General features: G+C 69.9%; 47 protein-coding genes, 2 tRNA genes, 1 other RNA gene and 3 pseudogenes. 27 read left to right on the top strand and 26 right to left on the bottom strand.

All coding sequences use genetic code 11. The features are described 5' to 3' along the window. Window positions 1-1,093: 1,093 nt before the first annotated feature. The gene (locus tag BBH68_RS12170; RefSeq protein WP_065961596.1) at window positions 1,094-1,387 is read right to left on the bottom strand and encodes a hypothetical protein; all 294 of its coding nucleotides are present in this window, start codon (window positions 1,385-1,387) and stop codon (window positions 1,094-1,096) included. Then, window positions 1,384-1,842 (bottom strand): ATP-binding protein, encoded by a 459-nt coding sequence (locus BBH68_RS39235; RefSeq protein ID WP_158080313.1) that lies wholly within the window; start codon window positions 1,840-1,842, stop codon window positions 1,384-1,386. Before BBH68_RS39235 ends, BBH68_RS12170 begins: the two co-directional genes overlap by 4 nt. A 177-nt stretch (window positions 1,843-2,019) precedes the next feature. Here BBH68_RS39235 and BBH68_RS12160 point away from each other — a divergent pair, with 177 nt between their 5' ends. Beyond that, window positions 2,020-3,294, top strand: coding sequence for a helix-turn-helix domain-containing protein (locus tag BBH68_RS12160; protein ID WP_079150930.1), 1,275 nt, complete (start codon window positions 2,020-2,022; stop codon window positions 3,292-3,294). Continuing rightward, window positions 3,291-3,824, top strand: a complete 534-nt coding sequence (locus BBH68_RS12155; RefSeq protein ID WP_065961592.1) for a flavoprotein — start codon at window positions 3,291-3,293, stop codon at window positions 3,822-3,824. Before BBH68_RS12160 ends, BBH68_RS12155 begins: the two co-directional genes overlap by 4 nt. 410 nt (window positions 3,825-4,234) lie before the next feature. On the opposite strand, the gene BBH68_RS39230 is transcribed toward BBH68_RS12155, so the two are convergent. Together BBH68_RS39230 and BBH68_RS12145 are read right to left on the bottom strand one after the other, a co-directional pair. Beyond that, complete coding sequence (locus tag BBH68_RS39230) at window positions 4,235-6,118, bottom strand: helix-turn-helix domain-containing protein (protein WP_076970944.1); 1,884 nt, start codon at window positions 6,116-6,118, stop codon at window positions 4,235-4,237. A 55-nt stretch (window positions 6,119-6,173) separates the two neighbouring features. Next, window positions 6,174-6,359, bottom strand: coding sequence for a hypothetical protein (locus BBH68_RS12145; protein WP_065961588.1), 186 nt, complete (start codon window positions 6,357-6,359; stop codon window positions 6,174-6,176). A gap of 853 nt (window positions 6,360-7,212) precedes the next feature. Here BBH68_RS12145 and BBH68_RS43070 point away from each other — a divergent pair. Then, window positions 7,213-7,907: pseudogene (locus BBH68_RS43070) on the top strand (tyrosine-type recombinase/integrase); the annotation flags it as partial. Between the two features lie 80 nt (window positions 7,908-7,987). Here BBH68_RS43070 and BBH68_RS12130 read toward each other — a convergent pair. Next, window positions 7,988-8,072, bottom strand: a tRNA-Ser gene (locus tag BBH68_RS12130). Between the two features lie 74 nt (window positions 8,073-8,146). On the opposite strand from BBH68_RS12130, the gene ffs reads away from it, so the two are divergent. From ffs to BBH68_RS12080, 10 genes are all read left to right on the top strand, one after another. Next, window positions 8,147-8,241, top strand: an RNA gene (gene ffs, locus BBH68_RS12125) — signal recognition particle sRNA small type. A 67-nt stretch (window positions 8,242-8,308) separates the two neighbouring features. Then, window positions 8,309-10,900, top strand: coding sequence for a DNA polymerase III subunit gamma and tau (locus BBH68_RS12120; protein WP_065961617.1), 2,592 nt, complete (start codon window positions 8,309-8,311; stop codon window positions 10,898-10,900). A 170-nt stretch (window positions 10,901-11,070) separates the two neighbouring features. Next, window positions 11,071-11,406: a YbaB/EbfC family nucleoid-associated protein gene (locus tag BBH68_RS12115; RefSeq protein ID WP_076970946.1), complete on the top strand. Its 336-nt coding sequence runs from the start codon at window positions 11,071-11,073 to the stop codon at window positions 11,404-11,406. 223 nt (window positions 11,407-11,629) lie between these two features. Continuing rightward, entirely contained in the window at window positions 11,630-12,229 is a 600-nt protein-coding gene (recR, locus tag BBH68_RS12110; protein ID WP_065961582.1) for a recombination mediator RecR, read from the top strand. Then, a complete protein-coding gene (locus BBH68_RS12105) occupies window positions 12,222-12,887 on the top strand; it encodes a DUF5063 domain-containing protein (RefSeq protein WP_065961580.1) in 666 nt (221 codons plus the stop codon). The genes recR and BBH68_RS12105 overlap by 8 nt, the downstream gene beginning before the upstream one ends. A gap of 307 nt (window positions 12,888-13,194) precedes the next feature. Further along, window positions 13,195-14,466: an aspartate kinase gene (locus BBH68_RS12100; RefSeq protein WP_065961578.1), complete on the top strand. Its 1,272-nt coding sequence runs from the start codon at window positions 13,195-13,197 to the stop codon at window positions 14,464-14,466. After that, window positions 14,463-15,542 (top strand): aspartate-semialdehyde dehydrogenase, encoded by a 1,080-nt coding sequence (locus BBH68_RS12095; RefSeq protein ID WP_065961576.1) that lies wholly within the window; start codon window positions 14,463-14,465, stop codon window positions 15,540-15,542. Before BBH68_RS12100 ends, BBH68_RS12095 begins: the two co-directional genes overlap by 4 nt. Window positions 15,543-15,913: 371 nt before the next feature. After that, window positions 15,914-16,489, top strand: coding sequence for a SigE family RNA polymerase sigma factor (locus BBH68_RS12090; protein WP_065961575.1), 576 nt, complete (start codon window positions 15,914-15,916; stop codon window positions 16,487-16,489). Further along, window positions 16,486-17,703, top strand: a complete 1,218-nt coding sequence (locus BBH68_RS12085) for a hypothetical protein (protein WP_065961573.1) — start codon at window positions 16,486-16,488, stop codon at window positions 17,701-17,703. The genes BBH68_RS12090 and BBH68_RS12085 overlap by 4 nt, the downstream gene beginning before the upstream one ends. 184 nt (window positions 17,704-17,887) lie before the next feature. After that, a complete protein-coding gene (locus tag BBH68_RS12080) occupies window positions 17,888-18,763 on the top strand; it encodes an SURF1 family protein (protein WP_065961572.1) in 876 nt (291 codons plus the stop codon). Here the strand turns inward: BBH68_RS12080 and BBH68_RS12075 are convergent. Next, window positions 18,699-20,591, bottom strand: a complete 1,893-nt coding sequence (locus BBH68_RS12075) for a S9 family peptidase (protein ID WP_065961615.1) — start codon at window positions 20,589-20,591, stop codon at window positions 18,699-18,701. The genes BBH68_RS12080 and BBH68_RS12075 overlap by 65 nt on opposite strands. Window positions 20,592-20,693: 102 nt before the next feature. Beyond that, complete coding sequence (locus BBH68_RS12070) at window positions 20,694-21,980, bottom strand: cytochrome P450 (RefSeq protein WP_065961570.1); 1,287 nt, start codon at window positions 21,978-21,980, stop codon at window positions 20,694-20,696. Window positions 21,981-22,272: 292 nt separating this feature from the next. On the opposite strand from BBH68_RS12070, the gene BBH68_RS12065 reads away from it, so the two are divergent. Next, complete coding sequence (locus BBH68_RS12065; RefSeq protein WP_065961568.1) at window positions 22,273-23,085, top strand: VOC family protein; 813 nt, start codon at window positions 22,273-22,275, stop codon at window positions 23,083-23,085. 214 nt (window positions 23,086-23,299) lie between these two features. On the opposite strand, the gene BBH68_RS12060 is transcribed toward BBH68_RS12065, so the two are convergent. Next, the gene (locus tag BBH68_RS12060) at window positions 23,300-24,181 is read right to left on the bottom strand and encodes an NAD(P)-dependent oxidoreductase (protein WP_065961613.1); all 882 of its coding nucleotides are present in this window, start codon (window positions 24,179-24,181) and stop codon (window positions 23,300-23,302) included. A 116-nt stretch (window positions 24,182-24,297) separates the two neighbouring features. Between BBH68_RS12060 and BBH68_RS12055 the strand changes: the two genes are divergently transcribed. Beyond that, window positions 24,298-24,903: a TetR/AcrR family transcriptional regulator gene (locus BBH68_RS12055; protein ID WP_065961565.1), complete on the top strand. Its 606-nt coding sequence runs from the start codon at window positions 24,298-24,300 to the stop codon at window positions 24,901-24,903. A gap of 281 nt (window positions 24,904-25,184) precedes the next feature. On the opposite strand, the gene BBH68_RS12050 is transcribed toward BBH68_RS12055, so the two are convergent. The 5 genes from BBH68_RS12050 to BBH68_RS39225 form a co-directional block, all read right to left on the bottom strand. Next, a complete protein-coding gene (locus BBH68_RS12050) occupies window positions 25,185-25,592 on the bottom strand; it encodes a hypothetical protein (RefSeq protein ID WP_245738022.1) in 408 nt (135 codons plus the stop codon). 246 nt (window positions 25,593-25,838) lie between these two features. Continuing rightward, on the bottom strand, window positions 25,839-26,129 hold the full coding sequence (locus BBH68_RS12045; protein WP_245738021.1) for a hypothetical protein: 291 nt from the start codon (window positions 26,127-26,129) through the stop codon (window positions 25,839-25,841). Between the two features lie 57 nt (window positions 26,130-26,186). Then, window positions 26,187-28,388: a glycoside hydrolase domain-containing protein gene (locus tag BBH68_RS12040; RefSeq protein ID WP_065961559.1), complete on the bottom strand. Its 2,202-nt coding sequence runs from the start codon at window positions 28,386-28,388 to the stop codon at window positions 26,187-26,189. A gap of 319 nt (window positions 28,389-28,707) precedes the next feature. Then, window positions 28,708-29,103: a hypothetical protein gene (locus BBH68_RS41430; RefSeq protein ID WP_141712985.1), complete on the bottom strand. Its 396-nt coding sequence runs from the start codon at window positions 29,101-29,103 to the stop codon at window positions 28,708-28,710. Between the two features lie 224 nt (window positions 29,104-29,327). Continuing rightward, window positions 29,328-29,843, bottom strand: a complete 516-nt coding sequence (locus BBH68_RS39225; RefSeq protein ID WP_076970951.1) for a hypothetical protein — start codon at window positions 29,841-29,843, stop codon at window positions 29,328-29,330. A gap of 464 nt (window positions 29,844-30,307) precedes the next feature. Between BBH68_RS39225 and BBH68_RS43065 the strand changes: the two are divergent. Continuing rightward, window positions 30,308-31,003, top strand: a pseudogene (locus tag BBH68_RS43065) (replication initiator); the annotation flags it as partial. Between the two features lie 13 nt (window positions 31,004-31,016). On the opposite strand, the gene BBH68_RS12025 reads toward BBH68_RS43065, so the two are convergent. After that, a tRNA-Pro gene (locus BBH68_RS12025) sits at window positions 31,017-31,090 on the bottom strand. Window positions 31,091-31,230: 140 nt separating this feature from the next. Beyond that, window positions 31,231-32,160: a metallophosphoesterase gene (locus tag BBH68_RS12020; protein WP_174589013.1), complete on the bottom strand. Its 930-nt coding sequence runs from the start codon at window positions 32,158-32,160 to the stop codon at window positions 31,231-31,233. A 77-nt stretch (window positions 32,161-32,237) separates the two neighbouring features. Here BBH68_RS12020 and BBH68_RS12015 point away from each other — a divergent pair, with 77 nt between their 5' ends. Continuing rightward, window positions 32,238-32,708 (top strand): GatB/YqeY domain-containing protein, encoded by a 471-nt coding sequence (locus tag BBH68_RS12015; protein ID WP_065961554.1) that lies wholly within the window; start codon window positions 32,238-32,240, stop codon window positions 32,706-32,708. A 138-nt stretch (window positions 32,709-32,846) separates the two neighbouring features. Here BBH68_RS12015 and BBH68_RS12010 read toward each other — a convergent pair whose 3' ends face one another. Then, a complete protein-coding gene (locus BBH68_RS12010; RefSeq protein ID WP_065961552.1) occupies window positions 32,847-35,129 on the bottom strand; it encodes a transglycosylase domain-containing protein in 2,283 nt (760 codons plus the stop codon). A gap of 408 nt (window positions 35,130-35,537) precedes the next feature. On the opposite strand from BBH68_RS12010, the gene BBH68_RS12005 reads away from it, so the two are divergent. After that, window positions 35,538-35,873, top strand: a complete 336-nt coding sequence (locus BBH68_RS12005) for a WhiB family transcriptional regulator (RefSeq protein WP_043487364.1) — start codon at window positions 35,538-35,540, stop codon at window positions 35,871-35,873. A gap of 128 nt (window positions 35,874-36,001) precedes the next feature. Here BBH68_RS12005 and bagB read toward each other — a convergent pair whose 3' ends face one another. After that, entirely contained in the window at window positions 36,002-37,402 is a 1,401-nt protein-coding gene (bagB, locus tag BBH68_RS12000; protein WP_065961550.1) for an ATPase BagB, read from the bottom strand. Window positions 37,403-37,643: 241 nt separating this feature from the next. Next, window positions 37,644-38,621: an ATPase BagA gene (gene bagA / locus BBH68_RS11995; protein ID WP_065961549.1), complete on the bottom strand. Its 978-nt coding sequence runs from the start codon at window positions 38,619-38,621 to the stop codon at window positions 37,644-37,646. Between the two features lie 72 nt (window positions 38,622-38,693). Here bagA and sp36 point away from each other — a divergent pair, with 72 nt between their 5' ends. The 5 genes from sp36 to BBH68_RS11975 all read left to right on the top strand — a co-directional run bounded on the left by sp36 (window position 38,694) and on the right by BBH68_RS11975 (window position 42,963). Then, a complete protein-coding gene (gene sp36, locus BBH68_RS40650) occupies window positions 38,694-38,852 on the top strand; it encodes a Sp36 family protein (RefSeq protein ID WP_003967454.1) in 159 nt (52 codons plus the stop codon). Next, window positions 38,849-39,313, top strand: a complete 465-nt coding sequence (locus BBH68_RS11990; RefSeq protein ID WP_065961547.1) for a RidA family protein — start codon at window positions 38,849-38,851, stop codon at window positions 39,311-39,313. Before sp36 ends, BBH68_RS11990 begins: the two co-directional genes overlap by 4 nt. A gap of 328 nt (window positions 39,314-39,641) precedes the next feature. Continuing rightward, window positions 39,642-41,069: an RICIN domain-containing protein gene (locus BBH68_RS11985; RefSeq protein WP_141712984.1), complete on the top strand. Its 1,428-nt coding sequence runs from the start codon at window positions 39,642-39,644 to the stop codon at window positions 41,067-41,069. Between the two features lie 173 nt (window positions 41,070-41,242). Next, on the top strand, window positions 41,243-42,133 hold the full coding sequence (locus BBH68_RS11980; protein ID WP_065961541.1) for an NUDIX hydrolase: 891 nt from the start codon (window positions 41,243-41,245) through the stop codon (window positions 42,131-42,133). Further along, window positions 42,133-42,963 (top strand): MBL fold metallo-hydrolase, encoded by an 831-nt coding sequence (locus tag BBH68_RS11975; RefSeq protein ID WP_065961538.1) that lies wholly within the window; start codon window positions 42,133-42,135, stop codon window positions 42,961-42,963. The genes BBH68_RS11980 and BBH68_RS11975 overlap by 1 nt, the downstream gene beginning before the upstream one ends. 244 nt (window positions 42,964-43,207) lie before the next feature. Here BBH68_RS11975 and BBH68_RS11970 read toward each other — a convergent pair whose 3' ends face one another. Further along, window positions 43,208-43,882 carry a Crp/Fnr family transcriptional regulator gene (locus BBH68_RS11970; RefSeq protein WP_003981529.1) on the bottom strand — a complete coding sequence of 225 codons (675 nt, stop codon included), beginning with the start codon at window positions 43,880-43,882 and terminating at the stop codon, window positions 43,208-43,210. Window positions 43,883-44,185: 303 nt separating this feature from the next. On the opposite strand from BBH68_RS11970, the gene nth reads away from it, so the two are divergent. Genes nth through BBH68_RS11955 form a run of 3 tightly spaced genes read left to right on the top strand, consistent with a single transcriptional unit; the run spans window position 44,186 to window position 47,025 of the window. Then, entirely contained in the window at window positions 44,186-45,133 is a 948-nt protein-coding gene (gene nth, locus BBH68_RS11965; RefSeq protein WP_245738020.1) for an endonuclease III, read from the top strand. Beyond that, window positions 45,130-45,813: an NUDIX hydrolase gene (locus BBH68_RS11960; protein WP_076970948.1), complete on the top strand. Its 684-nt coding sequence runs from the start codon at window positions 45,130-45,132 to the stop codon at window positions 45,811-45,813. The genes nth and BBH68_RS11960 overlap by 4 nt, the downstream gene beginning before the upstream one ends. A 12-nt stretch (window positions 45,814-45,825) precedes the next feature. Then, window positions 45,826-47,025 (top strand): MarP family serine protease, encoded by a 1,200-nt coding sequence (locus BBH68_RS11955; RefSeq protein WP_065961534.1) that lies wholly within the window; start codon window positions 45,826-45,828, stop codon window positions 47,023-47,025. A gap of 69 nt (window positions 47,026-47,094) precedes the next feature. Here the strand turns inward: BBH68_RS11955 and BBH68_RS43060 are convergent, their stop codons facing one another. The 6 genes from BBH68_RS43060 to BBH68_RS11930 form a co-directional block, all read right to left on the bottom strand. Then, window positions 47,095-47,301 carry a hypothetical protein gene (locus BBH68_RS43060; protein ID WP_076970949.1) on the bottom strand — a complete coding sequence of 69 codons (207 nt, stop codon included), beginning with the start codon at window positions 47,299-47,301 and terminating at the stop codon, window positions 47,095-47,097. Between the two features lie 131 nt (window positions 47,302-47,432). After that, a complete protein-coding gene (locus BBH68_RS11950; protein WP_065961532.1) occupies window positions 47,433-48,359 on the bottom strand; it encodes an alpha/beta fold hydrolase in 927 nt (308 codons plus the stop codon). Then, window positions 48,356-48,817, bottom strand: a complete 462-nt coding sequence (locus BBH68_RS11945; protein ID WP_065961531.1) for a phage holin family protein — start codon at window positions 48,815-48,817, stop codon at window positions 48,356-48,358. Before BBH68_RS11945 ends, BBH68_RS11950 begins: the two co-directional genes overlap by 4 nt. 135 nt (window positions 48,818-48,952) lie before the next feature. After that, the gene (gene nhaA, locus BBH68_RS11940) at window positions 48,953-50,344 is read right to left on the bottom strand and encodes a Na+/H+ antiporter NhaA (protein ID WP_065961528.1); all 1,392 of its coding nucleotides are present in this window, start codon (window positions 50,342-50,344) and stop codon (window positions 48,953-48,955) included. 191 nt (window positions 50,345-50,535) lie between these two features. Then, window positions 50,536-52,497 (bottom strand): acetate--CoA ligase, encoded by a 1,962-nt coding sequence (gene acs / locus BBH68_RS11935; RefSeq protein ID WP_065961609.1) that lies wholly within the window; start codon window positions 52,495-52,497, stop codon window positions 50,536-50,538. A 102-nt stretch (window positions 52,498-52,599) separates the two neighbouring features. After that, on the bottom strand, window positions 52,600-55,038 hold the full coding sequence (locus tag BBH68_RS11930) for a bifunctional SulP family inorganic anion transporter/carbonic anhydrase (protein WP_079150927.1): 2,439 nt from the start codon (window positions 55,036-55,038) through the stop codon (window positions 52,600-52,602). Window positions 55,039-55,390: 352 nt separating this feature from the next. Here BBH68_RS11930 and BBH68_RS11925 point away from each other — a divergent pair, with 352 nt between their 5' ends. Further along, window positions 55,391-56,680 (top strand): polysaccharide deacetylase family protein, encoded by a 1,290-nt coding sequence (locus BBH68_RS11925; RefSeq protein WP_065961526.1) that lies wholly within the window; start codon window positions 55,391-55,393, stop codon window positions 56,678-56,680. Between the two features lie 15 nt (window positions 56,681-56,695). On the opposite strand, the pseudogene BBH68_RS11920 reads toward BBH68_RS11925, so the two are convergent. Further along, window positions 56,696-57,054 (bottom strand): annotated as a pseudogene (locus BBH68_RS11920) (IS982 family transposase); the annotation flags it as partial.

The raw sequence follows: 57,054 nt of genomic DNA, 5'->3' as shown, positions 1-57,054 counted from the left end.
TTCAAGTCTGTTGGTGCTTTGTGAAGCCACGTACAGGGCCGTTCACCTGCGTTCATGCCTGTCCGGGCGTTCAGCCGGGCTGGCTGTCGGGTCCCCGATGACCGCCCCTGAATGAGACGGCCTGGCACGAGGTGGGACCGCCTCCACCTGGTGCAACCTTCCGATCTGTAGCTCTACAGAGATCGGTCAGCAACGGTCATACAGGTCGAGCTTCGGGTGCACGAGGTCACTACGAGGTGGGGGTGGTTGCGGTGGTTGCTGTACTCCGCTGCTGTACAGCTGCCCCCATCAGCAGCGTGACAACACCGGTGAGCCCAGGCAGGACAACGGGCAACAGATCCACTGGAGCCTTGATCAAGACGACAACGATGATGACGCTCACCGGCCAGATGTGGTGCCTCTGGCTTGACAAGGGATGTGAATGGACAGTCAGATTCATTGGGATACATACCTCCACGGTGTCACTGGCCCGTCGATACTGCACTGGTCTCCAGCCTCCGCAGTATCGGCGGGCTCGTGTCTTGAGAGTGGAAGTTAGCAACGATCAGTCGGATGACACCTCTTCCAACCAGTTGGACCGATAACTCTCGGATGTAAAAGCAATTGACACCGCTACCCGGCGTGATGAACTTTTTGCTGTTATCTCACAGGTCATGCGTACTGCGCATATCAGGTGCGCAGTACGCGCGGGTTGCTTGCGGTGGGTAAGCACAATGTTCGGCCTGATCTCGACGGTGCGGGAACCTGCTTCCGCGGTCGGCGGAGCGATTTTGGGCTGGAGCTGCTTTGGCGCGAGTGATCACGGCCCAGTAAGCTTCCGGCGCGTCGGGCAGTCTGTGGACCTGCCCGGTAAAGCACGAGGTTGGGGCCGTGATCTTCGAGGCTCGCGCCAAAGTGGCTGCCTAAAATCGCGGAGTCGACCGCCCCAGCCACGACGTACCCCTTCTACGGCAAGCGGCTGATTGCTGTGCGCGCGGCACGGGCGGCGGTCGGGCTGGAGCGGGGCGGAGACAGGAGCGCAGGCTCGGCCGGGGTCCGGGCCGCGCGCGGCGAGCGGAGCGAGCCGCCTTGACCCCGTAGAGAAGGTTGTAACTCACTGTTTGTGCTTGGCGCGTTCGTGCTCGATCTGTCTCATGACGGACCGGGCGCCATCGACGATCCGCTGGAGCTTGTCGAGTACGTCTTCGCGGGCCGTGTGCATGAACTGTTCCGCGGTTGGGGTGCCGTCGGTGGTGCCGGCCGGGGCCCAGAACGTCTTGTGGCTGCGTTCGCGGACGATCTGCTGACAGGTTCGGATGACCCAGTTCATCGCCACGGTGATCTCGTCCCGATGGAGCTGGTCCATCTCCCAGCCGTCGTTGCGGTCGGATGCTGGTGGCGTGGTCATCCGACTTTCCCTTCAGGGGTGCGTGCGTCCGTGAGGCCGAGGTGGTTGGGGGATCGCAAAGCTTGCAGGGGCACTTCGAATTCAGCCCAGCACCGCTTACCCGTGGGTGTCAGCTCCACGTCGTACCGTGTGGCCAGGGCTGCCACGATGATCAGACCTCGACCGCTCTCGTCGACCGCACCAGGCAGGGCCAGCCGCGGGAGTTCGTGGCTGGCGTCGCACACATCGATACGTACGAGACGGCCGCAGAGTTGGACGTCCACCGAGACGTGTTTGGAGCCGACGTGCTTCACAGCGTTGGTGACGAGCTCGCTGGCTGCCAATTCGATCGAGTGGAGCACGTCGCTGTCAGCCTGTAGTCCCCATCGGCATAAGGCCCCGAATACGCGGTGCCGGGTGTCGGCAACGGCATGTGGTTCGCCGGGAAGGACGAAGCTGTGTCGGTGCGTTTCCATGTGCGCCTCCGGAACGAGTGGGGCCGTCCCAGGGAACTGCTCATCGACGTCCAACGGTCCCTGCGGGTGCTCGTGGCGCATGCGTTATGCACAAGCTGCATTACGGCGAATCTCGGCTGACCTACGCTCGGTTGAAGGGGCAGTATCGGCGGTGACAGGGGAGGGGCCGTGGCGGAGGTGGCCGATGCCCAGGACCAGGCGAGACGACTCGGTCGGGTCATCCGTGACGCTCGACTGCGGCAGAAGCGCTCGCAAGCGCAGGTCGCCGCAGCGCTGGGCTACCACCAGGCGAAGGTGAGCCGGCTGGAGAACGGGCGTGGCACGGAAGACATCCGCGTGTTGCGAGATGTGGCCAGGGTGTTGGACATCCCGCTTCACGAACTTGGCCTGGCTGCCTCGCCCGTTCCCCACACCGCAGACCCTAAGAAGGAGGACATGCACCGTCGTACCTTTCTGGCTGCCAGCGTTGCCTCCCTCGCGCTGCCGCCGGCGTCCAGCCCAGCTGCCCATCAGGATCTGGTACAGGCTCTGCTGCCTGCGACCCCTCTTGCGCCCACGGCCGACAAGGTAAGTGCCCGGGAGCTGGGTGAGCGAGTCGCCGCAGCACGTCGGCTGTTCTGTACGTGCGACTACGCCGAGCTGGGACGTGCCCTGCCACCACTGATCGCTGACCTGCGGCGCGCAGCAGCCGACTCATCCCACACCTCGCCCGTCGTCGGCCTGCTGGCCACGGTCTACCAGACCTCGGCGAGCCTGTTGCTCAAGCTCAGCGACGTCGGCCATGCGTGGATGGCGGTCGGACGGGCCATGGCGGAGGCGGAGCGTTGTGGTGACCCCGTCGTCCTGGCGTCCAGCGTTCGAGTACACGCGCATGTCCTCGCCCGGGACAATCACACCTCTCAAGCCGTGACGCTCGTGCGTCACACCGCCGAACAGCTGACCGGTGCCTACGATCGTCGCTCTCCGCACTACCTCTCAGCCCTCGGGCTGATGCTGTTGCGGGGCGTCACAGCCGCGAGCAACGCCGGAGATCGCGCGGCCACGCAGGACTTTCTCAGGGAAGCAGCGGACGTCGCCCGCTACGTGTCTCTCGACCGCCCGGAAGCGTGGGCAAACTTCAGCCCCACCAACGTCGAGCTGCACGCCGTGAGCGCGGCCGTTGCACTCGGCGATGCGGGCATCGCCCTGGAAACCGCCCGACCACTCATGCGCCGGTCGATCCCCGTCCCCGAGCGGCGCGCGGCCCTGTGGATCGAAGCCGGGCGTGCGTACAGTCAGCAGGGCAGGCTCGCCGACGGTTACCGGGCGCTCCGGGTCGCTGAAAGCTGCGCGGCCCAGGACATCCGACGGCCGGCAGTACGTGAGCTGGTGGCCGACATGGCCGCCCGTGATCGCCGCCGGGCCGTGCCCGAGCTGCATCACTTCTGCCGACAACTGGGAGTGCCTGCATGAGCGAGCGGAGTAAGCCGTTCCTCTACGTCGTTGTCTGCGCGGCCGGGATCGCCGGTGACATCAGCAAGCTGATCACTGCGGCCCAGGTGCGGGAGTGGGGCGTGGGAGTGATTGCCACCCCGCAGGGCCTCGGCTTCATCGATGCTCAAGCCGTCGAGGCCCAGACTGGCTACCCGATTCGCTCCGCTTGGCGCTCGCCCGGTGACCCGCGCCCCCTCCCGCCGCCGGACGCCATCGCCGTCGCTCCGGCGACCTTCAACACGATCAACAAGTGGGCTGCCGGCATCTCGGACACTCTGGCCCTGGGCATCCTGTGCGAGGCGTACGGCTTGGGCATCCCGACCGCTGCCCTGCCCTACCTGAACGCCGCCCAGGCGGCCCACCCGGCGTACCGGCAGAGTCTGGAGCGGCTCCGGGGGATGGGCGTGTTGATCGCCGACTACGAGCCGCACCAGCCGAAGGCGGGCGGCGGGCGTGAGAAGTTCCGGTGGGAGCAAGCAGTGGAGCTGCTGATCCACAAGGTGCGGTGAGCGCGGAAACGGGTCCGTAGCTGACCGGCGGCCACACCGCCGCGATCGTCCTGGTGGGAGTTCTCGACAGCCGAGACGGAAGCGAGACACGAGATCACGAAGGGCCCGACCACTGGGTGATCGGGCCCTTCGTACGCCCTGCTGGGCGGGTGCGGAGGATACGAGATTCGAACTCGTGAGGGGTTGCCCCCAACACGCTTTCCACCTGTCCGCGTGGCCGTCCGGGGGAGTTCGTAGAGGTTCGCGTGGCGGGTCAAGCGGGGTGAGCGTCCGGCGATGAACGGCGGCGTTCATCGGTGGTCTGGACAAAGACCAGGACAACGAGTCGCACGCAGGCAAGGCTGAGCTGGCAGATTTACAGCGGGGCTCCGCCCGCACCGTCTCACCAGGGAGTTCCCTCAACAGCGTGGTCAGTGGGGGACATCTGGGGGAAACTGACCGACAGCGCTCAGCCCTTCGTGCTGGAGCACAGCCTCGTACCAGACGTCGTCACCCTGGTACCTCGAGTCACCCTTGTGGAACTGCTCACCCCACCTGCGCGCTTCTTTGTGAATTGGCCTTCGCCCATCGCCTGGGACGAGGCATCTCAGTCCGGGATCGACTCTGCGGAAGGCGTTGAAAATGGTCCCGAGCGGGCTGGTGTTGGGCGACCCGTATCCAAGCATTTCGCGGTGCCGAGGACGGAGGGGGCCGGTGCCACGGACTGCCTCTACGACCGCGCGCCATGCGGCGGGGTCATGAGCGAATGCGTCCATGGTGGGGGTGACACGTAGGTGGTCGCAGTGAACTTCACCGACGATCCGGCCACCGAGGTGGCCGAGTTCAACCGGGTACTCCAACTCGGTTTGTCCGGTGTCGTCGTCATGCCATTCAAAGATCGTCTTGTCCCGGGTGAGGATCTTTCTACCGTTCCGGTAGAAGTCGAGCCCATAGTCGATCCGATCAAGGTACCGCTGCACTCCCACCCAGCCCCAGATGCGGGGGGTCAGCGGGCGTAGATCACCACCTCCGCACACCACGCACACGTCGCTGGCGACGCCGCTGTGCCCGCAATCTAAGCACTCGAGCACGGTTTGCTGCGGGCTGTCAATTCGTTGCACCGCGCTGATGTCCTTGCCGTGACGCGTGACCGAGCGATGCTCTCCCCAAATGCAAGGCATCCGTGGCCTTGCCTTACGGCCGTTCATGATGATCTCTATATGTCCTTCACGAAGCGGGTGACTGTAGAGGTCGCCTAGTCTGAAGCGGAGTTGATGCCAAGCATCGGCGCTCCAGCTCTCACGCAGACCACCGATGGTGATGTGGGTGCCGTGATCACTGGACTTTGCCTTCCGCTCACTCGCCAAGGTCATCCAGTCAGCCTCAGGAGAACGGGTCAGCGCTCGCAGGTCGAGTCTAAGTACTGCCCATCGGCGCATTCCTGCCTGGGCTGTACGGATAGTGATGAGCGTTCCGAGGCGCACGGTGGCGATACTGAAGCTGATACCGAAGGCACGGTTACGACCGCGAGTGCTGGTGGTCCAGCTATCTCTCAGTCTCTGTAGGAGGCTATCCGCATCCAGACCGGGGCCGTCATCGGAGATGCACAGACTGGGGCGTCCTCCAGCACCGGACGGAGGCTCCAAGGCGAGGGACACCCGAATCGGGCCCGACCGGCTCTCACGCCTGCCAGCGGCGGCCTGATCGACTAACGCCGCGACGCAGTTCCAGCGAGACATCTCCAGATCAGCCAGCTGCGATAGGAGCGCGGGAGACGCCACCATGCGGACTGGTATAGGCGGGCTGGCTACATAGCTGCCGTTTGCGCGCTCCCACGCCGCTTCCCACTGCTCTACCTCGTCCTCAGTCTCACCCATTGCACGCATGTAGGCGAGCAGCAGGTCCTTACGGACCCGGCGCGGCGGGGCGCTACCAAGGAGCGAGCTGAGGGTGGACCGTGGCATCAGGCCGGATCCGGCACTCTCGACCTCCCTCAGGGTCGGCGGCTTGGAGTGGCGGGCGCGCAATACCCGCATAGCCCAGACCAAGTCGCCGAAAGTACTGATGTTCTGTGGCTGCGGCTTTGCGGCGAGCTCGCGGCGGACCGGCTGTGCTCGCTGCCATGCGGCAAGGGCTTCCTCCGGGTCGGCCCCGCAGCCGCGCGCGAAGGCTTCAACGATTCCCCAGGATGTGCGATGCCCCTTCGCGGCCCGGTTTAGACTCGAACTGGCGACCCCTGTGATCTCCTCCAGCTGACGGAAGGAGAGACGAGCGAGGCGGCGCGCCTGCTGCAGCAATTGCGCCACCTCCTCCATCTCTGGGACGTGCGCTGGAGTTATCTGTTCGCGACGGCCCATCAGGAGCACTCGATCAGCAACGGCCGTGGCTGGCTTGAGGGATGAACGGAGCCGCCAGACTGGTCAGTGCGGCCAGGTCGTCGCGGAGCATGAGCCACGTCGACCGGAGCCCCGTGTCGGCGGTATGAAGCACGACGACGAGCACGTAGATCACGACGACGAGGGCGCAGGGGACGATACAGGTACCAGCTTCAGTCATCTCGGAACCTCTCGATGGTTTCGGGCACTTCGGACATGCGTGCCGTGTGCGCCTAGGAGTTTGGGGCTCTGCGGGGCGGCACGCAGTCGATGGTGTCGCACCGTTAGGCCCAGAATCCACCGGATGCTGATGTTCCGGATTTTGTTCCAGCGCTGTCCAGCTCAAGCGGGTAGGCCCTAAAGAAGCAGGTCAGGATCTCTCTCGAACCGTAGCGTCGATATGAGCCGCTGGTTGTTCCAGCCTCGTCCGGACTTGCCGTTGCAAGGGCGGGGTCCGGTAGGCCACAGTGGCCGTGGTTCCCGGCACTTCGGACATCACAGGTATCGGGTCCCCGACCGGAACGCATTTGGGGTGCGTCCGGCCACCAGGCGTTGTTGCCAACCCGGGAGACCAGGTCGGCAACAACGCGCATGGTCGTCCCAGCCGGACACAGCCACCCCCCCTCCACCCATGGGCAGACTTACTGCGGGCTCCGTTGACCGCCTACGACCTGCGAAGTTCTGTGTGCCGCCATCTGTTGGGGGAGACCTGGGGAAGGAAGTCGCTCGCCGACCGCCTCACAGTCCGGTTCGGTGGATGTAGGAGATGACGGTCAAGGTCTCCTCCTCGATGGTCCACGGCGAGGTGCAGTGGAGGATTCCGCCGGTCGCGGTCACAGGTTCAACGGTGCGATCCAGTTCGATGGAGTGGACGATCACAAGAGCGTTGTCCGCCGCGTGCCCGCAGACGCGCCCGCCGAATACGTCGCCCGCCGCCGCGCCGAGCAGCGCGCCGCCTGAACCACCTCTGAACCACCTCTCCCGGAGCGCTGCCCCAAGCGGGCGGCGCTCCGGGCTTTCCGGCACCCCAGCTTCAGCGCCTGTTGCTCGAAGCCAACAAGCGCCGGAACAGCGCCCGCTGGATGCTGGCACTGGCGCTCGGACTGAGGCAGGGCGAAACGCTCGGGCTGCGCTGGTCTGACGTCGACCTCGCCAATGAGTACCTGAAGCTGCGGAGGAACCGTCTGCGCCCCAGGCACGAGCGCGGGTGCCCGGAAGCCTCACCGTGCCGCCGGAAGGCGGGGTACTGCCCGGACAAGGTGCAGGTCCGGCGTGAGACCAAGAACACCAAGTCGCGAGCGGGCCGGCGGGCCGTGCCCCTGCCGGGCCCGCTGGTCGCGATGCTTCGTGCACATGCCGAGACGCAAGGGCGCGAGCGCAAGGCGGCCGGGAACCTGTGGGCCGAGTCGGAGTACGTGTTCACCAAGCCGCTGGGTGGCCCACTGAGCCCGAACACGGACTACCACGACTGGAAGCGGCTACTCGAAGACGCGGGAGTGCGGCTCGCCTTCACGACGCCCGGCACACCGCCGCCACCGTGCTCATGCTGCTCGGGGTCCCGGACCGCGTGATTGATCAGATCATGGGTTGGGAGCCGGGTACCTCCGCGCGGATGCGAGCGCGGTACCTGCATGTGCCGGACGCCATGCTCAAGGACGTGGCCCGGAAGATCGCCGATGCCATCTGGGGGCGGGGACGCCCCGAGACACGCTCTGTGGACAAAAACTAGGACAACGAGCGCTGAGGACAACAACGAGGGGCCCCACCGATGATCGATGGGGCCCCTCGTTTTGCCTGGTCAGGCAAGTGCGGAGGATACGAGATTCGAACTCGTGAGGGGTTGCCCCCAACACGCTTTCCAAGCGTGCGCCCTAGGCCTCTAGGCGAATCCTCCGCCGGAAACAATACAAGACCAGGAGCCGTGCACGCGAACTCGTACCCGGGCCGGTCCATCCGCTAGGGTGGGGGCCAGCCCCTCACGTGGCGCTATCTCACCGAACTCCCCCAGGGCCGGAAGGCAGCAAGGGTAAGTGAGCTCTGGCGGGTACGTGGGGGGCCCTTGCGTTGGGGGAGGGGCGCGGGGGTGCGGGGCGGGCTCGGATGTCGGTGGGCCCCGATATCGTCGTAAGCGTGTCGTCCCTCGCGCTGTACCGCCGCTACCGCCCCGAGACCTTCGCCGAGGTCATCGGGCAGGAGCATGTCACAGGCCCGCTGCAGCAGGCGCTGCGCAACAACCGGGTCAATCACGCGTACCTCTTCAGCGGTCCGCGCGGCTGTGGCAAGACGACGAGCGCGCGCATCCTGGCCCGCTGTCTGAACTGCGAGAAGGGGCCGACCCCGGCGCCGTGCGGGGAGTGCCAGTCCTGCCGCGACCTCGCGCGGAACGGTCCGGGTTCGATCGATGTGATCGAGATCGACGCCGCCTCCCACGGTGGTGTGGACGACGCGCGTGAGCTGCGGGAGAAGGCGTTCTTCGGGCCCGCGTCGAGCCGGTACAAGATCTACATCATCGACGAGGCGCACATGGTCACCTCGGCGGGGTTCAACGCCCTGCTGAAGGTGGTCGAGGAGCCTCCGGAGCATCTGAAGTTCATCTTCGCGACCACGGAGCCGGAGAAGGTCATCGGCACCATCCGGTCGCGTACGCACCACTACCCCTTCCGGCTGGTGCCCCCGGGGACGCTGCGCGACTATCTGGCGGAGGTCTGCGAGCGCGAGGCCATCCCGGTGGAGGACGGGGTGCTGCCGCTGGTGGTGCGGGCCGGGGCGGGGTCGGTGCGTGACTCGATGTCGGTCATGGACCAGCTGCTCGCGGGCGCCGGTGAGGACGGTGTGACGTACGCCATGGCGACGTCGCTCCTCGGCTATACGGACGGCTCGCTGCTCGACGCGATCGTGGACGCCTTCGCCGCGAGTGACGGCGCGGCCGCGTTCGAGGTCGTCAACCGCGTGATCGAGGGGGGCAACGACCCGCGGCGCTTTGTCGCCGATCTGCTGGAGCGCCTGCGTGACCTGGTGATTCTCGCCGCTGTGCCGGACGCGGCGGAGAAGGGGCTGATCGACGCCCCCGCCGATGTCATCGAGCGGATGCAGGCCCAGGCGTCCGTCTTCGGCGCCGCCGAGCTGAGCCGCGCCGCCGATCTGGTCAACGAGGGCCTGACCGAGATGCGCGGCGCCACCTCACCGCGGCTGCAGCTCGAGCTGATCTGCGCGCGGGTGCTGCTGCCCGCGGCGTTCGGGGACGAGCGGTCGATGCAGTCGCGGCTGGAAAGGCTGGAGCGGGGGGCTCTGGCGGGCGGCCTCGGTGGCGGTGGCGGGTTCCCCGGTGGCGGGGCCGGGGCCGGCGGTGGTCTGGCCGGCGGTATCGGGGGGCCCGAGGGCCAGGGGCCTGCCATGGGATACGTACCGGGGCCCGAAGCCCACGCCCCGGCCGTCGGTCCGTCCGGCCCGGCGGCCGCGCGGGCGGCCGTGACGGGCCGTGGCGGGGCCGGCCAGGGCGCGGCACCTGCCGAGGCGGCGCCCGGCGCGGGTGTCGGTGCGGCCGGGACGGGTAATTCGGCTGCCGGTGGCGCTGCTGCTGGTGGTGTGCCTGCCGGTGGCCCGGCTGGGGCCGATGCCGGGGGCGGGGGACAGCAGCCCGGGGGCGGTCAGCCCGTGGCGGCCCATGGCGGAGGTCAGCGCCCTGGCGCCTGGCCCACGGCCGCAGGCGGTCCGGCCGCCCCCGGTGGTCCGGCCGGGAGCGGTCCGGCCGGAGCCAGTGGGCGTACGGAGAGTGGCGATACGGGAGGCGGGGCTCCCGCCGCGTCCGCGGCGCGGCCCGGGGCCTGGCCGACCGCCACGGTTCCCGGTTCCGTCCCGGGCGCGGGGCGGCAGCCCGGCAGCTGGCCCTCGGCCGCCGCGCCGGGGCAGGGCGGTGGCGCCTCCGGCGGTCCCGCGGCACCCGCGGGTCCCCCTGCCTCTTCACCGGGCCCTTCCGGCCCTTCCAGCCCCTCCGCGCCCGCCCCCGGTGCCCCCGGCGGCGCGCCCTCCGCGCCGGGCATGGCGCAGGGCGCCATGCAGGTGCGCCAGATGTGGCCGGACATCCTGGAAGCGGTCAAGAACCGCCGCCGCTTCACCTGGATCCTCCTCAGTCAGAACGCGACGGTCACCGGCTTCGACGGCACCACCCTCCAGCTCGGCTTCTCCAACGCCGGCGCGCGCGACAGCTTCGTCAGCGGCGGCAGTGAGGACGTGCTGCGTCAAGCGCTCAGTGACGCGATCGGCGTGCAGTGGCGTATCGAGGCGATCGTCGACCCGACGGGCGGCGCCGGCCAGCAGGGCGGTCCCGGTGGCCCCGGCGGCGGTGGCTTCGGCGGTTCGGCCGGGGGCTCCGGCGGTGCCGGTGGCTTCGGGGGCTCGGGCGGTGTCGGCGGTGGAGGCTTCGGGGGCGGCGGCGCCCCGGCGGCCCCGCCGCGGCAGCCCGCCCCCCGGCCCCAGGCCCAGGCGTCCGCCGCCGCGCCCGCCGGGGCCCCCGGGGCGTCCCCCGCCGGGGCGCCGGCCGGCGCGGCGGGTCCGCCCGCGCGGCCGTCGGCCTACCGGGAGCCGGAGCCGCCGCCCATCGCGCCGGAGGACGACATTCCGGCCGAGGACGACCCCGATCTCGACGAGAGCGTGCTCAGCGGCCACGACCTGATCGTGCGCGAACTCGGCGCGACGGTCATCGAAGAGATCGCCAACGAATAGGGGGCGCGGGCCTGCGGTCGTACGACGGTCGCTCGCCCCGCGCGGTGGCCGAATCGGGTTCCACAGCCCCGCCCGTCCTCCTTCCTACGGCGTAGGGCGGGGTGACCGATGAGCACGTAGGCTCGGGCTATCGGAAAGAAGAACTCTGTCGACAGCGCAGGAGTGAGCTCGTGATCCCCGGTGGTGGCCAGCCCAACATGCAGCAGCTGCTTCAGCAGGCCCAGAAGATGCAGCAGGACCTCGCCGCGGCACAGGAGGAACTGGCCAGGACCCCTGTCGAAGGCTCGGCGGGCGGCGGTCTGGTGAAGGCGACCGTGACCGGCGCCGGTGAACTTCAGGGCCTGGTCATCGATCCGAAGGCGGTGGACCCGGAGGACACCGAGACCCTCGCGGACCTCGTCGTCGCGGCCGTGCGTGACGCGAACAACGCCGCGCAGGAGCTGCAGCAGCAGAAGCTCGGGCCGCTCGCCCAGGGCCTCGGCGGGATGCCCGGTCTGCCGTTCTGAGCGGTTGAACCGGCTCAGCCGGCTGAGTTGCCGAGTTTGGCCGAGTTGCCGAGTTGGCCGAGTCGCTGAGTTGGCTGAGCCGGCTGGACCGCTGAGCCCGGCCCCGGCCCGAGCCCGGCCCCGGCCGGACCCGGCACCCTGACCCGGCGCCCTGACCCGGGCCTTATACCGAAGTCTGTAAGAAGAGAACCCACCGCGCGTCAGCGCGAGATTGGAAGCGGGCGTGTACGAAGGCGTGGTCCAGGACCTCATCGACGAATTGGGCAGGCTGCCCGGCGTCGGTCCCAAGAGCGCGCAGCGCATCGCCTTCCACATCCTGCAGGCCGAGCCCGCCGACGTCCGCCGCCTCGCGCACGCGCTGACCGAGGTGAAGGAGAAGGTGCGGTTCTGCGCCGTGTGCGGAAACGTCGCCGAGGCCGAGCAGTGCCGGGTCTGCCAGGACCCGCGCCGCGACCCGGCCGTCATCTGCGTGGTCGAGGAGCCCAAGGATGTCGTGGCGATCGAGCGGACCCGTGAGTTCCGTGGCCGCTACCACGTGCTCGGCGGTGCGATCAGCCCGATCGAGGGCGTGGGGCCGGACGATCTGCGGATCCGGGAGCTGCTGGCACGGCTCGCGGACGGTACGGTCACGGAGCTGATCCTGGCCACCGATCCGAACCTGGAGGGCGAGGCCACCGCGACGTACCTGGCGCGCATGGTCAAGCCCATGGGTTTGAAGGTGACCCGGCTGGCTAGCGGTCTCCCTGTCGGGGGAGACCTGGAGTACGCCGACGAGGTCACGCTGGGGCGTGCCTTCGAAGGGAGAAGACTTCTCGATGTCTGACGCAACGCTGCACGCCGCCCACCCCGATCCGGACGACTTCGCGGTCCAGATCTCCGACCAGATCGAGAGCTTCATCGTCGCGGTGACGGAGGTGGCGAAGGGCGACGAGCCGGACAGCGCCGTGCCGTTCCTGCTGCTCGAGCTCTCCCAGCTGCTCCTCGCGGGCGGGCGGCTGGGCGCGCACGAGGACTTCGTCCCCGATGAGCGGTATGAGCCGGATGTCGGCCCCGAGCCGGACGTCGACGAGCTGCGCGAGCGCTTCGCCCGGCTGCTCGACCCGGTGGACGTCTACTCCGAGGTCTTCGACCCGTACGTGCCGCGCAGCCAGCCCGTCGCCTGCCGGATCTCCGACGATCTGGCCGACATCATCACCGATCTGCGGCACGGCATGGCCCACTACCGCGACGGCCGGATCAGCGAGGCGCTGTGGTGGTGGCAGTTCTCGTACCTGTCCAACTGGGGCACGACCGCCTCCGCGGCCCTGCGCGCGCTGCAGTCGCTGGTCGCCCATGTGCGGCTGGACAGCCCGCTGGACGAGCTGGACGGCCTGGACACCGACAGCAACGCGGACGGTGACGAGGAGCTCGCCGAGGAGGCGGGGCGGGTCATGGCGGCGGAGATCGCGGCCCCTCTCGGCATCCGGTCCGTGAAGTCGTAAGCAGGCGTCAGGGAGTCGAGTTCAGGGGCCCGCCGGCATCGGGCACGCACCGTGACTCCGAGTGTGACCTGGGTTACGTTTCCGTATGCTTTGCGCGGGAGCGGGCAGGGTTGGTCGCTGAGCGGGTGGAGGGGACGGGAAGCGGAAATGATGCGGAAAGTGCTGATATGCGGCTCCGCGGCGCGACCTGGCCTTACGTCTGATCGCAGCGTGAGTCATATGTCTCGCAATGTGATATAGGCGGGGTATTTTCCAGCCACTCGTTAGACTGAGCCGACCGCATTACTGAGAGCCGTGAGGAGCGCACGTGGGCCTTGTCGTGCAGAAGTACGGAGGCTCCTCCGTTGCCGATGCCGAGGGCATCAAGCGGGTCGCCAAGCGAATCGTCGAAGCCAAGAAGAACGGCCACCAGGTGGTCGTCGTGGTTTCCGCGATGGGCGACACGACGGACGAGCTGATCGATCTCGCCGAGCAGGTGTCCCCGATTCCGTCGGGGCGCGAGTTCGACATGCTGCTGACCGCGGGAGAGCGGATCTCCATGGCCCTGCTGGCGATGGCGATCAAAAACCTCGGCCACGAGGCGCAGTCCTTCACCGGCAGCCAGGCCGGTGTCATCACCGACTCGGTCCACAACAAGGCGCGGATCATCGACGTCACGCCCGGTCGCATCCGGGAGTCGATCGACGCGGGGAACATCGCGATCGTCGCGGGCTTCCAGGGTGTGTCCCAGGACAAGAAGGACATCACCACCCTGGGCCGCGGTGGCTCCGACACCACCGCCGTCGCCCTCGCGGCCGCCCTGGACGCCGAGGTCTGCGAGATCTACACGGATGTCGACGGTGTGTTCACCGCCGACCCGCGGGTGGTCAAGAAGGCCCGCAAGATTGACTGGATCTCGTTTGAGGACATGCTGGAACTGGCCAGTTCCGGCTCCAAGGTGCTGCTGCACCGCTGTGTGGAATACGCACGCCGTTACAACATCCCGATCCACGTCCGCTCGTCCTTCTCCGGGCTCAAGGGCACGTGGGTCAGCAACGAACCACAAGGGGATCAGCCGATGGAGCAGGCGATCATCTCGGGTGTGGCCCATGACACCTCCGAGGCCAAGATCACGGTCGTCGGGGTGCCGGACAAGCCGGGTGAGGCCGCCGCCATCTTCCGTACGATCTCGGACGCCGAGCTCAACATCGACATGGTGGTGCAGAACGTCTCCGCCGCGTCGACCGGCCTGACCGACATCTCCTTCACCCTCCCGAAGACCGATGGTCACAAGGCCATGAGTGCGCTGTCCAAGGCGCAGCCGGTGATCGGCTTCGACTCGCTCCGCTATGACGACCAGATCGCCAAGATCTCGCTGGTCGGCGCCGGCATGCGGACGAACCCGGGGGTGACCGCCACCTTCTTCGAGGCGCTGTCCAACGCCGGGGTCAACATCGAACTGATCTCGACCTCCGAGATCCGCATCTCGGTCGTCACGCGCGCCGACGACGTGAAGGAAGCGGTCCGGGCCGTGCACACCGCCTTTGGGCTGGACAGCGACAGCGTGGAAGCCGTCGTCTACGGAGGGACCGGCCGATGACCGGCCGTGGCGGTGCCGATGGCCGGAAGCCGACGCTCGCCGTCGTCGGCGCGACCGGAGCCGTCGGCACCGTCATGCTCTCGATCCTGTCCGAGCGGGCGGACATCTGGGGCGAGATCCGGCTGATCGCCTCGCCGCGCTCGGCCGGCCGGAAGCTGGCCGTACGGGGCGAGCAGGTCGAGGTGATCGCGCTGAGCGAGGAGGCCTTCGACGGCGTCGACATCGCGATGTTCGACGTGCCGGACGAGGTCTCCGCGCAGTGGGCGCCGATCGCGGCGAGCAAGGGCGCGGTCGTCGTCGACAACTCCGGGGCCTTCCGGATGGACTCCGAGGTGCCGCTTGTGGTCCCCGAGGTCAACGCGCACGCGGCCCGGGTCCGCCCGCGCGGCATCATCGCCAACCCCAACTGCACCACGCTCTCGATGATCGTCGCGATGGGCGCGCTGCACGCCGAGTTCGGGCTCCAGGAGCTGATCGTCTCCTCGTACCAGGCGGTCTCCGGGGCGGGCAAGGAGGGCATCGACACCCTCCGGGCCCAGCTCGCCCTCGTCGCCGGTACGGAGCTGGGCACCCAGCCGGGCGACGTACGGCGGGCGGTCGGCGACACCGGGCCGTTCCCCGGGCCGATGGCGCTGAACGTGGTGCCGTTCGCGGGCTCGCTCAAGGAGGACGGCTGGTCCTCGGAGGAGCTGAAGGTCCGCAACGAGTCCCGCAAGATCCTGGGGCTGCCGGAGCTGCGGGTCACCGCGACCTGCGTCCGCGTGCCCGTGATCACCACCCACTCCCTGGCCGTGCACGCGCGGTTCGAGAACGAGGTGACGGTGGAGCAGGCGCACGAGATCCTGGCGGCCGCGCCCGGGGTGGTGCTGTGCGACAACCCGGCGGAGGGCGAGTTCCCCACCCCGGCCGATGTCGTGGGCACCGACCCGACGTGGGTGGGCCGGGTGCGGCGCTCGCTGGACGACCCCAAGGCGCTCGAGCTGTTCGTGTGCGGCGACAACCTCCGCAAGGGAGCCGCGCTCAACACGGCGCAGATCGCGGAGGTCGTCGCGGCGGAGCTGACGGCCGCCGCGTAGAGTGGTGGCCTTCCGGCGCGGGCAACTGTGAGGTTTCTGTGACCCGAACAATGGCCTGGACCACTTGAACGGGGCTCAAACCGGGGCAAAGATCTGCGAGGAGAATCCCTCCCCGCCCGCTGCAACCGGCAGCGGGCGGGGAGCGTCTTTTCAGCCGCCCCGCAGTGGGCGTTGGGCAAATCAGGCATTGGGGACGGGTTGGTGTGCATGGGGACATTCATCGCATCGTCAAAAGCGATGTCTCACGCGTACAACCCTGACAGGGAGCAGTGTGTCCAACTGGCGTGGCAGCAGAGGTATTCGGCATCGCAACGGTTCCCGGGCGCGGCGGCACGGCAGTGCGGCCCCCGCGTCCTCGCATTCCCGGCGGCATGCCGGTGATCGCGCCATGGCCGACCGCGCGCCCCGCGCAGATTCCGACAGGGCGCGAGGACACTGACGACGCGATGGCAGCGGGCACCACAGTCGACCACCTCACCGAGACCTACCGCGCCCACTACCGGTCGCTGCTCGGTCTCGCCGCCCTGCTCCTCGACGACACCGCGTCCTGCGAGGACGTCGTGCAGGAGGCGTTCATCCGCGTGCACTCGGCGCGGCGCCGGGTCCGGGACCCGGAGAAGACGCTCGCCTATCTGCGGCAGACCGTCGTCAACCTCTCGCGCTCGGCGCTGCGCCGCCGCATCCTCGGACTGAAGCTGCTCTCCAAGCCGATGCCCGACATGGCCAGCGCCGAGGAGGGGGCGTACGAGCAGCTCGAGCGGGACCAATTGATCAAGGCAATGAGAGGACTGCAGCGCCGACAGCGCGAGGTCCTCGTGCTGCGCTACTTCGCGGACATGACCGAGGCCCAGGTCGCCGAGACGCTCGGCATATCGCTCGGCTCGGTCAAGGCGTACGGATCGCGTGGCATCGCGGCGCTTCGCGTCGCAATGGAGGCTCCGGCATGAACGACGACACATACGAGCCGGCCCCGGGGAACCCCGACCGGCGGGACGCTCACGAGCCGGACGGCACCGCGCCGCTCAGCAAGGCCGCGGACACGGACGACACGGCGGGGGACGGACAGGGCGCGGACCGCGGCGACTTGGACCACGGCGACCCGACCAGCGGCGACGTGGACCATGGCTCCGGCCACGGCTCCGGCCACGGCCCGGACGTGATGGACGAGGACGCACTGCGCCGGCTCCTGCACGGCGCCGTCGACGAGCTCGAACCGTCCCCCCAATCCCTCGAACACCTGCGGCGCGCCGTCCCCGCCCGCCGTACGCGCCGCCGCCAGGCCCTGGTCGGCGCCGTGGCGGCGGTGGTGCTCGGCGGGGCCGCGCTGCCCGCGCTGGTCCACGTCGCCACCACCGGCGGCTCGGACGACCGCCCGGCCATCGCCGGCAGCAGCCACCGCACGCCCGGCGCGGACCAGGACAAGCACGGCGAGGGCAGCGGAGAGACCCGGACTCCCCGCCCCTCCGGCAAGGGCGGCGAGGACAAGCGGCACACGGGCAAGGACGACAAGAAGACCGACCCGTCCAAGAAGCCGGGAGGCGACTCGGGCGGCGTGGCCCCCGACCCCTCCAGCACGCTCAACGCCACCTCGCCCACCTGCACCCGCGCCCAGCTCGGCAGTGCCACGGGGACGACCGGGACGGCCGACGCCGAGGGGCGGGTCTACGGCTCGTTCCGGGTCGTCAACATCTCCGACACCCCTTGCACGGTCCAGGGCGGCGGCAATGTCAGCCCGAGCCCGCAGGGCGGCGCGGACAGCTCGCGGATCTTCGTCGTCGACCACACCTCCGGCGACGAGGCCGGCGGCCTGCCCGACCCGGCCACCGCGCCCGGCCAGCTCATCCTGAAGCCCGGCCAGGCGTACGAGGTGCGGTTCGCGTGGATCCCGCAGTCGGGCGGCGGCACCTCCGGCTGCTCCAACACCAGCACCACGCCGCCGAGCCCCGACCCCACCCCGGACTCGGCCTCCGCGGCGGATGGCGAGCCCAGCTCGGGCGGTCCGGGCGACAGCCCGGGCACGGGCGGCGACGGCGAGCAGCCGGCCGGCAGCGTCCTGGTCAGCTACACACCGGAGGCCGGCGAGCCGGTCGCGGCGAGTGTGACGCTCAACGGCGCCTGCGCGGGGACGATCTACCGCACCGGGGTCCTGGCCGGCTCCTGAGCCCGGCCCGTCCCCGGCGGGCACCTGCCGGCGGGGTCCGGGGCGAGCCGTGACGCGAACCGGGTACGGGCCACGCCCCGAAACCGGGGGCCCGTGCCGCGGAACGGGGGGCTCGCGCCCCGAAACCGACGGCGAACCGTGCCCCGACAGCAGCGCCGCCGCGCCCGGCCCGTACCGTGGTGGTGTGTATCGGTTCCTGCTGACGCCCCGCTGGTGGGTGATCAACATCTTCGCCGTGCTGGCGATCCCGGTCTGCCTGTTCATGGGCAGCTGGCAGCTCAGCCGCTTCGAGGCGCGCGTCGACACCCACAACAAGCAGCAGGACCGCTCGGCCGCAGGCAAGGAGACCGCCGAGCCGCTGCGCACGCTGCTGCCGGTCACCGACCAGACCTCGGGTCGGCTGGCCATCGCGACCGGGCGCTACGACACCGCGCACCAAATGCTCGTCCCGGACCGGCGCCTCGGCGACCGGGACGGCTTCTACGTGCTGACGCTGCTGCGTACGGACGGGGGCAAGGCGCTGCCCGTCGTACGGGGCTGGCTCCCCGGCGACGCCGACGACAGGGCCGACGTCGCCAAGGTGCCCGCGCCCCCGGCCGGTGAGGTGACCGTGACCGGGGCGCTGCAGGCGTCCGAGCACCAGGACAGCGACGGGGTGCGGGCGCGCGGCGGGCTGCCGCGCGGCCAGCTGGGCATGATCAGCGCCGCCTCGCTGGTCAACCTCGTGCCGTACCAGGTGTACGACGCGTGGATCACCTCCACCTCCGCCCCCGGCGCCCTGAAGCCGGTGCCCCCGGCCGTCGCGGACGGCACGGGGCTCGACCTCAAGGCGTTCCAGAACCTCGGCTACACCGGCGAGTGGTTCGTCTTCGCGGGCTTCGTCGTCTTCATGTGGTTCCGGCTGTTCCGCCGGGAGGCGGAGACGGCGCGCGACCTGGCGCTCGGGATCGCCCCGTCGGATTCCCCCGCCGGCCCGGCCGAAGCCGCGCCGACCGCTACCGCTCCTGCCGGGGCCGAAGGTGACGCTGAGCGAACTCGATCTCCAAGCGCAACTGCTTGATCCGCTCCTCCACCACCAGCGAGCCGTGCCCCGCGTCGTACCGGTACACCTCGTGCGGGGCGCCGCGCCGCGCCAGCCGCTCCACGTAGTTGTCGATCTGCCGGATGGGGCAGCGCGGATCGTTGACCCCCGCCGAGATGTAGACCGGCGCCCGTACGGCATCCACGTACGTGAGCGGTGAGGACGCCTCGAAGCGCTCGGGGACCTCTTCCGGCGTGCCGCCCAGCAGCGTGCGGTCCATCGCCTTCAGGGCCTCCATCTCGTCGTGGTACGCCGTGACGTAGTCCGCGACCGGCACGGCCGCGAGCCCCACCGCCCACGCCTCCGGCTGGGTGCCGAGCCCCAGCAGCGTCAGGTAGCCGCCCCACGAGCCGCCGGCCAGCACCAGCCGCTCGGGGTCGGCGAGCCCCGAGTCGACCGCCCACTCGCGTACGGCCGCGATGTCCTCCAGCTCGATCAGGCCGACGCGGTGCTTGAGCGCGTCCGTCCACGCCCGCCCGTATCCCGTCGAGCCCCGGTAGTTGACCCGGACCACCGCGAAGCCGTGGTCCACCCAGGCGGCCGGGCCCGCCGCGAAGGCGTCGCTGTCGTGCCAGGTCGGCCCGCCGTGGATGTCGAAGACGGTCGGGAAGGGACCCTCGCCCGCGGGCGGGTGCACCAGGGCGTGCACCCGCCCGCCGGGCCCCTCCACCCAAACGTCGGTGACCGGCACCGACCCGGGCGCCCGCGGCCCCGGCGGGTCGAGCACCACCCGTCCGCTCGTCGAGCGCACCTGCGGCGGTTCGGCCGCCGAGGACCACAGGAACTCGACCGTGCCGTCCGGCCGGGCCGTCGCCCCCGAGATGGTGCCCGTGGGGGTGTCGAGGCGGGTCAGCTCGCCGGAGGCGAGGTCGTACCGCCACAGCTCGCTGCGCGCCTGGTAGCTGTGCTCGACCAGCAGCGCCGTCCCGTCCGGGACCCAGTCGGCGCCGACGTCCCCGGGCAGGTCGATGGCCAGGGCCGTCTCCACGCCGGTCAGCGGGTCCCACACCATCGGCTCCCAGCGGCCCCGCCGCTGGTGCCCGACCAGCAGCCGGGTGTCGCCGGCGACCGGCGCGAACCCCATGACGGACAGGCCCAGCTCCTGGGTGCCGCCCTTGGTGTCGTCCAGCTCCGCGACCGGGGCGCCGTCCAGCCGTACGACCCGGATCGCCGAGTGCATGGCGTCGCCGTGCTCGGTGTGCTCGATCGCGATCAGCGTCCCGTCGTACGACAGGTCGCCCACCCCGGCCGACTCGCGGTGGCGGTAGATCTCCTCGGGCGCGGCCCCGGGCCGTACGACGTGGACGGTCGAGCCGTCCTCGTCCGTGGACCGCCCGACGACGGCGGTGCCGTCCCGGCCGAGTGCCAGGCCGGCGGGGTACGAGGGGGCGAGTCCGGGCGTCGCGGGCTCGTCCGGCCCGCCGCCGCTCGCCCGGTCCGTCTCCTGGCTCGTCTTCCGGCCCGTCTCGTCGCCTGCCTGCCGGTCCCTCCCGGCCCCGGCCCCGGCGTCGGCCCCGGCCTCGGCCTCGTCGCCCGGGACGAACGGCTGGCGCATCCACACCCCGAACTCGTCGCCGTCGGTGTCCGAGAACCACCAGATCCACTGGCCGTCCGGCGAGAGCACCCCGTCCGTCGTGCCGTTCGGCCGGTCGGTCACCTGGCGCTGTGCCCCGGTCGCCCGGTCCCAGGCGTACAGCTCGTACGTCCCCGTCGCGTTGGACACGAAAAGCGCCCGGTCCGGCGCGTCCTCGGCCCAGTCGGGCAGCGAGACGCGCGGAGCCCGGAAGCGTTTCTCCCAGTCGGGCATGGTCTGTGCGTCATTCATCCCCCCATCAAACCCGATTCCGCCCGGCGTCCGATGCCGTGATCCTCGCCAACGCACCCGGCACCCGGCGGATGACCGGCAGGGCTACTTCAGCGTCACCGGCAGCGCGTCCACGCCGTACACGATGGACAGCTTCCGGAACGAGAGCTGCTCCGGCGGGACGGCCAGGCGCATCTCCGGGAACCGCCGCACCAGCGCGGGATAGGCCGCGCGGAGTTCCATCTTGGCCAGCTCGGCGCCGATGCACCGGTGGATGCCGTGGCCGAAGGCCAGGTGGGAGGAGGTCTGCCGGTGCGGATCGAAGCGCTCCATGTCCGGGCCGAGCCGCTCGTCGCGGTTCGCGCCGCTGAGCGAGCACAGCACCAGATCGCCGCTGGATATCTTCGTACCGGCGATCTCCATGTCCTCCTTGGCGAACCGCGGGAAGGCCACCTGGACGACCGTGAGGTAGCGCAGCAGCTCCTCGACGAAACGGTCGACCACGTCGTCGTTGTCGCGGATCTCCGCGAACCGCTCGGGGCTGCGCAGCAGCACCAGCGTGCCGAGCGCCAGCATGCTGGCGGTCGTCTCGAAGCCGCCGGTGAGCACCCCGTCGGCGAGCCCGGCCAGCTCCTGGTCGCCGATCTCGTCGCCGTGCTCCTTGACCAGCATGCCCAGCAGCCCGTCGCCGGGCGTCTCGCGCTGCTTCTTGACGATGTCCAGCAGATACGACAGCGAGTCGGATATCGCGCCGAACGAGGCGTCCGCCCCGCCGAACAGGTCGAAGCGCGCCATGCTCAGCTGCTGGAAGTCGGCGCGGTCCTCGTACGGCACGCCGAGCAGCTCGCAGATGACCAGGGAGGGGATGGGCAGGGCGAAGGCCTGCACCAGGTCGACCGAGCCGTCGCGCGCGGCCGTCGCGGCCATGTCGTCGAGCCGCTCCTCGACGATGGAGTGGATCCGCGGTGTGAGCCTGCTGAGCCGGCGCATGGTGAACTCCGGCGTCAGCAGGCGTCGCAATCTCGTATGCGTCGGTGGATCGCTGAAGCCAAGGCCTCCTGGATTCTGCTGGGCGGCGATCCCGATGTTCTTCTCCGCGAGGTTGGTGAAATCCGAGCTGAATCCGCTCGTCCGGCCCAGCACGGCCTTGGTCTCGTCATATCCGGTGACAAGCCACCCTTTTATCCCGAAAGGCAGCGGAAGCCTGCTTATGGGCTCTTTTGTCCTGGTGCGGGCCAAATCCGCCACCGGGTCAAGGCCGTCGCGCCGCAGCGGGGCCAGCGTGGCGTCCGGAAGAAACGACATCTTGGACAAGTCGAAGCCGTTCTTCTGCAGCCGCGAAAAGTACTTGCGCCCCAGCCAGGCCATGATGTTTGAGCGGAGATTCGACATGGGCGCAATACTGCCTTGCTTTGGCCGGGTGTCCGTAATGCCTTCTGTAGTGCGGCTCGGTGTGATACGCCACAGCGGGCGCTCCGGCGCACGACCCGGCGTACGTCTGAGGTGGCGGACCCCGGGCAAACGGAGGAAAGTGGACCTAACGGGCATCATGTGGGACGGTGAAGGCTGCGCGCACGCGGAAGGACGACCGCTCCGCGCACGCGGAGGCGGAATGAGGTGAGCGGCCGTGGAGAGGCGGGAGAGATTCCGCGCCGTCCAAGGCGCGCCGTGCTGGGTCAGTCTCATGGCGGCCGACCTGGAGGGCGCCCAGAGTTTCTACGGAGACCTCTTCGGCTGGCGCTTCCGGCCCAGCCGCCACGGCCACGGCCGGTACACCATCGCGTTCACCCCGGACGGCGCGCCCACCGTCGGCATGGGCACCCCCGCCGCCACGGGCGCGATCCTGCCGGTCACCTGGACCACCTACTTCGCGGCCGACAGCGCCGACGAGATCGCCTGGCGTGCCCGCGAGCGCGGCGGCACCGTCGCCGTCGGCCCGCTGGAGTTCGGCAGCGGCCGCGTGGCCTGGGCGGCCGACCCGGACGGCGCCGTCTTCGGCGTCTGGGAAGGCGAGCTGTCCTCCGCCTGGTGGGGTGAGCGCCGGCCGGGCGCCCCCGTCTGGCTGGAACTGCGCACCCGCGACGCGTTCGAGGCCGCGCTCTTCTACGGCCACGTCTTCAGCTGGGACGCCCAGGGCCAGGAGCGCTGCGACGTCCGCTTCGAGCACGACCGGGTGGTCCTGCACATCGACGGCAAGGCCGTCGCCGGGCTGCGCGGCGGTGCCCTGGAGGCCGCCCCCGACCCCAATGTCCGCCCCCGCTGGCACGTCTACTTCTGCGTCGACGACGTCGACCGCGCCGCCGCCCAGGCCGCCGCCCTCGGCGGCGGCATCATCTCCGCCCCGGCCGACACCCCGTACGGCCGCATCGCGGCTCTCCGCGACCCGGAGGGCGGGCTCTTCAGCATCGCGGCGGCGACGGAGGCGGCGGACGGGGCGGAGGCGGCGAGCGGCGCGGGGGACTCCGCGGGCGCGGGGCTCGGCGACGTCGGCACCTGAGCCGGCTCGAGGCGTCCTCCCCGCGGCCGGACCGAGGCGCAGACCCCCCGTGGGCGGACCGTCACACGAGGGCGATCGTGAAGAGGGCGAAGGCGCTGACGATGACCGCCACGCGAACGAAGTGGAAGCGATCCCAACGCCGGAGCTGCTGCCCGAAGCCTAGCAGTGCTAGGAAACACGCTCGCAGGCCCAGTCCGTCGGCCAAAGGGACTGTTCAAACTCCTTTCTCAGCGGTCCGCGCCTCCAGCGCGCGCAGCACGGCCACCATGTCCTCGCCGCCGTGGCCCCGGGCCACGGTCTCGTCGAAGAGGGTGTGGCAGACGTCGAGCAAGGGAGAGGCCAGGCCGGCCTTCCGGGCGGCCTCGGCGATCAGCCGGTTGTTCTTCAGTACGTCCGAGGCCGCCGCCTGCACCGCGAAATCGCGGGCCAGCAGCTTGGGGGCCTTCATCCGGGAGACGGCGCTCGCCAACGGCCCCGCGTCCAGCACGTCCAGGAACAGCCGCCGGTCCAGCCCGTGCCGGTCGGCGAAGTGGAACGCCTCGGTCAGACCGGTGACCAGCGTGATCAGGAACAGGTTCACCGAGAACTTCAGCAACAGGGCACCCGGTACGGGGCCGCAGTCGAACGCCTGCCGGCACAAGGGGGCGAGCAGGGGCCGCACCGCCGCCACGGCGTCCTCGTCGCCCGCCAGCATCGCCACCAACTGCCCCTGCTCCGCCGGGACCCGGGAGCCGGACACCGGGGCCTCGACGTATCTGCCGCCGGCCGCCCGGATGTCGTCCTCCAGGCTGCCCGAGTAATCCGGCGCGGTCGTTCCCATGTGGACGACGGTGTGTCCGGCGACGAGCGCGGCGAAGTCGGGGGTGCCGCGTCCCAGGACCGCGTCCACGGCGGTCTCGTCGGCCAGCATGAGGAACACGGTGCCGGCCCGGTCGAAGACCTCGGCGGGACTCGCCGCGACCTCGGCTCCCGCGGCCCGCAGGGGTTCGCACCTGGCCGGAGTGCGGTTCCAGACCACCACGGGAGTGCCCGCGTGGGCGAGGTTGAGCGCCATGGGCCGCCCCATGACTCCGAGGCCGACGAATCCCACGTACACGATGCACCGCCATGCGTCCGAGCCGACTATGACAGCGGTCATAATAGTCGGCCCTATGACGACCGTCATAGGCTGGACACGCGCACGCGCGGGGAATGGCTGGAGAGGGGTCGGGGATGGCGGCGAACGAGACGTCCGGGCGCGGGCCGCGCGAGCGGATGGTCTTCAGCGCGGCCCAGCTCATCCGGCGCGAGGGGGTCGCCGCCACAGGGATGCGCGAGGTCGCCGCCCACGCGGGCGCACCGCGCGGCTCGCTCCAGCACTACTTCCCGGGCGGCAAGGAGCAATTGGTCAACGAGGCGGTGGGCTGGGCGGGCCGGTACGCGGCCAACCGGGTGGCCCGCTTCCTCTCCGCCCTGCCCGAGCCGACGCCCAGTGGGCTGTTCGCCGAGATGGTGCGCCAGTGGACCGACGAGTACCGGACCACCGGCTTCGCGGGCGGCTGCCCGGTGGCCGCCGCCACCGTGGACTGCGCGGAGTCCACCGACTCCACACGGGAGGCCGCGGCCGCCGCGCTCGGCCACTGGACCGGCGCGGTGGCCCGGGCCCTGGCAGGCATGGGAGTGCCCGAGGACCGGGCCACCGCCCTCGCCACGCTCATGATCAGCACCCTGGAAGGGGCGATCATCATCGCCCGCGCCGAGCGGAACGTCCGCGCCCTGACCACCGCGGCCCGGGAACTCGGACCCCTCCTCGACGCCGCGGTGAGCAAGGCCGATTGACCGGCGCGGCAGGCGATCGACCCACCATGCCGAGACTCATCGGCCAGCGCCGACGCCGGACTTGGCGGACGCGGGCGCCTGCACCGCGGTAACGCAGAGGGCCACCTACCAAAACCGGTAGGTGGCCCTCTGACCTGTGTCGGGGTGGCGGGATGTGAACCCACGACCTCTTCGTCCCGAGTGACGTTCGGGTGGGATCCGAGCCGGATGCCCTTTGTATAGGAGCACTCCCATGAGGGCCGCGCAGCACCCGACCGCGCGGCCCTTTGCCTAGCCGCTGCCTACCGGACGGCGATTACACCCGCGCCTTCGCCCGGCGTCGCGTCCCAACCGCGAATCGTGGCAGCCACCTTGGTCAGGCGCCCGTCCTGCGGGCCGACGCTGATGTAGAACAGCGACTCGTCTGCGGGCTTGTCGTCACCGCCCCACCGCACGACACCCTGGCAGTCCGCGAGAATGTCCCGCACCGTGGCCACCTGGAGTGGGAAGAGGGAGCCCTTCGCACCTGCACCCGGGCGGATCTGCACCGCCGAACCCGACGCCAGGTTCGACTCCGCAAGGTCCCGGCGCAGCCCCTTGAGGGGACGCCAGCCGGCCAGGTCCACCTTGGCGATCTCCTCCACCTCGTAGTGGAAGCGACGTACCACGTGCAGCAGCACCGTCTCAACGTCACCGATCCACACCGGCACGCTCAACCCCGTACCGGCCACTGGCCGGGTCCATACCTGTGAGTCGCGGTCTGAGTTCGTCTGGATCGTCCACCCGTTCGCCGAGGTAGCTGGACGTTTCGGTTTGGGGCCCTCAGCAGCCGCTGCGGATGTGGCGGGCAGAACCGAGCTGACGGCGGCGGCTGCGCCGATGACGGCAGTGGTCCTGACGACCGTCCGCCGTGTTATCTCTTGGTCCACGTTTCCTGTATCCCTTTCGCAAGGTTGTCAGAACAGACCGAAGATCGCGAAGAACGGCACGATGGACGCAGCCGTGCACACCATCCAGTACCGAATTGCCCGGACGGCTGTCCTGCGGCGCATCCGCACATTGGCCAGCCCCCAGATCAGGCCGAACAGGCCGAACACCGGCGCGGCGATGACCAGCCAGCCAAGTATCCCGTCGTTCTCGTTCGCGTCTTGTTGTGTCCACCCGAGGGCTGCCAGCGGCCCATTCGACATGATGTACCACGCCAGGAATAGCGGAACGATGGCCGGGATACCCAGCAGCAGGTTCACGGCCACGGGTATACGCAGCTTCCACATGTGCTCATTCTTCACGATCGATATCCCGGCCTACTGGGCGCGGCTGAGCTTGTTGTAGTTCTCCAGCACGTTGTACAAGCCGATCAGCTCGCGTCCATACTGCTCCGCCCTGCCATCGGTGCCGTTGTACCGGGCCAGCAGCTTCTGGGTGTCCGCCTGGCTGGTGGTCAGCGACGGGCGGGCGATCCCGAGTTGGTGCGCGTTGTAGATCGTCAGGTACGCCGCAGACGGGATGTTGTACTCAAACTCCTGAAGGTTGTTCCACACCGCACGCTTGTCGTCGCTGGTCAGTGGGACGCCGTTGATGATGCCCTTCTGTATGCAGTAGTTGCGGGCTTCAATGGTCACCCATGCGAAAATCTGGCCCCAGCCGGTGCTGGAGTCGTCTTTCAGTCCGTTTTTCACGGCCTCGTCGGCGAGCGCGTCGAGCAGGTTGAGCTTGCGCAGCTCCCACAGGACCGGCGCCTGAATGAGAGCCTTGCGTAACTTCAGGGTGCGGGCCAGGTTTGTGAACAGCCAATCCGCGTTCACGACCAGGTTGAATGCCTCCGTCGTGGAGACGATCCCGTAGGTGACCCAGTCGCCGTCCGCGGTCCAGCCTTCGCCGCCAGTTTCCGGGACGCCAATCGACGTCAGATACGTCTGGACGTCCTTGAGCATCTCGGCCCGGTACTTGGTCTGGTCGAGATCGGTGTCCAGCCCGCTGGTGATCGGTGTTTCGGCGTTGAAGTCGCCTTGGCCGGTGTCGCGGCCGGAGGCGATGTTGTTGTCAATCTCGATCGCACCGTCGCCGGAGCCGACCTTGACCGTAGCGATTTGGTCGAATGCCCAGTTCGTCGGCAGCGGGTAGCCAAGGTTCCCGGCGAAGCCGGACGACATGTCGGAGACGAAGCTGGCGGCCGCATATCCGGCATCGGCAACGCGCTGGCAGATGTTGCGGGGACCGTAGACGCCGACGCCGTAGCTGGAGTTCTCGCCGACAGTGCGATAGATGCCCTTGAAGTGGGGGAGTATGTAGTTGGTGACCTCGCCGTCCATCGCGTCGTAGTCGACCGCGAAGTAGATGATCGTGCCCGGCTTGAAGCCGTGGATCTGTGCCCATTCGATGGCGTTGGTTGCGTCGATGCAGCCCTGGGAGTACTTGAAGTAATCTGCGGACCGGGACCACGTCTGGTAGATCGGGAAGCAGCGCAACCCGTAGTACTTGATCGTCTCAAGTTCTAGGGGCTGAATCTGCTTTTCAGGCAGGTTCGTGCTGGACGGGTTGTACAGGTAGCGGCCGACGTACTTGTAGCCGGCGTCCTTCAACGCCTGCGCACGCGGCGGAGTGACCATGGTGACGCAGTCGCAAGCGGTGCCCTTACGGGACTGGTCGCCATAGGAGACGAGCAGCGACGCCCAGGTCTGGAAGTCACCGAAGCCGGTGACGGGGAGCTTGACGAACGACTGGAAGTCTTCAACACCGGTCTTGACCTCGGCGGTGAAGTTTCCGAAGGGTACATTCCGCTTGTTCAGGATCATCGCCGCGGTGAACAGGCGCGGCCATGTGCCGGTGGCGCCGACGCCGACGGTGTGTGACTTCAGGCCGGACTGGGTTCCGGGGCCGAAGACGCCGTTCGCGGTGCCGTCGGCCATGCCTAACTCGTACTGGATCGCGAACAGCATGGACTTGGCCACGTCGCGGGAATGGTGACCGTCGCAGGGGACGATGAAGAAATCCTTGCGGTTGATGTACCGCATGTTGAGCCACTGCTGGATGGAGCGGATCTCGTCCGAGCCGTTGTTGACGGTGACGTAGGCGTCCATGTTGAACAGGCCCTTGACGACCTTCGGCTCAAGGGAGCTGCCCGCGTAGACGGTGTCAACGCCCATATCGGCCTTCAGCTTTGCCACCGCGTCCTTGACGCGCGAGTTGTAGATGCCGTCGATCTCGCCTCCGTCGTAACCCTTGCAGTACAGGGCGGACTGGAGGATGCGGCAGAAGATTGCCGACGGCACCGTGGAGTCATCCAGCTTGGGGTACTTCGTCTGCAGCGTGGACAGCGTTGTCGGGCCGAAGGAGTTTGACAGGTTGTCGATGCCCATCTCGTATTGGAGGGCGCGAGTGAGGGCATACATGACGGGCCAGCCAGTCTTGCCGTTCACTTCCAGTTTGGAGATTCCCAGGGTGGCACCGTCGGCGTAGGTCGTATTGATGAATCGCTGGGCTCTTTCGACCAATGCGTCAGCCATAATATCCCTTCAGCGTTCATGACAAGAAAGGTGCATCTCGCGCATTTGGTATGACCAGGTGTTGACGGCTAGCCGTCCCACCCAAGCGGGCCGTCCGGAATACAGAAATTCCCCCGGTTGCTTTTACGTTTCATATGGGCTGGACAGGCCCCCCCGGATCTCTGCCGCCTGCACCTCCATGCGGAAGCTCTCGGCCGTTACGTCAGAGAGCATCTCCTGCGGATCGCTAGCCGGAATAGCTACTCAAGCGCGACCCTTAGCCGAGGCCTCAATTCGGTGTCGACCCGAACGTTGGCCTAAGCCCCCGCGCTGCACGCAATTACTGCCACCGATTAATCGTCTTGGTCACCTTCAAGGTGACGACGAGATCCCTCACGTCCTTCACCCCGACGCCAGTGACATCGACCTGGGTAGGCCACGTTGTGTTCTTGAACAGACCAGTCACTTTGGCCGATGCCGTCTTGGTCATTGACGGATCGTTTTTCCCTTTGACTGTCACAGTGACCTTGTAGGACGCTCGCTCATCGCCCCGGTTCTTGACCGTTAGCGGCACGATCATGCGACCGCCCTCCATGCTCGGACCATAGGCAACAACCTCGCCACCCTGTGCCGTGGCAGCGGCGCGCCCGTACCCGTAGTCTTCGGGCTCGGGAATGTCGGTGGTCCTTGGGCCGACAGGGTCACCGCTGGGGGCATTCCGAGCACGCTCCTCCATGGCCTCACGAGCGTTCTGGTCTGTCTTGCTTCCCTGGTGACCGGGGCCCTGGTGTGCCTCCCTGGCTGCATTCCCCGGTCCAGGTCGGACAGATTCCGTCGGCTTGGTGGAGGCTGGACTGCTCGCGTTCTGGGTTTTATTCGCCCCGCAGGCGGTCAGTGCGACAGAAGCGGCTAACCCAACTAGAGCGAGAGAGCGCGCCGAATTCCAGGACATTTGCATCCTTAATTGCACGGAAAGACGTATTCATTTTTGTAATTAATGAAGAGATCGCTGGAAGTCTTGCCCATCTTGGCGGTCACGGGCGCGCAGGCGACACTGGGGACGTATACGGGCCCTGCATACTGACTGAAGGTGCCCGAGTCCGTGTCGCAATGAGTGCCGTTAATATCGCACACTTTAAGGTACATGTATCGCGCGCTACCGACGTTGTTGTCGAGTATCGCGCAACCCTTCCCACTGCTGTTGATGTAGGTGAAAAGGGTAGCCAGGCGCTCTCGGGGGTCGGTCCCTTCGGGCAATGGAACTACCCTGCTCACCTGGTCGAATCCGGTTCCGCATACGGTTGCGGCGGCTGCGACAGCCTGCGGGTTGGCTTGGACGAAGAACTTTGTCTTGGCGTCAGCCTTCTTTGATGCCTGAATTTCGGGCTCGTGCGCAGCGACTGCCGACGGTGCGGTCAAGACCGCCGCGGCCAAAGCTGTGGCTGCGACGGCCGTGTGTAAGACGGTGGTGCTCATAAATGTGTACCCCCCCACGGCAGCGCGGACTCCTGTAGGAGTCAAGCAAACTGCCTTTGTCGTGCTGGCGTCTATGCGCTGTAGAGCGGGCCAGCTTCAGGTCGACGGCAACTTTATCCACGGAGCAGTCGGGAATCACAGGGGGACTCAGGGAGGGGTAACGAGAGCAAGAAAATTGCAGTCACACAGTGTCAGCGCGTTGCTGCATAATGCAGCAAGAATCCAGTGATTAACGGCCAAAAGGTGACACTCTGTAGGTTTTGTGTGTTGCGTCACACTCGACATCTACGCCGATCGTCACCTCTGGTGGTGTGGGAGCCGGGTGGGCAAGCCTGGAAGAACAAACTCGCCTTGTCCGGCTCGTACGGGCGGGACCACGCGCGCCTGGCTTCGAGGCGGAACGCGGTGTGGGGTGACGTGGACGGGAGCTGATGTCGGTCGGGTGGAACATGGCGAACCTGAGGCGGAGAGATGGGCCGGCCCAAAGCCCGGCGCAGGGGCCCATGTGGGCGCAGCTCGCCGCGATCGACCCTGACCGGAACTGTCTCTGGCCACTGGACTGGCAACGCCACGCGCTGTGGCGTGGCGCGTTTATCGGCCCCACCGTCCATTTCGTTGAGGTCGTGTGGGGTGATCAGCTGGACATCCGGGAGATCGCCGCACTTGGGGACGATGAACTGACCGATCAGAAGGTCGCCGCCCACGTCGCGAAGTACGCCACCAAGAGCGCCGAGGACTCCGGCACCGTGGACCGCTCCCTGCGCTGCCCCCACTGCACCGGACGCGGCTACCAGACCAGCCCCGACGGCTTCCGCGACCTCTGCGAGTCGTGTGAGGGCACCGGACAGTCCGAACCCATCACGGACCTGCCTGTGCACGGCCACGTCCGCGAGGTGATCCGCACCGCCTGGAACCTCGGCCACCTCCCCGAATTCGCCGAACTCAGGCTCTGGAAATGGGCTCACATGCTCGGCTTCCGGGGCCACTCCTCCAGCAAATCCCGCCGCTACTCCACCACCCTCGGCGCACTCCGCGACGTACGCCGCGCCTGGCGCGCCGAGCAAGCACGTCCCGCGGGGGCTCCCGAGGCGAGTGAGGAAACCACCCTCGTCCGCTGCTGTACGCATGACAGAGGGCCCGGTGCAACTTACACACCGGGCCCTCTGACCTGTGTCGGGGTGGCGGGATTTGAACCCACGACCTCTTCGTCCCGAACGAAGCGCGCTGCCAAGCTGCGCTACACCCCGAAGCAACGAGCTCTACTTTAGCGGACCCGTGGCCAGACACGAAATCCGGTTTTCGAGGGCTCGCAGGTCGGGGCGGGGGCGGCGGTCGTTCGGCGGCCGGAGGCGGTGGAGAGCAGGGGGAGGAGGGGGGGAGAAGGGGCTCAGGGGGTGGGTGGGGTGAGGGTGAGGAGGGTGGCCTCGGGGGGGCAGGCGAAGCGGACCGGGGTGTAGCGGTTGGTGCCGCAGCCGGCGGAGACGTGGAGGTAGGAGGTGTGGCCGGCGGCGTGGTGGGTGGAGAGGCCCTTGACGCGGCGGGCGTCCAGGTCGCAGTTGGTGACGAGGGCGCCGTAGAAGGGGATGCAGAGCTGGCCGCCGTGGGTGTGGCCGGCGAGGATCAGGGGGTAGCGGTCGGCGGTGAAGGCGTCGAGGACGCGCAGGTAGGGGGCGTGGACGACGGCCAGGGAGAGGTCGGCGCCGGATTCGGGGCCGCCGGCCACCTGGCCGTAGCGGTCGCGCTTGATGTGGGGGTCGTCCAGGCCGGTCAGGGCGATCTCCACGTCATCCAGCTTCAGCCGGCCGCGGGTGTTGGACAGGCCGACCCAGCCGGCCGTGTCGAAGGCGTCGCGGAGCTCTTCCCACGGGTTGTGGATCGCGCCGACGACGGGGGGATTGCCGTTGAGGCCGTGCTTGCCGCTGGCCTTCTCCATCAGGTAGCGGGCGGGGTTGCGCAGCCTGGGGCCGTAGTAGTCGTTCGAGCCGAAGACGTACGCGCCGGGGAACTCCATGAGGGGGCCGAGCGCGTCCAGCACCTCGGGGACGCCCTCCGGGTCGGAGAGGTTGTCGCCGGTGTTGATGACGAAGTCGGGGCGGAGGCCGGCGAGGGACTGGAGCCAGCGCTGCTTCTTGCGCTGGCCGCTGACCATGTGGATGTCGGAGACCTGGAGCACGCGCAGGGGACGCATGCCCCGTGGCAGTACGGGGACGGTCACCCGTCGGAGGCGAAAGGACCGGACTTCGAATCCGGCGGCGTAGGCGAGGCCGGCGGCGCCGACCGCCGTGATTCCGAGGGGTACTCCGTATCGCGCGCGCATGGTCCCCATGGTCGCAGACCGTGGCCGGGCGATAAATCTTCGGGTGATTCCCGGCGAGGGCTGGCAGACTCGACGACATGACCACCACGCTCAAGTCCAGGCTGCAGGGCGATCTCACCGCAGCGATCAAGACGCGTGACGAGCTGCGCTCCTCCACGCTCCGGCTGACCCTCACCGCGATCCAGAAGGAAGAGGTCGCGGGCGAGGCCGCCCGGGAGCTGTCCGATGCCGAGGTGGAGAAGATCATCGCGCGGGAGGCGAAGAAGCGCCGCGAGGCGGCCGACGCGTTCGCGCAGGGTGGGCGTGCGGAGCAGGCCGAGCGGGAGCGGGCCGAGGGCGAGGTGCTCGCGGAGTATCTGCCCAAGCAGCTCACGGACGAGGAGCTGGACGCGCTGGTGGCCGAGGCCGTGCGGGAGGCCGCGGCGGGCGGGGCGCAGGGGCCGCGGGCGATGGGCGCGGTGATGAAGATCGTGAACCCGAAGGTGGCGGGCCTGGCCGAGGGCGGCCGGGTGGCCGCGGCGGTCAAGCGGCGGCTCGCCGAGGGCTGAGGCGAGGACTGAGGCGAAGAGACAGACAGGAAGCGGGCCCGGACGGTGTCGTCCGGGCCCGCTTCCGTTCTTCTTCGGTTCCGCTTCCCGTCGGAGGGGTTCCGCCTTCCGGCGCCGCTCCTCGGCCTCGGTCAGGCGCTACGGGAAGTTCCAGCCGTTGCTGTTTCCGTTCCCGTTTCCGTGCCCGCCGTTTCCGTTTCCGCCTCGGTTGCCGCCGACCAAGCCGTCGTCCCCGCCGATCACGTCCGGCGGGATGGTGATGTCCGGCCACGGGTCGTCCGCGCCGCCGTTGCTCCCGCCGTTGTCACCGCTCGGCTTGTCGCCGTTGCCGTTGTCGTCGCGGCCGGGCTTCTTCGCGCTGGGGTCCTTGATCGGCACATTGACGAAGTCCTCCGCCGGCTTGCCCTCCAGGGCGCCGCTCATGGCGTCCCTCCAGATGGGGCCGGGGGTGTCGGCGCCGTAGACCTTGTCGTGGAAGACGCCGCCGATCCGGATGTTCTCCATCTCGACGCCCTTGGAGCCGGAGCCGCCGACCCACACCGCGCCGGCGAGGTTCGGGGTGTAGCCGACGAACCAGGCGGCCTTGCGCTCGTCCGTCGTACCGGTCTTACCGGCGCTCGGGCGGTTGTCCAGGCCCGCCTTCTTGCCGGTGCCGTCCTCGACCACGCCGCGCAGCAGGGTGTTCATGGTGTCGGCGGTCTTCTCCGACATGGCGCGGGTGCACGAGGACTTGGGGACCTCCAGGTCCTTGCCGCCCGGGCCGGTGATCGACTCGATGAAGACCGGGGTGCAGTAGACACCGCGGTTGGCGAAGGTCGCGTATGCGCCCGCCATCGTCAGCGGGGAGAAGCCCTCGCTGCCGAGGGTCAGCGAAGGCACCTGGTTGAGCTTCTGGCCGTCCGCGCGCTGCATGCCCATCTTGGCGGCCAGCTCGGTGACGGGGCAGACGCCTATGTCGCTGATGAGCTGCACGAAGTAGGTGTTGATCGACTTGGCGAGCGCCTCCTTCATGCCGTACGGGCCCTTTTCGGTGATGTCCTCGTTCTCGACGGTCGAGCCCTCGCTGTTGGACCAGGAGCCGTTGCAGGTGGAGACCGGGCTCGGGTAGTCCATCTTGTACGGGGACGAGTAGCGCTGGTACGGCTTCTTGCCCTGCTCGAGGGCGGCCGCGGCGGTGATCGGCTTGAACGTCGAGCCGACCTGGAAGCCGTAGTTGGAGCCGCCCATGGCCTTGTCCGCGGACAGGTTGATCGTCAGCTCGTTGGTCCCGAAGCCGTACGGCTTCGACTGGCCCATGGCCACCACCTTGCCGGTGCCGGGCTCGACGAGGGTGACGGCGGTGGCGACCGGGTCGTCCTGGTAGACGTGGGACTTGATCGAGTTCTGGACCGACTTCTGGGCCTTGGGGTCAAGCGTCGTACGGATCGTCATGCCGCCCCGGTCCCAGCGCTGGGAGCGCTCTTCGCGCGTCTTGCCGAAGACCGGGTCGTTGAGGAAGACCGCGCGGACGTAGTCGCAGAAGAACCCGGCGCCGTCGACGGCCGTGATGCAGCCGTTCTTGGGCGAGCTGACCTTGAGCCCGAGGGGCTTCTTCTTCGCCGCGTCGGCCTGGGCCTGGGTGATGTCCTTCACCTCGGCCATGCGCTGCAGCACGGTGTCGCGGCGGGCCTTGGCCACCTGCGGGGCGTTGACCGGGTCGTAGCGGCTGGGCGACTGGACGAGGCCGGCCAGCAGGGCCGCCTCCTCCAGCTTCAGATCCTTGGCGTGCTTGCTGAAGTAGCGCTGAGAGGCGGCCTCGATGCCGTAGGCCTGCTGGCCGAAGAAGGTGATGTTCAGGTAGTTCTGCAGGATCAGCTTCTTGCCCAGCTCCTTCTCGACCTGGATCGCGTACTTCAGCTCCTTGATCTTGCGGCCTATGGACTGCTTCTGGGCCTTGGCGACCGCCTTCTCGTTGTTGCCCGCCTCCTCCACGAAGACGTTCTTCACGTACTGCTGGGTGAGGGTGGAGGCGCCCTGGGACACGCCGCCGTCCTGGGCGTTCTCGTTGAGCGCGCGCAGCACGCCCTTGAGGTCGATCGCCCCGTGCTCGTAGAAGCGCGCGTCCTCGATCGCGACGATCGCCTTGCGCATGTACGGGGAGATGTCCTTGAGCTTCACGATGGTGCGGTCGCGGGAGTAGACCTTCGCGATCTCGCCGCCATTGGCGTCCAGGATGGTGGTCCGCTCGCTGAGCGGCGGCCTCTTCAGATTGGCCGGAATCTCGTCGAACTGCTCGACGGTCCCCTTGGCCGCGAGTCCGATCGCGCCGACGGCGGGCAGCGCGAGCCCGGCCAGCACGGCTCCGGCGAGCACGCTGACGCCGAGGAACTTCGCGGCCTGTTGAGCGGAGGACAGGCCTCCGCCCGAACGCTTGTTACCCATGGAGGCAGCCTACGTGTCGAATCGCCGGACAGGGGACCACCTGTTCGCATACGCTGTTTCACGCCAGTCACTCCGGTGCGGTCGAGCACCATGTCGAGCCTCATGTCGAGCACCATCCCCCTCTCACTCGAGTGAGTGATGAGACCTGCCCCATTTGCGATCTTGTGTCCCGTCATGCGGCTTCTGGAGTGGGTGAACTGCCCCTATTTGCGCGGGAAGTCGCAGATGTCGTCAGCTCACTCCGTTGGGTGATCTGCCGCGTACCCATAGTCCGTTCGGGCCATCCAAGATTGGGCCCGCAGGGGGTGTTGCACCCTGTCCGCCTTCCGTAACGTCCTCAACTGGCGACGGTGAATATGCCGTTTGTCGCCGTGGGGGAGCTCCGAATCGGGAGAGGACGGCGCCAGCATGGGCTGGGTAACCGACTGGAGTGCGCAGGCCGCCTGCCGCACGACTGATCCAGATGAACTGTTTGTCCAAGGCGCGGCACAGAACAGGGCCAAAGCGGTCTGCACCGGTTGCCCGGTGCGCACCGAGTGCCTTGCCGACGCGCTGGACAACCGCGTCGAGTTCGGCGTGTGGGGTGGAATGACCGAGCGTGAGCGGAGGGCGCTGCTGCGCCGCCGTCCCACGGTCACCTCATGGCGCCGGCTGCTGGAGACCGCGCGCCTCGAGTACGAGCGCGGCGCGGGCATCCTGCCGCTCGACGACGAGGAGTACGAGCGCTTCGCCGCGGTCGGCTAGCGCGCGACTGGCGCGACGGCGGCTGCACGACGGCGTGGGTGCGACGGCGTGTACGACAGCGTAGGTACGGCGGGCCAGGGCCGTACGGGACCCCTGCGCGGGCCCGTACGAGAACCCGTACGCGGGCGCTAGCCGACCGCGGGCGTGGGCGTGGCCTGCTGCTGTTCCGTCTGCTCGGCGAGGCGCTCGCCGATCGCTCGCAGCCCCGAGAGGTCATGCACGTCGCCAGGGAGCGCGGCGACTTCCGCCACGGGCACTTCGGGATGCAGCGTCGTGAAGCGGTGGTGGGTGCGCTGCTCGCGGGCGAGCACCTGCATGCGCTCCGCGTGCAGCCGAAGCAGGTCCACGGCGAGCCGCTCTGCCGACGTGGGGGAGCCGTCGGGATCAGATGGAGCGTCTGCTGCCGGGGGGTCGTCCGCCGCTGAGGCGTTCTGCCCTTGAGCATTCCCTGAACCCGGGTCGACAATGCCGCCCTCGACAAGATTTTCCGGCCCGTCGCTTTCCGGGTCGTCATTCCCCGGACCGTCGTTTTCCGGGTCGTCGTTTTCCGGGTCGTCGGCGGTGGGCGCCACCGATGCCTCGGCCAGCCCCAGCGACAGCGTCTCCGCGGCCGCCAGCGCCCGCTCCGCCGAGAGCTGCGCGGCCCCGCTCCCGTGCACCCGGTTCAGCACCAGCCCGGCCAGCGGCATCCGGTCCGCGGCCAGCCGCTCCACGAAGTACGCCGCTTCGCGCAGGGCGTCCCGCTCCGGGGCCGCCACCACCAGGAAGGCCGTGCCGGGCGCCTGAAGCAGCCGGTAGGTGGCCTCCGCGCGCGTGCGGAAGCCGCCGAACATCGTGTCCATGGCGGCGGCGAAGGTCTGCACATCGCGCATCAGCTGCCCGCCCAGGACCTTGCTGACCGTGCCCGTCATCATCGACACGCCCACGTTCAGGAACTTCATCCCGGCCCTGCCCCCGACCTTCGCCGGGGCCATCAGGACCTTGATGAACTTCCCGTCGAGGAAGGAGCCGAGGCGCTTCGGCGCGTCCAGGAAGTCCAGCGCCGACCGGCTCGGCGGCGTGTCGACGATGATCAGATCCCATTCGTCGCGGGCGCGCAGCTGGCCGAGCTTCTCCATGGCCATGTATTCCTGCGTGCCCGCGAAACCGGCCGAAAGTGATTGGTAGAAGGGGTTCGCCAGGATGGCGCGGGCGCGCTCGGGGTCGGCGTGCGCCTCGACGAACTCGTCGAACGTCCGCTTCATGTCGAGCATCATGGCGTGCAGCTCGCCGCCCGCCGAGCCGTCGATGCCCTCGACCCGGCGCGGCACGTTGTCCAGCGCGTCGATGCCCATGGACTGGGCGAGCCGGCGGGCCGGGTCGATGGTGAGGACGACGGCCTTGCGGCCCCGCTCCGCGGCTCGTACGCCGAGGGCTGCGGCCGTCGTGGTCTTGCCGACGCCGCCGGAGCCGCAGCACACCACGATGCGGGTCTCGGGGTCGGCCAGCAGCGCGTCGGTGTCCAGCCGCGGTGCCATGTCCATGCTCATGCCGCCTCCTGCGTACGGCTCGTACCGCTCGCTCGTGCACTCGCGCAGTTGTCGCCGCTCCCGCGGCTCGCCCTGCTCGTACAGCTCCTGGGGTTGATGCTGTCCGTGCTGTCCGTGCTGTCCGTGCTGATTACGCCGATGGTGCTGATTGCGCTGATAGTGCCGCTTATGTCGCTCGTGGCGCGTGTCGTCCCCGGGCCGCCACCGACGCCGACGCGGCCCGGGGCGCGAGCTGGGCGGCTCACATCGGCCACTGCTTGCGCAGGTCCGCCGCGAGCCGGTACAGGCCGGCCAGGTCCACGCCGTCGGTGAGAAGCTCCAGCTCGTACAGGGGGAGCCCCAGCCCCGTCAGCTCGGCCCGCTGCGCCCGCTCCAGGGCGACCCGCTCGGCGTGCTCACGGGCCTGCTCCAGCAGCGGGTCGACCAGGCGCTCGGCGAGCCCGCCGCGCCGCGCGCCGCCCAGTCCCGCCTGGGACAGGGCCTTGGCCACGGCGGCGCGCTGACCCTGGGCGGCGGCCTCCACGGCGGCGTGGTCGAGGATCGCGGGCCGCACCATGTTGACGATGACCGCGCCGGTCGGCAGGCCGTCGGCGCGCAGCTCCCCGATACCGTCCGCGGTCTCCTGGACCGGCATCTCCTCCAGCAGCGTGACCATGTGGACCGCCGTCTCGGGGGACTTCAGCACGCGCATCACGGCCTGCGCCTGATTGTGTATCGGGCCGGTCCGGGCGAGCCCCGCAACCTCGTGGTTGACGTTCAGGAAGCGGGTGATCCGGCCGGTCGGCGGGGCGTCCATCACGACGAAGTCGTAGACGAAGCGGCCGTCCTTGCCCTTGCGCCGCACCGCCTCGCACGCCTTGCCGGTCAGCAGTACGTCGCGCAGCCCCGGGGCGATCGTGGTCGCGAAGTCGATCGCGCCGAGCTTCTTCAGCGCCCGTCCGGCCGAGCCCATCTTGTAGAACATGTGGAGGTAGTCGAGGAGCGCGAACTCGGGGTCGATGGCGAGCGCGTGCACCTCACCGCCCCCCGGCGCACTGGCGATCTTCCGCTCCTCGTAGGGCAGTGCCCCGGTTTCGAAGAGCTGTGCGATGCCCTGGCGGCCTTCGACCTCGACCAGCAGGGTTCGCCTGCCGTCGGTCGCGAGGGCCAGCGCGAGTGCCGCGGCGACCGTGGTCTTGCCGGTTCCGCCCTTGCCACTGACGACATGGAGCCTGCTCACACTGGGGAGCCTAACCAGTCGTCGTCCGGGCTACGCACCAGGGCCCGGCGGACAGGCATTACAGTCGGCCCTATGACCAAGTGGGAATACGCGACCGTGCCGCTGCTCGTACACGCCACGAAGCAGATTCTGGACACCTGGGGCGAGGACGGCTGGGAGCTCGTCCAGGTCGTGCCCGGGCCGAACAACCCGGAGCAGCTGGTGGCCTACCTGAAGCGGGAGAAGGCGTGAGCGCGGTAGAGGCGACCCTCGCCGAGCTGGGCCTGAGCCTGCCGGAGGTCGCGGCGCCGCTGGCCTCGTACGTTCCCGCGGTCCGCTCCGGCTCCTACGTCTTCACCTCGGGCCAGCTGCCGCTGGTCGAGGGCAAGCTCGGCGTGACCGGCAAGGTCGGCGCCGAGGTGACCCCGGAGGAGGCCAAGGAGCTGGCGCGCACCTGCGCGCTGAACGCCCTGGCCGCGGTCAAGTCGGCCATCGGTGACCTGGACAAGGTCGTACGGGTCGTGAAGGTCGTGGGCTTCGTCGCCTCGGCGCCGGACTTCACCGGGCAGCCGGGCGTGGTCAACGGCGCGAGCGAGCTGCTGGGCCAGGCGCTGGGCGAGGCGGGGGTGCACGCCCGCAGCGCGGTGGGCGTGGCGGTGCTGCCGCTGGACGCGCCGGTCGAGGTCGAGATCCAGGTCGAGGTCGTGGACTGAGTCACGGACCGATCCGTGGACTGACCCGCGGGCCGATCCGTGGACTGTCCCGCGGCCTGACCCGCTGTGGTGGTCGGGGCGGGGGCATGAGTCACCCCGCCGGCCACTGACGCTCTCCTCCGACGCCGGCCGTGGACCAGGCCGGACGATCTCGGACTGTCCGGGACACCGGCAGCCCTTGCCGGACGGTACGGCCGCCGAAAAGGCTCTCCTCGGGGCCGCCCGGAGACGAGGAGAGCGATCCACCGTGAACACAGCCGCAGACATGGCCTGGTCAACTCGCGTTCGCATTAGGCTGCTTGGACAGTCCGAAGGCGGAGGAGGGGTCGTGGATACGGGGCCTGACCCGAAGGCGGCGCGCACTGTGGCGGAATTCGTCGCGGCGATGCGGCAATTGCGCATCTGGGCCGACCTGAGCTACCGCCAGCTGGAGCGGAACGCGGAGGCCGCGGGGGACGTGCTGCCCCGCGCCACCATCGCGGGCGCGCTCAGCCGGGACGACCTGCCCAGGGAACAGCTCCTGACCGCGTTCGTACGGGCGTGTGGCGGGGACGCGGAGACCGTGGCCGTATGGCTGGCCGCCCGCCGGCACCTGTCCATCGCCGCTTCCGCTTCCCCTCCCACTGCCGTTTCCGCCGCCACCATGTCCGAGGCGGATCCCGCGCTCACGTCGGCCCCGACGCCCGACCCCGCCCCGGACGCCGCCCCGGCTTCCGGCGCTGCGGCCTCCGGCTCTGAAGCCTCCGGTGCTGCGGCCCGCGGTTCTGCGGCTTCCGGCCTCCCGGTCTCTTCCGGAGCCGCCTTGGACGCCGAGCCCCGGCCCGCCGAGGCCGCCCCGCTTCCCGAGGGGGCCGCCCCGGCCGACCCGGACGAGCGGAGCCACGAAATCAGCCGTCCGGCCGATACGACCGCCTCTGGCGGGGCCTCCATCGGGGCCTCCGGTTCGGCATCCGGGGAAGGCGGGAAGGGCGGGACCGGCTCGTCGTGGCGCCGCCGGTATCTGCCCCCGCTCGTGGTCGCCGCGGCCGCGGCTGTCGGCGTCCTGCTGCTGACCTACTGGCCGCACTCCGGATCCGACGACGGCGCCCTCCCCGACGGCCGCTCCCGGACCAGCACCGGCCCGTCCGCCGGGGAGCCCTCAGGCGCCGGGCCGTCCACGGGTTCCGCCTCGCCCTCGAAGAGCGGGAAGTCCGTCGTCGACGCCGACGACACCCAGCCGGCCTCCCCGACGCGCACCGCCTCCTCGCCGCCCGAGCGCGAGCCGACGGCCACCACGACCGCCCCCGAGCCGGCCGACAAGCCCCGCCTGCCGGCCGCGGGCCCGACGCGGATCCGGCCCGTCTCGGCGTCCGGTCTGTGCCTGACCGAGGGGCGCGAGCGCAACGGCCGCACCGACCGGGAGATCGCCGTCCAGAGCCCGTGCGCCGACGCCCCGCTGCCCCGGGTCTCCCTGGACGCGCTCGGCGGAGGCGTCTACCGCATCGAGTGGTACCACCCCGACCCGGACAAGGGCACCGGCTGCCTGGCCGTCGACGGTGGCTCGGCGGAGCCGGGCACCCTGATCTCCCCGCGGTCCTGCTCGGACGCCGACAACATGAAGTTCCGGCTGGAGGCGTCCCACGGCGGGTTCCGGCTGCGCCCGCTCCACAGCGGCCTGTGCGTCGGGATCATGCCGCCCCGTACGGAAGGCGCCGAGGCGGTCCAGGCCACCTGCACCGGCGCGGCGGACCAGGCGTTCCGCTTCACCGCCGCCTGAGCCGCCGCGTACCCACCGCGCGAGCCGCCGCGTACCCGCCACCCGAGATGTCGAGCACTCGCCGCGCGCCGGCCGCCAGAGACGCCAAGCACTCGCCGCGCGCCCGCAGCTCGCTGCGGCGCGCCGCGCCCAGGGCTCTCGAACATCCGCGCGTCAGCGCATAGCATCCGGCCATGTCCACTACGAATGGCCAGTGGTATCCGCCCGAGTGGCCCGAACGCATCCGGCAGCTGGCGACCGGCGAACTCACGCCGGTGACCCCGCGCCGGGCGGCCACCGTGCTGCTGCTGCGCGACGGCGCCGGGGGCCCCGTCGTGCACATGCTGCGCAGACGGACGTCCATGGCCTTCGCCGGCGGGGCGTACGCGTACCCCGGCGGCTCGGTGGACCCGCGCGACGAGCGCGGCGTGGCCTGGGCCGGGCCCTCGCGCCGGGAGTGGGCGGCGCGGCTGGGCCTCGCGGCGGACGACGGGACGGTGGCCCAGGCCATCGTGTGCGCGGCGGTCCGGGAGACCTTCGAGGAGGCGGGCGTGCTGCTCGCGGGCCCGACGCCGCACACGGTCGTCGCGGACACGACGGGCGAGGAGTGGGAGGCGGACCGGGCCGCCCTGGTCGCCCGGGAGCTGTCCTTCGCCGACTTCCTGGACCGCCGCGGGCTGGTGCTGCGCTCGGACCTGCTCGGGGGCTGGGCGCGCTGGATCACCCCGGAGTTCGAGCCGCGCCGCTACGACACCTGGTTCTTCGTGGCCGCCCTGCCGCGCGGCCAGCGCACCCGTAATGCCTCGACGGAGGCGGACCACACGGTCTGGATCCGGCCCGCCGAGGCGGCCGCCGGCTACGACCGGGGCGAGCTGCTGATGATGCCGCCGACCATCGCGACGCTGCGCGAGCTGGCGCCGTACGGCACGGTCGCCGAGGCGCTGGCGGCGGCCCCGGGCCGGGACCTGGCGCCCGTACTGGCGCGGGCGCGGCTGGAGAACGGCCGGGTGGTGCTGAGCTGGCCGGGGCACGACGAGTTCACCAAGCACATTCCGACCGGCGGCCCTACAGGGGGAGCGACCTGATGACGTACGCAGCGGCCCTGCCCGGCCAGCCCCGAGGGGGCGCCGTCGGCGGCCCGGCCACCGACCGGGCGGTGTGCGTCCTCGCGCCGAACCCCTCCCCCATGACGCTCGACGGCACCAACACGTGGATCGTCTCCGAGCCGGGCTCCGACCTGGCCGTCGTCATCGACCCCGGCCCGCTCGACGACGCCCACCTCAAGGAGGTCGTCGCCACGGCGGAGCGGGCGGGCAAGCGGGTCGCGCTGACGCTGCTCACCCACGGCCACCCGGACCACGCCGAGGGCGCGGCGCGCTTCGCCGAGCTGACGCGGACCCGGGTGCGGGCCCTGGACCCGGCGCTGCGGCTGGGGGACGAGGGGCTGGGGGCGGGCGACGTCATAACCACCGGCGGTCTTGAGCTGCGCGTGGTGCCCACGCCAGGACACACGGCCGACTCGCTGTGCTTCCACCTCCCGGCCGACGCGGCGGTGCTCACCGGGGACACGGTGCTGGGGCGCGGTACGACGGTGGTGGCGCACCCGGACGGGCGGCTCGGCGACTATCTGGACTCGCTGCGGCGGCTGCGCTCGCTCGCGGTGGACGACGGGGTGGACACCGTGCTGCCGGGGCACGGGCCGGTGCTGAACGACGCGCGCGGCGCGGTGGAGTACTACCTCGCCCACCGGGCCAACCGGCTGGCGCAGGTGGAGACGGCCGTGGAGAACGGCTACCGCACGCCCTCGGAGGTCGTGGCGCATGTGTACGCGGACGTGGACCGGACCCTGTGGCCGGCGGCCGAGCTGTCGGTCCGCGCCCAGCTGGACTACCTGAGCGAGCACGGGCTGATCTGAGGCCGTACTCCCTCGCTCCCATCACCCGGCCCCGTACCTGATCCCGTACTGCCCCGCCCCGTACCTGATCCCGTACTGCCCCGCCCCGTACCTCATCCCGTACTGCCTCGCCCCGTACCTGATCCCGTACTACCTCGCCTCGTACCTGATCCCGTACTACCCGGCTCGTACTGCCCGGCCCGCCTCGTACGGGAAGGGCCCCCGCCGGACATCCGGCGGGGGCCCTTCCCTCGGGTGCTTCCGGTCAGCGGGACCGCTTGGCCAGCCGCTCGACGTCCAGCAGGATCACCGCGCGCGCCTCCAGCCGCAGCCAGCCGCGGCCCGCGAAGTCGGCGAGCGCCTTGTTGACCGTCTCGCGGGAGGCGCCGACCAGCTGGGCCAGCTCCTCCTGGGTGAGGTCGTGGACGACGTGGATGCCCTCCTCCGACTGCACGCCGAAGCGGCGCGACAGGTCGAGCAGGGCGCGGGCGACGCGTCCGGGGACGTCGGAGAAGACCAGGTCGGACATCTGGTCGTTGGTCTTGCGCAGGCGCCGGGCGACCGCGCGCAGCAGCGCCGTGGCGACCTCGGGCCGGGCGTTCAGCCACGGCTGCAGATCGCCGTGGCCGAGGCCGAGGAGCTTGACCTCGGTGAGGGCGGTGGCGGTGGCGGTACGCGGGCCTGGGTCGAAGAGCGACAGCTCACCGATCAGCTCGCCGGGTCCGAGCACGGCCAGCATGTTCTCGCGGCCGTCGGGAGAGGTGCGGTGGAGCTTCACCTTGCCCTCGGTGACCACGTACAGCCGGTCGCCGGGGTCCCCTTCGTGGAAGAGGGCGTCACCGCGCGCGAGGGTGACCTCTCCCATGGAGGCGCGCAGCTCAGCGGCCTGCTCGTCATCGAGCGCCGCGAAGAGCGGGGCGCGCCGCAGAACGTCGTCCACGAGATCTCTCCTTGTCGACATGCACAGGGGACCGTCGTCCCCATGATGCCGGACGGTAAAACAGTGCGATCAATCACAAGTTTGACGCACCTGCCTGCGGCACTGTACGGCAGGGGTCCGATTGGGCGGCTCTTTCCGATGGCCGGAGCGTATGTCAGTGCCGGGGCTTAGGCTGGCTGGGTGTCCAATAGGCCGGTGAGAGCACGGGGCAAGGGGGCCGGACGGGTGAGCGCAGCTCGGAATTCCGCTGTGGGCGAACAAGGATCGGATGAGCCGACGGAAACGGCAAATCCGCACAAAACCATGAAGCGGTCGAAAGCCGCCGGTGCCAAGGACGCAGGCGCCGCCTCGCCGCGCAAGGCCGCCGGCTCCGCCGGAGCGTCGCGCAAGGCCGCCGCCCGCCCCGCCCGCCCCGAATCCCGGCTCGCGCTCGTCCGCCGGGCCCGCCGGATCAACCGCGAGCTCGCCGAGGTGTATCCGTACGCCCACCCCGAGCTGGACTTCGAGAACTCCTTCCAGCTCCTGGTCGCCACGGTCCTGTCGGCCCAGACCACCGACCTGCGGGTCAACCAGACCACCCCCGCCCTGTTCGCCGCCTATCCGACGCCCGAGGACATGGCCGCCGCCGACCCGGAGGCCCTGGAGCAGCTGATCCGTCCGACGGGCTTCTTCCGGGCCAAGGCCAAGTCCCTGCTGGGGCTGTCCGCCGCGCTGCGGGACCGCTTCGGCGGCGAGGTGCCGGGCCGCCTCGAGGACCTGGTGACGCTCCCGGGCGTCGGGCGCAAGACGGCCAATGTGGTGTTGGGAAACGCGTTCGGGGTGCCGGGCCTGACCGTGGACACCCACTTCGGGCGGCTGGTGCGGCGCTGGAAGTGGACCGGCGAGGAGGACCCGGAGAAGGTGGAGGCACAGATCGCCGCGCTCTTCCCCAAGAGCGAGTGGACGATGCTCTCCCACCGCATCATCTTCCACGGCCGCCGCGTCTGCCATGCCCGCAAGCCCGCCTGCGGCGCCTGCCCGATCGCCCCGCTGTGCCCGTCGTACGGGGAGGGCGAGACGGATCCGGACAAGGCGAAGAAGCTGCTGAAGTACGAGCTGGGCGGGCAGCCGGGGCAGCGGCTGCGGCCGCCGGCCGACTATCCGGGCCGGCCCGCCGCCCCCCTGGGGGCCACCGCTGCCGCTGAGGCGACCTCTGCCGCTGAGGTCACCGCTCCCGCTGACGCGACCTCTCCCGCGGGGGTCGGCGAGTGACGAGCACGTACGGCGGCGGCGTGGCCGTGACCAGTGAAGGGCTGCCCGAGTGGCTGACGCCCGTGGCCCGCGCCGCCGAGACGATGGAGCCCCGGCAGCTCAGCCGGTTTCTGCCGCCGTCGCGGGGCGGCCGTCCCTCCGCCGTGCTGGTGCTCTTCGGGGAGGGTGAGCGCGGGCCCGAGCTGTTGCTCCTGGAGCGGGCCGGCTCGCTGCGCTCCCACGCCGGCCAGCCCTCCTTCCCCGGCGGCGCCCTCGACCCGGAGGACGGCGATCCGGACGGTGCGGGCCCGGTGCGCGCGGCGCTGCGCGAGGCCGAGGAGGAGACGGGCCTGGATCCGGCCGGGGTGCAGGTGTTCGCCGTGCTGCCGCGGCTCTACATCCCGGTGAGCGGCTTCGTGGTGACCCCCGTGCTCGGCTGGTGGCGGGAGCCATCCCCGATCCGGCCCGTCGACCCCGCCGAGACGGCCCGGGTCTTCACCGTGCCCGTGGCGGATCTCACGAATCCGGCACATCGGGCGACCTCCGTCCACCCGAGCGGCCACACCGGACCCTCGTTCCTGGTCGAAGGCGCTCTGGTCTGGGGATTCACGGCCGGAGTGATCGACCGGATCCTGCACTACGCGGGCTGGGAAAGACCATGGAACCGTGACAAGCGAGTCCCGCTCGACTGGCGTGCATGAGACGGTGTCCGGGTGAACGTGCTGGACATCCTGCTGCTGCTCGCCGCCGTGTGGTTCGCGATCGTCGGTTACCGCCAGGGCTTCGTCGTCGGTGTGCTGTCGGTGGTCGGCTTCATCGGCGGTGGCCTCGCCGCGCTCTACCTGCTGCCCGTCATCTGGGACGGCGCCACCGAGCGGGCGTCCCCGGGCACCCTCGGCGCGATCACGGCGGTCGTCCTGGTGATCGTGTTCGCCTCGATCGGCCAGGCCGCCACCACCCACCTGGGCAACAAGCTGCGCCGGCACATCACCTGGTCACCCGCGCGCGCCCTGGACGCGACCGGCGGCGCGCTGGTCAACGTGATCGCGATGCTGCTGGTCGCCTGGCTGATCGGCTACAACCTGGCCAGCTCCTCGCTGCCCACGGTGGGCAAGGAGGTCCGGGACTCCAAGGTGCTGCTCGGGGTCTCCCGGGTGGTCCCGGAAGAGGCGAACAGGTGGTTCTCCGACTTCCGCACGGTGCTGGCGCAGAACGGCTTCCCGCAGGTCTTCTCGCCCTTCGCCAACGAGCCGATCACCTCCGTACCGGCCCCCGACCCGGCGCTCGCCCGGAGCCCGGTGGCGACCGAGGCCAAGCAGAGCATCGTGAAGGTGGTCGGCACCGCCCCCAGCTGCGGGAAGGTCCTGGAGGGATCCGGGTTCGTCTTCGCACGGCACCGCGTGATGACCAACGCCCACGTCGTCGGCGGGGTCGACGACCCGACCGTACAGATAGGCGGCGAGGGCCGGCGCTACGACGCGAAGGTCGTGCTCTACGACTGGAAGCGCGACGTCGCCGTCCTGGACGTGCCCTCGCTGAACGCGCCCGTGCTGAAGTTCGCCGAGGGCGACGCGCGCAGCGGCGACAGCGCGATCGTCGCCGGATTCCCGGAGAACGGCGCGTTCGATGTGCGCGCGGCCCGGGTCCGCGGCCGTATCGAGGCCGAGGGCCCGGACATCTACCAGCGCGGCACCGTGCACCGCGACGTCTACTCGCTGTACGCCACGGTGCGGCAGGGAAACTCCGGCGGCCCGCTGCTCACCCCGGAGGGCCGGGTGTACGGCGTGGTCTTCGCCAAGTCCCTCGACGACGCGCACACCGGATACGCGCTGACCGCGGACGAGGTGCGCCAGGACGCCCAGCAGGGGCGCACGGCCCACGCACCGGTGGACACGCAGGGGTGTGCTCTGTAGGACAGGGTGTGCTCGCAGGACAGAGGCGTGCCCTGAGGAGCGTGCCCTTCTGGCGGTGTAGGAGCGTCCCTACTGCCGGCCGCGTGGATGGCGCAGCCGGGCCGAGACCCAGCGGGCCCTGCGGCGGATGATGCGGGGGATCCCCATATCGGGGTCATGACCTGCGGAAGGCCCGGGACCGCCCCGCTCGGAAACGCTCAGCGCGGCATTGGCAGCAGCGGCGGCTTCGGAGCCGCGGTCGCTTGGTGCGTCACGGTAGTCGTGCGTCCAGCCCATACCTGGGTGTGTGCCCGGCACCCATGGTCCGTAATCGCCTCTGGCTGCGGCAATTGGCCTATGCTCCAGGCAAGTAGCCGTTCGGGAAACACCTGTTCGGCCAGGGGTGCCCGGGCGGGGCCGCCGTAGGCTCAGCGGTCGGGCTCGGGGTCCTTGAGCCAGTTGATCAGCTCGGTGGAGAAGGCGACCGGGTCCTCCTCGTGCGGGAAGTGTCCGAGGCCGTCGAAGAGCCGCCAGCGGTAGGGCGCCTCCACATACTCCCCGGACCCCGCCGCGCTGCGCGTGCGCATCACCGGGTCGAGCGACCCGTGCAGATGCAGGGTGGGCACCCGCACCGGCCGGCGCATCCGCCGGTTGAACTGGAAACCGTCCGGCCGCGCCAGCGACCGCACCATCCAGCGGTACGGCTCGATCGAGCAGTGGGCCGTCGACGGGATCATCATCGCCCGCCGGTAGGTCTCCACGGCCTCGTCGTCGGGCAGCCGCGGCCCCGACCAGTCCCGGATCAGCCGGCCCACCAGCGCCGCGTCGTCCGCGGTCAGCTGCCGCTCGGGCAGCCAGGGCCGCTGGAAGCCCCATACGTGGGAGCTCGCCGCGCTCTGCTTGACGTCCTTGAGCATGGCCGAGCGCCAGCGCCGCGGATGCGGCATCGAGGCCACCGCGAGCCGCCGGACCAGCTTCGGGCGCATCACCGCGGCCGTCCACGCGAGGTAGCCGCCCAGGTCATGGCCCACGAGCGCGGCGTCGGGCTCGCCGAGGGAGCGGACCACCCCGGTGATGTCGAGGGCGAGGTTGGCCGGGTCGTACCCCCGGGGCGTACGGTCGCTGCCGCCCACCCCGCGCAGATCCATCGCCACCGCCCGGAAGCCGGCGTCGGCCAGCGCGGTCAGCTGGTACCGCCAGGCCCACCAGAACTGGGGGAAGCCGTGCAGCAGCAGGACCAGCGGGCCGTCACCCAGCTCGGCGATGTGGAAGCGCGCGCCGTTGGCCGCGACGTCCCGGTGGGTCCAGGGCCCGTCGAGGCGTACGACCGAGGCGGAGGTGTCAGGGGCCGTCATGCCGACGAGCGTGTCACATCCCGTGCCGGGCGGCCGCCATTGGACGCGGCGCGCGGGTGTGGCTTGACGCTCCCCAGTACGGCCGCCGTCTCCTTGGCCGAGGCCATGGACTTCTTCGGCGCCTTGACCTTCTTGAACTTGGCGAGCGCCAGACCGCCGAGGAGCGCGGCGACCAGCCAGTAGATGCCGCCCACGATCAGGAAGCACCACGCGAGGCCGAGGCCGGTCCAGGCGCGCAGGCCGTAGGCGAGGGCGAAGCTCAGCACCGGCAGCGAGAACAGGACCAGCACCCCGGCCGAGACGGCCGCGCCGCTGCCGAGCAGGGTGCGCCGGGCGCTGTCCCGGAACTCGGCCTTGGCCAGCGCGATCTCGTCGTGCACCAGCGCCGACAGTTCGGTGGTCGCCGTGGCCACCAGCTGGCCGAGGCTGCGGTTGCCGTCGTCATCGGCTGCGCTCATCGCCATCTCCCTCTGCTCTCGCACGTCTTGGGCGTCCCGCGGGTCCGACGCGTCCCGCACGCCATACGCGTCTGCCGCGTTCTGATGTGCCTTCTACGTCTTCTGCGCTCTTCCGCGATCGTCAAGCCTCTCAGATCATGCCGGACCATCGTCACCGGACTCGGCCGCGGCAGCCACTTCGGCAAGTCGGCGGTGCTCGGCGGCCTTGGCCTCGTGGATGGCGGCCATCCGCAGGTGGTATTCCGGGCTGTCCAGTTCGTACACGTCGGGGATGCCGTCCTGGTCCTCGTCCCGCTCCTCCTCCTCGCACAGCTTCCGGTACCTGCGGTCGCGCACCTTCAGCAGGACGCCCGACACGACCGCGGCGAGCAGCGAGCCGATGAGGACGGCCGCCTTCACCTCGGCGGCGAGCCGAGGGTCGCCGGGGAAGGCCAGCTCGCCGATGAGCAGGGAGACGGTGAAACCGATCCCGGCGAGCGAGGCGACCGCGAACACATCCGCCCAGGCCAGGTCCTCGTTGAGCTCGGCCTTGGTGAAGCGGGCGGCGAGCCAGGAGCCGCCGAAGACGCCGACGGTCTTGCCCACGACCAGGCCGAGGACGACGCCGAGGGTCTCGGGGCGGGTGAAGACCTGCCCGAGGGCGCCGCCGGAGACCGGGACCCCGGCGGCGAAGAGGGCGAACAGCGGGACGGCGAGACCGGCCGACAGGGGGCGCACCCGGTGCTCGACCCGCTCGGCGGGGGAGCACTCCTCGCCCTCGCGCACGGTGCAGCGCAGCATCAGGCCCATGGCGACGCCCGCGACCGTGGAGTGCACCCCGCTGGCGTGCATCAGCGCCCAGATGACGACGGCGAGCGGCACATAGACGTACCAGCCGCGGACGCCCTTGTGGTGCAGGGTCCAGAAGACGGCGAGACCGGCGAAGGAGAGGCCGAGGGCGACGAGGTTGATGTGGGTGGTGTAGAAGATCGCGATGATCAGGATCGCGCCGAGGTCGTCGACCACCGCGAGGGTGAGCAGGAACGCGCGCAGGGCGGCGGGCAGCGCGGTGCCGAGGACGGCGAGCACGGCCAGGGCGAAGGCGATGTCGGTGGCGGTCGGCACCGCCCAGCCCCGGAGGTTGCCGCCGCCGGCCGCACCCACGGTCACAAAGACGAGCGCGGGCATGACCATGCCGCATATCGCGGCCACGACGGGGAGGGCGGCCGCCCGGGGGTCGCGCAGCTCGCCCGCGACCAGCTCGCGCTTGAGCTCGATGCCGGCCACGAAGAAGAAGACGGTGAGCAGGCCGTCCGCGGCCCAGGAGGCGACCGAGAGCCGCAGATGCAGCGAGTCGGGGCCGAAGGAGAAGTCCCTGACGTCCTGGTAGAGGCCGCTGAGCGGGGTGTTCGCGAGGATCAGCGCGGCGACGGCGGCGACCAGCAGGATCACCCCGCCGACGGTTTCGGTGCGCAGAGCGTCGGTGACGAAGGTCCGCTCGGGCAGGGTCAGACGGCCGAGGAACTTGCGGCGGAGGGGCGCGGCCACGGGTGAGAGCCTCCTGGCATCGGATACACGTGTGGTGTGTGCCGACCAGACTTCCCGGCGCGCCCTCGAGATCTCGTGCTTGTGCTGCTCTTCACGCGAGGCCTCCCACCCTAACCGGAATGCGCGGAGGGCGCCCGGCCCGGCCGGGGCGCCCTCCGCTTCCGCAGGCCCCTACGCCCGCTTTGACCAGGTCAGTCCTCGCTGGCCGCGGTCGGCAGCTTGCTCTGGATGAGCTCCATGACGGAGGAGTCGGTCAGGGTGGTGACATCGCCGAGCGCACGGTTCTCGGCGACATCGCGCAGCAGCCGCCGCATGATCTTGCCGGAGCGGGTCTTGGGCAGCTCGGCCACCGGCAGGATCCGCTTGGGCTTGGCGATCGGGCCGAGCTGCTTGGCCACATGTGCGCGCAACTCCTCGACCAGGCCGTCATCCTCCGCCGCGCCGCCTCGGAGGATCACGAAGGCGCAGATGGCCTGGGTGGTCTGAGGGTCGGTGGCCCCCACGACGGCGGCTTCGGCGACCTTGGGGTGCGAGACGAGCGCCGACTCGACCTCGGTCGTGGAGATGTTGTGGCCGGAGACCAGCATCACGTCGTCGACCCGGCCGAGCAGCCAGATGTCGCCGTCGTCGTCCTTCTTGGCGCCGTCGCCCGCGAAGTAGCGGCCTTCGAAGCGGGACCAGTAGGTGTCCAGGTAGCGCTGGTCGTCGCCCCAGATGGTGCGGAGCATGGAGGGCCAGGGCTCGGTGAGGACGAGGTAGCCGCCGGAGCCGTTCGGGACCTCGTTGGCGTCGTCGTCGACGACGGTGGCGGAGATGCCGGGGAGCGGGACCTGGGCCGAACCGGGCTTGGTCTCGGTGACACCCGGCAGCGGGCTGATCATGATCCCGCCGGTCTCGGTCTGCCACCAGGTGTCGACCACGGGCGTCCGGTCCGCGCCGATGTGCTTGCGGTACCAGATCCATGCCTCGGGGTTGATCGGCTCGCCGACCGAGCCCAGGACGCGCAGCGAGGACAGGTCGAACTTGGCCGGGATGTCGTCGCCCCACTTCATGCAGGCGCGGATCGCGGTCGGGGCGGTGTAGAGGATCGTGACGCCGTACTTCTGGACGATCTCCCACCAGCGGCCCTGGTGCGGGGTGTCCGGAGTGCCCTCGTAGAGCACCTCGGTCGCCCCGTTGGCCAGCGGCCCGTAGACGATGTACGAGTGGCCGGTGACCCAGCCGACGTCCGCCGTGCACCAGTACACGTCCGACTCCGGCTTGAGGTCGAAGACGGCCTGGTGGGTGTAGGCGATCTGGGTGAGGTAGCCGCCGGTGGTGTGCAGGATGCCCTTCGGCTTACCGGTCGTGCCGGAGGTGTAGAGGATGAAGAGCGGGTGCTCGGCGTCGAACGCCTCGGGGGTGTGCTGATCGGGCTGGCGGTCCACCAGCTCGTGCCACCACACGTCGCGGCCCTCGGCCCAGGCGACCTCCTGGCCGGTGCGGCGGACCACGAGCACATGGCGCACCTTGTCGGTGCCGGGGCGGGTCAGGGCCTCGTCCACGGCGGGCTTGAGCGCGGACGGCTTGCCCCGGCGGTAGCCGCCGTCGGCGGTGATCACGACCCGGGCGTCGGCGTCCTCGATGCGGGTGGCCAGGGCATCGGCCGAGAAGCCGCCGAAGACCACGGAGTGCGGGGCGCCGATGCGGGCACAGGCCAGCATCGCGATCACGGTCTCCGGGATCATCGGCATGTAGATGGCGACCCGGTCACCCGTCCGGACCCCGAGTTCGACCAGGGCGTTCGCCGCCCGGGAGACCTCGCGCTGCAACTCGGCGTAGGTGAGGGAGCGGGTGTCCCCGGGCTCGCCCTCGAAGTGGATGGCCACCCGGTCGCCCAGCCCGTTCTCCACATGGCGGTCGACGCAGTTGTACGCCACGTTGAGTTTGCCGTCGGCGAACCACTTCGCGAACGGCGGGTTCGACCAGTCCAGCGTCTCGCTCGGTTCGGCGGCCCAGGTCAGCCGACGGGCCTGCTCGGCCCAGAAGCCCAGGCGGTCAGCCTTCGCCCGCTCGTACGCCTCCGCGGTGACATTGGCGTTCGCGGCCAGGTCGGCGGGGGGAGCGAAACGGCGCTCCTCCCGAAGAAGGTTGGCCAGGCTTTCGTTGCTCACGACATCTCCCATTCCCAGGGTGACCGTTGTGTCCCAGGCCATAGCTCATCAGCCCGCGGTGCACCCTGACAAGGGTGATTGGCAAAAATTGGTTTAGACCTGTTATCGCATGAGGTCCAGGGATCCGGGCCACCCCGGCAGGGAACCGCCGCCCGCGCCGGCCGCGCCACCGGAACCCACCGGAGCCGTGACGCCCCCGCTCCCCACCGCCGGGCCGCCCGCACCGGCGGCGGCCGCCGCCCCGTGGTCCGGCCGCACGGCCGAGAACCTGCCCGATCCCCCCGCCTCCAGCACATACGCCTGAGCCTCCCCCACATGGAAGTACATCCCCTGCAGCACCAGACCGCCCTCCGCCACCCGGCGGGCCACACAGCCGTGGGCCATCAGATGGTCGAGCTGCTGCACCACATTGACCAACGCCAGCCGCTCCAGCTCATCCGCCACCGGCCTGTCGCCCAGCGCCACCTCGCCACGCCCCAGGCGTCCGATCCGCTCCATCCTGGCCAGGCTCGGGCGGCCATGGCGCAGCCACCGCGCGAGCGGCGTCTGGGCCACGGGCGGCTTCGGTCCACCGGCCGGCGCGGGCACCGCCGAGCCGAGCAGCGCCTGCATCGCCCCGCAGCCGGAGTGTCCGCACACCGTGATGCTGCCGACCTCCAGCACCTCCACCGCGTATTCGAGCGCCGCGCCGACCGAGTCGCAGGAGGCGTCGGAGCCCGGCGGGGGCACCAGATTGCCCACATTGCGCACGGTGAACAGGTCGCCGGGCCCGCTGGAGGTGATCATGCTGGTCACCAGGCGGGAGTCGGCGCAGGTCAAGAAGAGCTGGGTCGGCCGCTGCCCCTCACGCGCGAGCCGCGCCAGCTCCTCCCGCACCAGTGGCGCGGTGTGCCGCTGGAAGGCGCTCACCCCGCCGAGCAGCTGCCCCCCGCCGTCCCGCACGGCCGCCGGGGCGGGGCGGGTGCAGTGGTGGTTGCGCCAGGGCGTCCACGGGCGACAGGCGTGGGCACTGGCCGGCTCGGCGATCGGCCGCCCCGACCGGCCGCCGAGCCTGACCCAGCCGCCGCGCGCCCGGTGCCCTTCGGCCCAGGACTGCAGCGCGTCGTACGCGGCGTGGTCCATGAACCAGCCGCCCAACTCCACCACCACGCTCGACCCGGCCGGCAGCTGGGCCAGGGCCCGGCTGAGCCGGGGCACCGCCAGGAACGTCAGCTGCCCGCTCACCCGCACCCGGTGCAGCCCGGCCTCCTCGGCCACGGTGATTCGGGTGTGGGTCAGCCGGCGCAGCGCGGTCAGGGCCGCGACCGCGATCCCGACCGCCACCCCCTGCAACACGCCCAGCAGGACGACGCCGCCCAGGGTGGCCGCGTACACCGGGAACTCCCGGTTCCGCTGCACGTTCTTGATGTGGGCGAAGCTCACCATCTTCACCCCGACGACCATGACCAGCGCGGCGAGCGCGGCGAGCGGAATGAGCTCCAGCACCCCGGCGAGCAGCCCCGCGCACAGCGCCACCCATACGCCGTGCAGCATCGTCGACCGGCGGGTCACCGCACCGGCCCGGACGTTCGCCGAGCCGCGCATGGCACCTCCCGCGATCGGCAGCCCGCCCAGCAGCCCGGAGACCACATTCGCCGCGCCCTGCCCGGCCAGCTCGCGGTCCAGCCTGACGGGTCGCCTCTCCGGCGTCGCTCCCCGTCCGTCCGTCCGCGCCGCTCCCCGTCCGTCCGTCCGCGGGCCGGACTCCGCGGTGCGCAGCCGGTCGACGGCGACGGCGGACAGCAGCGATTCCATGCTCGCGACCAGAGTGACCGTCACCACGGCGGCGACCACTCCCAGGACCGGACCCTCCGGGATCCCGGGCAGCGCCGGGGACTTCCAGGAGGGCAGGTCGACGCGCGGCAGGGACATGCCCGCGCTCACCGCGGTGGCCGCCGCGACGGCGACCAGCGCCGCCGGGACGGCCCGCGCGGCCCGCCCGGCCTTCCCGGGCAGCCGTGGCCACAGCGTGAGCACCCCGACCGTGATCGCGCCCACCAGCAGGGCGGCCGGGTGCGGATGTCTCAATTCCTCGGGCAGGGCGGCGATGTTGTCGATGACGGAGCTGTCGGGGCTTTCGCCGAGCACCACATGCAGTTGGCCGATGGCGATGACCACACCGATGCCCGCGAGCATCCCGTGGACGATGGCCGGACTGATCGCGAGCGCCGCCCGCGCCACCCGCATGGCTCCGAGGGCGACTTGGGTCACGCCGGCGAGCACGGTGATCGCGCAGGTGGCACGCCAGCCGTAGCGCTGCACCAGCTCGGCGGTGACCACGACCAGCCCGGTCGCGCCCCCGCTGACCTGGAGAGGGGCACCCCCCAACAGCCCGGCCACGAGCCCACCCACGGCGGCGGAGACCAGCCCGGCCTGCAGCGGGGCGCCCGTGGCCAGCGCGATGCCGAGGGAGAGCGGGATCGCGATGAGGAAGAGGACGATCGAGGCGGAAAGGTCCCGACGGCAGGAGGGCCCGCCGATCCGGTTCAAGAGCTGCGACATTCCCGTCTCCTCCGGGGCTTCGCGGCCGTGTGTGAGCACACGGCCGTGGGTCACGGCGTACTGCGGTCCGGCTGCCAAGCAGGTCTGACTTCCAAGCAGGTCTGGCTTCCAGGCGGGTCTGGCTTCCAAGGTTCCAACCCCGGCACCGACTCCCAAGCGTTGGTAAATGAATCGTAATGCCGAGTAAAGGCCGCAGGAAGTCTTTTCGGGCGAACCGGATCTATGTTCCATCTAACGGGTGAATAGTCATTTGAAATGGCTTGTCATCCTCTGTCTCTTCCTCATTTCATGCGAGCTTGGCTCTCGACCCGAGTTCCCGGGAGCGGAACGGCACGAGAGACGAGGTGGCGGCATGGTGGCCAGAAGAAACGTCACTGCATGGTTCGCCGTGATGGCCGCCCTGGCCGCGGTGGCCAACTGCACGGGGAACTCCGAGGACTCGGGACGCTCAGGGAGCCCCGGCCAGCCGCGGGCGAACCGCGACGCGCACCAGGGCGGGCCGGCGGCCGGCCACCGCGAGCAGGCCCGCAAGCGGGGCCGGCTCATCGGCGACGGATCGACCTCCGACACCGGGCCGCAGCCGGGACAGCTCAGGCCCCGGCGGCTGAAACCGGGTGAGAAGCCACCGCAGTTCGTCGTCTTCTCCTGGGACGGCGCGGGCCAGGACGGCCAGAAGCTCTTCTCCCGCTTCCGCGCGGTCGGCAAGAAGTACGGCGCGACGATGACGTACTTCCTCAGCGGCGTCTATATGCTGCCCACCGAGAAGCGGAACCTCTACGATCCGCCGAGGCACTCGCGCGGCGCCTCGTCCATCGGCTTCAACGACGTCAAGGGCGTCAAGGACACCGTCGAGCAACTCGCCGCCGCCTGGCGGGAGGGCAACGAGATCGGCACCCACTTCAACGGCCACTTCTGCGGCCCGGACGACGGAGTGGGCACCTGGAGCCCCGGCGAGTGGATCGACGAGACCCGGCAGGCCGTGTCGTTCGTCAGACACTGGAAGACCAACACCGGCCTGCGGAACGGCGAACCGCTGCCCTTCGACTACGGCAAGGAGCTCGTGGGCGGCCGCGCCCCCTGTCTGGAGGGGCAGGAGAACCTGATCGCGGCGGCCAAGAAGATGGGATTCCGCTACGACGCCAGCTCCGTGGGCGGCCGCCAGGTCTGGCCGAAGAAGATCCGCGGCATCTGGGACTTCCCGCTGCAGGAGATCCCGGTGCCCGGCAAGTCCTACGAGACCCTCTCGATGGACTACAACTTCCTCGCCAACCAGTCGGGCACCACCGACGGCGACTCCTCCAAGCACGCCACCTGGGGCAAGCAGATGCGCGACGGCCTGCTCGCCGCCTTCGACCGGGCGTACGACGGCAATCGCGCACCGCTGTTCATCGGCAACCACTTCGAATCCTGGAACGGCGGAACGTACATGCGCGCCGTCGAGGACGCCATCAAGAAGATCTGCCCGCGCAAGGGAGTGCGCTGCGTCTCCTTCAAGCAGCTGGCCGACTGGCTGGACGCACAGGACCCCGGCGTGCTGCGCCGACTGCGCAAGCTGGACGTCGGAGAGCGGCCGAAGGGCGGCTGGGCGGACTTCCTCGCCGCCGAGCCGGCCTCCACACACTCGGCGCTGCCGGCTAGATGAATGAGTCCGATGTTCTTAGTGGTCGTAGGCGATCAGGGATCGTTTGATCTTGGCGCCGGTGGTCCAGTTGTGCCAGATGCCGGCTGCCAGAGCGAGGAGTCGTTGTCCGGTGCGGGCGAAGACTCCGGCCGGTGTTCTGCCGCCGTGCTGTTCCAGGCTGAGCTGGCCCTTGAGGGTGTCGATGACGGCCTCGATCCACTGGCGGACACGGACGATCTTCCCGTGCCGGACGGGCTCGTCCTTGCGGTCCGGCCGCACCAGGTGAACACCGAGCCGTTCCGTCAGGAACGCCTCGAACTCCTTCCCGGCGAAGCCCTTGTCGGCCAGGATCACCTGCCCGGCCCGGACGAGGCGGTGGTCGCGTTCCAGCAGCG

It is taken from the genome of Streptomyces sparsogenes (assembly GCF_001704635.1).
GTDB classification, from domain to species: domain Bacteria; phylum Actinomycetota; class Actinomycetes; order Streptomycetales; family Streptomycetaceae; genus Streptomyces; species Streptomyces sparsogenes.
The sequence above is the reverse complement of the archived record's forward strand: the minus strand, read 5'-3'. Positions and strand labels throughout refer to the sequence as shown.

What these genes read in the sequence shown, in the direction of transcription:
- BBH68_RS12170 (WP_065961596.1), bottom strand. Translation starts at nt 1,387, where the DNA reads ATGACCACGCCACCAGCATCCGACCGCAACGACGGCTGGGAGATGGAC.
- BBH68_RS39235 (WP_158080313.1), bottom strand. Translation starts at nt 1,842, where the DNA reads ATGGAAACGCACCGACACAGCTTCGTCCTTCCCGGCGAACCACATGCC.
- BBH68_RS12155 (WP_065961592.1), top strand. Translation starts at nt 3,291, where the DNA reads ATGAGCGAGCGGAGTAAGCCGTTCCTCTACGTCGTTGTCTGCGCGGCC.
- BBH68_RS39230 (WP_076970944.1), bottom strand. Translation starts at nt 6,118, where the DNA reads ATGGAGGAGGTGGCGCAATTGCTGCAGCAGGCGCGCCGCCTCGCTCGT.
- BBH68_RS12145 (WP_065961588.1), bottom strand. Translation starts at nt 6,359, where the DNA reads ATGACTGAAGCTGGTACCTGTATCGTCCCCTGCGCCCTCGTCGTCGTG.
- BBH68_RS12105 (WP_065961580.1), top strand. Translation starts at nt 12,222, where the DNA reads ATGTCTGACGCAACGCTGCACGCCGCCCACCCCGATCCGGACGACTTC.
- BBH68_RS12095 (WP_065961576.1), top strand. Translation starts at nt 14,463, where the DNA reads ATGACCGGCCGTGGCGGTGCCGATGGCCGGAAGCCGACGCTCGCCGTC.
- BBH68_RS12090 (WP_065961575.1), top strand. Translation starts at nt 15,914, where the DNA reads ATGCCGGTGATCGCGCCATGGCCGACCGCGCGCCCCGCGCAGATTCCG.
- BBH68_RS12085 (WP_065961573.1), top strand. Translation starts at nt 16,486, where the DNA reads ATGAACGACGACACATACGAGCCGGCCCCGGGGAACCCCGACCGGCGG.
- BBH68_RS12075 (WP_065961615.1), bottom strand. Translation starts at nt 20,591, where the DNA reads ATGCCCGACTGGGAGAAACGCTTCCGGGCTCCGCGCGTCTCGCTGCCC.
- BBH68_RS12070 (WP_065961570.1), bottom strand. Translation starts at nt 21,980, where the DNA reads ATGTCGAATCTCCGCTCAAACATCATGGCCTGGCTGGGGCGCAAGTAC.
- BBH68_RS12065 (WP_065961568.1), top strand. Translation starts at nt 22,273, where the DNA reads ATGGCGGCCGACCTGGAGGGCGCCCAGAGTTTCTACGGAGACCTCTTC.
- BBH68_RS12055 (WP_065961565.1), top strand. Translation starts at nt 24,298, where the DNA reads ATGGCGGCGAACGAGACGTCCGGGCGCGGGCCGCGCGAGCGGATGGTC.
- BBH68_RS12040 (WP_065961559.1), bottom strand. Translation starts at nt 28,388, where the DNA reads ATGGCTGACGCATTGGTCGAAAGAGCCCAGCGATTCATCAATACGACC.
- BBH68_RS41430 (WP_141712985.1), bottom strand. Translation starts at nt 29,103, where the DNA reads ATGGAGGAGCGTGCTCGGAATGCCCCCAGCGGTGACCCTGTCGGCCCA.
- BBH68_RS39225 (WP_076970951.1), bottom strand. Translation starts at nt 29,843, where the DNA reads ATGAGCACCACCGTCTTACACACGGCCGTCGCAGCCACAGCTTTGGCC.
- BBH68_RS12020 (WP_174589013.1), bottom strand. Translation starts at nt 32,160, where the DNA reads ATGCGCGCGCGATACGGAGTACCCCTCGGAATCACGGCGGTCGGCGCC.
- BBH68_RS12015 (WP_065961554.1), top strand. Translation starts at nt 32,238, where the DNA reads ATGACCACCACGCTCAAGTCCAGGCTGCAGGGCGATCTCACCGCAGCG.
- BBH68_RS12010 (WP_065961552.1), bottom strand. Translation starts at nt 35,129, where the DNA reads ATGGGTAACAAGCGTTCGGGCGGAGGCCTGTCCTCCGCTCAACAGGCC.
- BBH68_RS12005 (WP_043487364.1), top strand. Translation starts at nt 35,538, where the DNA reads ATGGGCTGGGTAACCGACTGGAGTGCGCAGGCCGCCTGCCGCACGACT.
- bagB (WP_065961550.1), bottom strand. Translation starts at nt 37,402, where the DNA reads ATGAGCATGGACATGGCACCGCGGCTGGACACCGACGCGCTGCTGGCC.
- sp36 (WP_003967454.1), top strand. Translation starts at nt 38,694, where the DNA reads ATGACCAAGTGGGAATACGCGACCGTGCCGCTGCTCGTACACGCCACG.
- BBH68_RS11980 (WP_065961541.1), top strand. Translation starts at nt 41,243, where the DNA reads ATGTCCACTACGAATGGCCAGTGGTATCCGCCCGAGTGGCCCGAACGC.
- BBH68_RS11975 (WP_065961538.1), top strand. Translation starts at nt 42,133, where the DNA reads ATGACGTACGCAGCGGCCCTGCCCGGCCAGCCCCGAGGGGGCGCCGTC.
- nth (WP_245738020.1), top strand. Translation starts at nt 44,186, where the DNA reads ATGAAGCGGTCGAAAGCCGCCGGTGCCAAGGACGCAGGCGCCGCCTCG.
- BBH68_RS43060 (WP_076970949.1), bottom strand. Translation starts at nt 47,301, where the DNA reads ATGGGCTGGACGCACGACTACCGTGACGCACCAAGCGACCGCGGCTCC.
- BBH68_RS11950 (WP_065961532.1), bottom strand. Translation starts at nt 48,359, where the DNA reads ATGACGGCCCCTGACACCTCCGCCTCGGTCGTACGCCTCGACGGGCCC.
- BBH68_RS11945 (WP_065961531.1), bottom strand. Translation starts at nt 48,817, where the DNA reads ATGAGCGCAGCCGATGACGACGGCAACCGCAGCCTCGGCCAGCTGGTG.
- BBH68_RS11930 (WP_079150927.1), bottom strand. Translation starts at nt 55,038, where the DNA reads ATGTCGCAGCTCTTGAACCGGATCGGCGGGCCCTCCTGCCGTCGGGAC.
- BBH68_RS11925 (WP_065961526.1), top strand. Translation starts at nt 55,391, where the DNA reads ATGGTGGCCAGAAGAAACGTCACTGCATGGTTCGCCGTGATGGCCGCC.